The 42,802-nt window shown below is 60.9% G+C and carries 44 protein-coding genes (1 of these 44 cut by a window edge); 19 read left to right on the forward strand and 25 right to left on the reverse strand.

The window, feature by feature from the left end:
* The 5 genes from sdhD to EKK30_RS03835 all read right to left on the reverse strand — a co-directional run.
* On the reverse strand, nt 1–33 hold the 5' end (the start) of the coding sequence (sdhD, locus tag EKK30_RS03815) for a succinate dehydrogenase, hydrophobic membrane anchor protein (RefSeq protein WP_290980475.1). It extends 351 nt beyond the left edge of the window; only the first 33 of its 384 coding nucleotides appear in the window; its start codon is at nt 31–33; the stop codon falls past the left edge of the window.
* Nucleotides 33–443, reverse strand: coding sequence for a succinate dehydrogenase, cytochrome b556 subunit (sdhC, locus tag EKK30_RS03820; protein WP_290980478.1), 411 nt, complete (start codon nt 441–443; stop codon nt 33–35). The genes sdhD and sdhC overlap by 1 nt, the downstream gene beginning before the upstream one ends.
* Nucleotides 444–622: 179 nt before the next feature.
* Nucleotides 623–1,165 carry a superoxide dismutase family protein gene (locus EKK30_RS03825; RefSeq protein WP_290980480.1) on the reverse strand — a complete coding sequence of 181 codons (543 nt, stop codon included), beginning with the start codon at nt 1,163–1,165 and terminating at the stop codon, nt 623–625.
* A gap of 48 nt (nt 1,166–1,213) precedes the next feature.
* Nucleotides 1,214–2,272, reverse strand: a complete 1,059-nt coding sequence (locus tag EKK30_RS03830) for a MaoC family dehydratase (RefSeq protein WP_290980483.1) — start codon at nt 2,270–2,272, stop codon at nt 1,214–1,216.
* A 140-nt stretch (nt 2,273–2,412) separates the two neighbouring features.
* The gene (locus EKK30_RS03835) at nt 2,413–3,312 is read right to left on the reverse strand and encodes a CoA ester lyase (protein WP_290980486.1); all 900 of its coding nucleotides are present in this window, start codon (nt 3,310–3,312) and stop codon (nt 2,413–2,415) included.
* Nucleotides 3,313–3,458: 146 nt separating this feature from the next.
* On the opposite strand from EKK30_RS03835, the gene EKK30_RS03840 reads away from it, so the two are divergent.
* The 3 genes from EKK30_RS03840 (at nt 3,459) to EKK30_RS03850 (ending at nt 6,194) form a co-directional block, all read left to right on the forward strand.
* The gene (locus tag EKK30_RS03840; protein WP_290980489.1) at nt 3,459–4,283 is read left to right on the forward strand and encodes a pyridoxal kinase; all 825 of its coding nucleotides are present in this window, start codon (nt 3,459–3,461) and stop codon (nt 4,281–4,283) included.
* Between the two features lie 85 nt (nt 4,284–4,368).
* On the forward strand, nt 4,369–5,559 hold the full coding sequence (gene nhaA, locus EKK30_RS03845; RefSeq protein WP_290980492.1) for a Na+/H+ antiporter NhaA: 1,191 nt from the start codon (nt 4,369–4,371) through the stop codon (nt 5,557–5,559).
* Nucleotides 5,556–6,194: a carbonic anhydrase gene (locus EKK30_RS03850; RefSeq protein ID WP_290980494.1), complete on the forward strand. Its 639-nt coding sequence runs from the start codon at nt 5,556–5,558 to the stop codon at nt 6,192–6,194. The genes nhaA and EKK30_RS03850 overlap by 4 nt, the downstream gene beginning before the upstream one ends.
* On the opposite strand, the gene EKK30_RS03855 is transcribed toward EKK30_RS03850, so the two are convergent.
* The 5 genes from EKK30_RS03855 to ccmA are packed head-to-tail and all read right to left on the reverse strand — an operon-like array spanning nt 6,184 to nt 9,069.
* Nucleotides 6,184–6,792, reverse strand: coding sequence for a DsbE family thiol:disulfide interchange protein (locus tag EKK30_RS03855; protein ID WP_290980497.1), 609 nt, complete (start codon nt 6,790–6,792; stop codon nt 6,184–6,186). The genes EKK30_RS03850 and EKK30_RS03855 overlap by 11 nt on opposite strands.
* Before the next feature lie 5 nt (nt 6,793–6,797).
* Nucleotides 6,798–6,959: a heme exporter protein CcmD gene (gene ccmD / locus EKK30_RS03860; protein ID WP_290980639.1), complete on the reverse strand. Its 162-nt coding sequence runs from the start codon at nt 6,957–6,959 to the stop codon at nt 6,798–6,800.
* 5 nt (nt 6,960–6,964) lie between these two features.
* Nucleotides 6,965–7,729 carry a heme ABC transporter permease CcmC gene (ccmC, locus tag EKK30_RS03865; protein WP_290980500.1) on the reverse strand — a complete coding sequence of 255 codons (765 nt, stop codon included), beginning with the start codon at nt 7,727–7,729 and terminating at the stop codon, nt 6,965–6,967.
* A 54-nt stretch (nt 7,730–7,783) separates the two neighbouring features.
* Nucleotides 7,784–8,449 (reverse strand): heme exporter protein CcmB, encoded by a 666-nt coding sequence (ccmB, locus tag EKK30_RS03870; protein ID WP_290980503.1) that lies wholly within the window; start codon nt 8,447–8,449, stop codon nt 7,784–7,786.
* Nucleotides 8,446–9,069 (reverse strand): heme ABC exporter ATP-binding protein CcmA, encoded by a 624-nt coding sequence (gene ccmA, locus EKK30_RS03875; protein ID WP_290980506.1) that lies wholly within the window; start codon nt 9,067–9,069, stop codon nt 8,446–8,448. Before ccmA ends, ccmB begins: the two co-directional genes overlap by 4 nt.
* 226 nt (nt 9,070–9,295) lie before the next feature.
* Between ccmA and acnA the strand changes: the two genes are divergently transcribed.
* Entirely contained in the window at nt 9,296–12,010 is a 2,715-nt protein-coding gene (gene acnA, locus EKK30_RS03880) for an aconitate hydratase AcnA (RefSeq protein WP_290980509.1), read from the forward strand.
* Nucleotides 12,011–12,251: 241 nt separating this feature from the next.
* Nucleotides 12,252–13,013: a thioredoxin family protein gene (locus EKK30_RS03885; RefSeq protein ID WP_290980511.1), complete on the forward strand. Its 762-nt coding sequence runs from the start codon at nt 12,252–12,254 to the stop codon at nt 13,011–13,013.
* Between the two features lie 51 nt (nt 13,014–13,064).
* Here EKK30_RS03885 and EKK30_RS03890 read toward each other — a convergent pair whose 3' ends face one another.
* A complete protein-coding gene (locus tag EKK30_RS03890) occupies nt 13,065–15,143 on the reverse strand; it encodes a M3 family metallopeptidase (RefSeq protein ID WP_290980514.1) in 2,079 nt (692 codons plus the stop codon).
* 486 nt (nt 15,144–15,629) lie between these two features.
* Here EKK30_RS03890 and EKK30_RS03895 point away from each other — a divergent pair, with 486 nt between their 5' ends.
* Entirely contained in the window at nt 15,630–16,013 is a 384-nt protein-coding gene (locus tag EKK30_RS03895; protein ID WP_290980517.1) for a DUF2794 domain-containing protein, read from the forward strand.
* A 104-nt stretch (nt 16,014–16,117) separates the two neighbouring features.
* Here EKK30_RS03895 and EKK30_RS03900 read toward each other — a convergent pair whose 3' ends face one another.
* From EKK30_RS03900 to EKK30_RS03910, 3 genes are all read right to left on the reverse strand, one after another.
* Entirely contained in the window at nt 16,118–16,882 is a 765-nt protein-coding gene (locus EKK30_RS03900) for a Bax inhibitor-1/YccA family protein (RefSeq protein WP_290980520.1), read from the reverse strand.
* Nucleotides 16,883–16,986: 104 nt separating this feature from the next.
* Nucleotides 16,987–19,566: an FtsX-like permease family protein gene (locus EKK30_RS03905; RefSeq protein ID WP_290980524.1), complete on the reverse strand. Its 2,580-nt coding sequence runs from the start codon at nt 19,564–19,566 to the stop codon at nt 16,987–16,989.
* The gene (locus tag EKK30_RS03910) at nt 19,563–20,273 is read right to left on the reverse strand and encodes an ATP-binding cassette domain-containing protein (RefSeq protein ID WP_290980527.1); all 711 of its coding nucleotides are present in this window, start codon (nt 20,271–20,273) and stop codon (nt 19,563–19,565) included. Before EKK30_RS03910 ends, EKK30_RS03905 begins: the two co-directional genes overlap by 4 nt.
* A gap of 94 nt (nt 20,274–20,367) precedes the next feature.
* Here EKK30_RS03910 and EKK30_RS03915 point away from each other — a divergent pair, with 94 nt between their 5' ends.
* Both EKK30_RS03915 and thpR read left to right on the forward strand, forming a co-directional pair.
* On the forward strand, nt 20,368–21,072 hold the full coding sequence (locus tag EKK30_RS03915) for an arylesterase (protein WP_290980530.1): 705 nt from the start codon (nt 20,368–20,370) through the stop codon (nt 21,070–21,072).
* A 22-nt stretch (nt 21,073–21,094) separates the two neighbouring features.
* Nucleotides 21,095–21,667 (forward strand): RNA 2',3'-cyclic phosphodiesterase, encoded by a 573-nt coding sequence (gene thpR, locus EKK30_RS03920; RefSeq protein ID WP_290980533.1) that lies wholly within the window; start codon nt 21,095–21,097, stop codon nt 21,665–21,667.
* Nucleotides 21,668–21,672: 5 nt separating this feature from the next.
* On the opposite strand, the gene EKK30_RS03925 is transcribed toward thpR, so the two are convergent.
* Nucleotides 21,673–22,650, reverse strand: coding sequence for an NADPH:quinone oxidoreductase family protein (locus EKK30_RS03925; protein WP_290980536.1), 978 nt, complete (start codon nt 22,648–22,650; stop codon nt 21,673–21,675).
* Between the two features lie 52 nt (nt 22,651–22,702).
* Here EKK30_RS03925 and EKK30_RS03930 point away from each other — a divergent pair, with 52 nt between their 5' ends.
* Together EKK30_RS03930 and EKK30_RS03935 are read left to right on the forward strand one after the other, a co-directional pair.
* The gene (locus EKK30_RS03930; RefSeq protein ID WP_290980538.1) at nt 22,703–23,209 is read left to right on the forward strand and encodes an RNA methyltransferase; all 507 of its coding nucleotides are present in this window, start codon (nt 22,703–22,705) and stop codon (nt 23,207–23,209) included.
* Nucleotides 23,210–23,719 (forward strand): invasion associated locus B family protein, encoded by a 510-nt coding sequence (locus EKK30_RS03935; protein WP_290980541.1) that lies wholly within the window; start codon nt 23,210–23,212, stop codon nt 23,717–23,719.
* A gap of 6 nt (nt 23,720–23,725) precedes the next feature.
* Here the strand turns inward: EKK30_RS03935 and EKK30_RS03940 are convergent, their stop codons facing one another.
* The 3 genes from EKK30_RS03940 to EKK30_RS03950 all read right to left on the reverse strand — a co-directional run bounded on the left by EKK30_RS03940 (nt 23,726) and on the right by EKK30_RS03950 (nt 26,541).
* Entirely contained in the window at nt 23,726–24,361 is a 636-nt protein-coding gene (locus EKK30_RS03940; protein ID WP_290980544.1) for a Smr/MutS family protein, read from the reverse strand.
* The gene (locus EKK30_RS03945) at nt 24,358–25,611 is read right to left on the reverse strand and encodes an MltA domain-containing protein (protein WP_290980547.1); all 1,254 of its coding nucleotides are present in this window, start codon (nt 25,609–25,611) and stop codon (nt 24,358–24,360) included. Before EKK30_RS03945 ends, EKK30_RS03940 begins: the two co-directional genes overlap by 4 nt.
* Nucleotides 25,612–25,785: 174 nt before the next feature.
* Nucleotides 25,786–26,541, reverse strand: a complete 756-nt coding sequence (locus EKK30_RS03950) for a Tim44/TimA family putative adaptor protein (protein WP_290980550.1) — start codon at nt 26,539–26,541, stop codon at nt 25,786–25,788.
* A 277-nt stretch (nt 26,542–26,818) separates the two neighbouring features.
* On the opposite strand from EKK30_RS03950, the gene EKK30_RS03955 reads away from it, so the two are divergent.
* Nucleotides 26,819–27,352 (forward strand): FxsA family protein, encoded by a 534-nt coding sequence (locus EKK30_RS03955; protein WP_290980553.1) that lies wholly within the window; start codon nt 26,819–26,821, stop codon nt 27,350–27,352.
* A 129-nt stretch (nt 27,353–27,481) separates the two neighbouring features.
* Complete coding sequence (gene secB / locus EKK30_RS03960) at nt 27,482–27,952, forward strand: protein-export chaperone SecB (protein WP_366927318.1); 471 nt, start codon at nt 27,482–27,484, stop codon at nt 27,950–27,952.
* Nucleotides 27,953–27,959: 7 nt separating this feature from the next.
* On the opposite strand, the gene dnaQ is transcribed toward secB, so the two are convergent.
* The 5 genes from dnaQ to EKK30_RS03985 are packed head-to-tail and all read right to left on the reverse strand — an operon-like array spanning nt 27,960 to nt 31,603.
* Nucleotides 27,960–28,673 carry a DNA polymerase III subunit epsilon gene (gene dnaQ, locus EKK30_RS03965; RefSeq protein ID WP_290980559.1) on the reverse strand — a complete coding sequence of 238 codons (714 nt, stop codon included), beginning with the start codon at nt 28,671–28,673 and terminating at the stop codon, nt 27,960–27,962.
* A gap of 30 nt (nt 28,674–28,703) precedes the next feature.
* Entirely contained in the window at nt 28,704–29,321 is a 618-nt protein-coding gene (coaE, locus tag EKK30_RS03970) for a dephospho-CoA kinase (RefSeq protein WP_290980562.1), read from the reverse strand.
* Entirely contained in the window at nt 29,321–30,151 is an 831-nt protein-coding gene (locus EKK30_RS03975) for a shikimate dehydrogenase (RefSeq protein WP_290980565.1), read from the reverse strand. The genes coaE and EKK30_RS03975 overlap by 1 nt, the downstream gene beginning before the upstream one ends.
* On the reverse strand, nt 30,148–30,759 hold the full coding sequence (locus tag EKK30_RS03980) for a Maf family nucleotide pyrophosphatase (protein WP_290980568.1): 612 nt from the start codon (nt 30,757–30,759) through the stop codon (nt 30,148–30,150). The genes EKK30_RS03975 and EKK30_RS03980 overlap by 4 nt, the downstream gene beginning before the upstream one ends.
* Nucleotides 30,752–31,603 carry a pyruvate, water dikinase regulatory protein gene (locus tag EKK30_RS03985; RefSeq protein WP_290980571.1) on the reverse strand — a complete coding sequence of 284 codons (852 nt, stop codon included), beginning with the start codon at nt 31,601–31,603 and terminating at the stop codon, nt 30,752–30,754. Before EKK30_RS03985 ends, EKK30_RS03980 begins: the two co-directional genes overlap by 8 nt.
* A gap of 450 nt (nt 31,604–32,053) precedes the next feature.
* Between EKK30_RS03985 and hemE the strand changes: the two genes are divergently transcribed.
* The 3 genes from hemE (at nt 32,054) to rho (ending at nt 35,107) form a co-directional block, all read left to right on the forward strand.
* Nucleotides 32,054–33,106 carry a uroporphyrinogen decarboxylase gene (hemE, locus tag EKK30_RS03990; RefSeq protein WP_290980574.1) on the forward strand — a complete coding sequence of 351 codons (1,053 nt, stop codon included), beginning with the start codon at nt 32,054–32,056 and terminating at the stop codon, nt 33,104–33,106.
* A gap of 4 nt (nt 33,107–33,110) precedes the next feature.
* Nucleotides 33,111–33,638, forward strand: coding sequence for a protoporphyrinogen oxidase HemJ (gene hemJ, locus EKK30_RS03995; RefSeq protein WP_290980577.1), 528 nt, complete (start codon nt 33,111–33,113; stop codon nt 33,636–33,638).
* Nucleotides 33,639–33,841: 203 nt separating this feature from the next.
* On the forward strand, nt 33,842–35,107 hold the full coding sequence (rho, locus tag EKK30_RS04000; RefSeq protein ID WP_290980580.1) for a transcription termination factor Rho: 1,266 nt from the start codon (nt 33,842–33,844) through the stop codon (nt 35,105–35,107).
* 73 nt (nt 35,108–35,180) lie between these two features.
* On the opposite strand, the gene EKK30_RS04005 is transcribed toward rho, so the two are convergent.
* Both EKK30_RS04005 and EKK30_RS04010 read right to left on the reverse strand, forming a co-directional pair.
* The gene (locus EKK30_RS04005) at nt 35,181–36,158 is read right to left on the reverse strand and encodes a sterol desaturase family protein (protein ID WP_290980584.1); all 978 of its coding nucleotides are present in this window, start codon (nt 36,156–36,158) and stop codon (nt 35,181–35,183) included.
* Nucleotides 36,159–36,266: 108 nt separating this feature from the next.
* Entirely contained in the window at nt 36,267–38,279 is a 2,013-nt protein-coding gene (locus EKK30_RS04010) for a thioredoxin domain-containing protein (RefSeq protein ID WP_290980587.1), read from the reverse strand.
* Nucleotides 38,280–38,352: 73 nt separating this feature from the next.
* On the opposite strand from EKK30_RS04010, the gene mnmE reads away from it, so the two are divergent.
* From mnmE to EKK30_RS04030, 4 genes are all read left to right on the forward strand, one after another.
* A complete protein-coding gene (mnmE, locus tag EKK30_RS04015; RefSeq protein ID WP_290980590.1) occupies nt 38,353–39,684 on the forward strand; it encodes a tRNA uridine-5-carboxymethylaminomethyl(34) synthesis GTPase MnmE in 1,332 nt (443 codons plus the stop codon).
* A 161-nt stretch (nt 39,685–39,845) separates the two neighbouring features.
* Nucleotides 39,846–41,780 (forward strand): tRNA uridine-5-carboxymethylaminomethyl(34) synthesis enzyme MnmG, encoded by a 1,935-nt coding sequence (gene mnmG / locus EKK30_RS04020; protein WP_290980593.1) that lies wholly within the window; start codon nt 39,846–39,848, stop codon nt 41,778–41,780.
* Nucleotides 41,780–42,454 (forward strand): 16S rRNA (guanine(527)-N(7))-methyltransferase RsmG, encoded by a 675-nt coding sequence (rsmG, locus tag EKK30_RS04025; protein ID WP_290980596.1) that lies wholly within the window; start codon nt 41,780–41,782, stop codon nt 42,452–42,454. Before mnmG ends, rsmG begins: the two co-directional genes overlap by 1 nt.
* Nucleotides 42,455–42,457: 3 nt before the next feature.
* On the forward strand, nt 42,458–42,802 hold a 345-nt coding region (locus EKK30_RS04030), incomplete at its 3' end, for an AAA family ATPase (RefSeq protein WP_290980599.1).

Here is a 42,802-nt window from a genome sequence, read left to right on the forward strand (position 1 = left end):
AACTTTCTTCAGAGGTGTCCGCATGGTCGTCATCAGGCGGCTCCCATCGCGACAGAGATCCAGATGATGGCGGTCAGCGAAAGCGATGCGACCAGCGTGCCCCAGGAGAGAATGTCGATCGATCGTAGATCGTAGCCGTACCCGGTATCCCAGATGAGGTGACGGATACCGCCGACCATATGGTGCATCAGCACCCAAGTGAATCCGAACAGGACGAGCTCGCCGAACCAGTTTCCGCACCAGCTCAGAAAGTGGTTGTAGGCGTCAGGACCCGAAGCGGCTGCGACCAGCCACCAGGCCAGCAGCGCCGATCCCAAATAAAGCGCGGCGCCGGTGATGCGATGAAAGATCGACATCACCATGTTGATCAAGGGCGAATAGATTTGAAGGTGGGGTGAAAGCGGCCGCTGAGGGCGCACACCGCGGCCAGATGTGACTGCCATCGGACGTCCTTCTTTATTGTTTGATGCGAATGTGTAGCGTTTCGCTGCAGACGCGGCAATTCGCCAAATGCCACAGCGACGCGCACCCGCGATGAACTGGCTTCAGACCTTCAGGCACCCGCGCTTTCGCCAAAAGCACAATCAGCAGCCGTCCCGGGCCTGTTCGCCCCAACGCGAACCTACTTGGCTTTGATCACCCCGCAGGCGATCCGCTTCACCCCGCCACCTTCCGGGTCGGTCTGATAGTCGTCGGCCGTGTCATAGATCACGAGCGCCGAACCATCGGCATCAAACAGCGAATCGTCGGTATCCTTGTTGAGGTGCAGATAGGTCGTAACCAGCTCGGCTCGCGCCGTACCATCCGGACCCGCGACGACGTTCGGAAGATCGCCGGCCATCGGGCCTTCCTCGTTGAAGAAGCCGTGTTTGGCGCCCAACGGATTATAGATGCCGCCTGCGGAGGTCAGATCGCCTTCACACTTGCCCACCTCGTGTACGTGAAAGCCGTGGGCACCCGGCGGCAATCCTTTGAGATCGAATTTCAGGATAACGCCGGCGGCAACGTCGGTCAGCGTAACGGTGCCCGCATCCTTGCCGTCCGCGAGTTTGATATCGGCCGTCGCCGTTTCCCCCGCTGCCTGCGCGGTCGCGGCAGCTGAAAAAAGCAACAGCCCCAGCGCCACACCGCCAAACGATCCGAGTTTCCGCGCCATGACTGCCATGCGACGTGCTCCTCTGGGTTCCTGTTCCGGCAGAGTGCCGATAAGGCCTCAGCGGGGCAGCACAAGCCACGTATCGAGATCGAGGACAACCCCCTCCGCATACTCGCCCGTCGGAGTCTTGAGCGGGAGTGACGCGCAATCCTGGTTTTTGACACCGACGAGGCGAACCCGGAGCGCGCCGACGTCCTTTCGACCGGGAATCTCCGCTTTCTCGAGGACCTCGGACCAAGCGTAGATTGTGTCGCCCGCAAACGTCGGCGCGACGTGCCGCCCGCCGTTGATCGCGGCGAGATGAAACGCATTGCCGAACCCGTTGTAGGACAACGCCCGCACCAGCGAAATGACGACACCACCGTACACGATCCGCTTGCCGAACCGGCCCTTGGATTCGGTGTGCAGATTGAAATGCACTTTCGCGGTATTTTGATAGAGGCGCGTCGCGATCTGATGCTCGGCCTCTTCCAGGGTCATCCCGTCGACATGGTCGATCTTCTCGCCGGGCTCATAATCGCCCCAGCGGTGTTTCGAACCAGAGAGATCGAAATCATACTGGCTGACGTCGATTGGCGGCACCGCCTGTGCGAGCACCTCCGGCTCGACCCTTTCCGGTAGCTTCGGAACGACCGCCTCGGGCGACGGCGAACTCTTCGCGCGCTTGCGAACCATCACCCACCGGCAATATTCGAGAACGACTTCACCATTCTGATTGCGTCCCGTCGAGCGCACATAGACGGTGCCAGTCTCGCCGTTGGAGTTTTCTTTGAGGCCGATCACCTCGGAAGTCGCGGTCAGCGTGTCACCGGGATAAACGGGCTTCAAAAAGCGGCAATCGGCGTATCCGAGATTGGCGATCGCATTGAGCGAGATTTCCGGCGTCGTCTTTCCGAACACCACATGAAAAGTCAGGAGATCATCGAGCGGCGCCCGAGGGTAGCCGATGGCTTTCGCAAACGTATCTGCCGACTGGACTGCGAACCGCGAACCGTAGAGCGACGTATAGAGCGCCACGTCGCCATCGGTTACGGTGCGCGGCGTCGGGTGGTGAATGACCTGGCCGTACGTGAAGTCTTCAAAGAAATTGCCAGCGTTCGTCTTGGTTCCGGCCATCGATCCCGCCCTATGTTCTGAGAGGCCCGGCATCACCAGGCTCGGCTTTTCTTGTTCTTTTCGGGATGTCGGAACCCGACCGCAACAACTTTCCCGATCGCCAAGACGCGATCAAGGGCCGCAGAAGCCCGCGCCGTTTACTAAAACCACGGCTCCTCGACTTTCGATCGAGCGTTGATCGCATCCGCTATGGCTGCCACCCGTTTTGCCATGACGAGGTGCAGGCGCTCGACCATCCGTCCTTCGACTGTGATGACCCCCTTGCGCGCATTCTCCGGCTCGTCGAATGCCTTGATGACTTTCTGCGCCCAAGAAATTTCATCGATCGTCGGCGAGAACACCTCGTTGCAGGGAATGACCTGCGACGGGTGGATGAGCGTCTTGCCGTCCATTCCGAGCGTGCGGCCATGCTCGCATTCGGCTCGAAAACCGGACTCGTCCTTGAAATCGTTGTAGACGCCGTCGATGACGTCGAGCCCATAAGCGCGGGCGGCGACGAGCGTCATCGCGAGCCAAGGAACCACGGCGAACCTGTTCCGGCTTGCCAGTGCTCGGCTTTCTTTCAGCAGGTCGTTGGTGCCCAGAACGAAGCAGACCAGACGGTTGTCCTGATCAGGCGCGCAGGCTGCGATTTCCTTGGCGTTGATGATGCCCATGGGAGTTTCTATCATCGCCCAAAGGCGGATGCGCGGATCGGCGTCGGCGGCCTTGACGACCTTCGCGGTGCCTGTGACGTCGCCGGAATTGGACACCTTCGGCACGAGGATGGCATCGGGCACGGCTGCGATCGCCGCGTGAAGATCCGCCATGCCCCACGGCGTTTCGATCGGGTTGACCCGCAGAACGACCTCGCGCGAGCCAAACCCGCGCTCGTGAATCGCCGCGGTCGCCTGGGCGCGCGCTTTCTCTTTGTTTGCCGGCGCGACAGAGTCTTCCAGGTCGATGATGATCGAGTCCGCGGGCAGACCTTTAGCTTTTTCGAGTGCCCGGTCGTTGTCTCCGGGCAAATAGAGAACGCTGCGCCTTGGTCGCATGGCCATCGCACCGGCTCCCCTGCAATCGGGTTGGATTTTGCAACGCAACATGCACGTTTGCAACATCGACCGCGACTAAACTTTCGAATAAATCCCAGCTTCCCGGCGCGGCTCTGAGCCGGGCTGACCCTGCTGCCTGGCCGACGGACCCAATGCGCCGACTTTTGATGATTTCCTCCTATGTCGCGAACGACCCTGTCGGCCTGACCGCAACGATACCCCCGCTGTTGGCCGCGGGTATCGACGTGGTTGGGCTGCCGACGGTCGTCCTGTCGAACCATCCGGTTCGCGCTCACATCGCCGGCATCACGCTCGACCCACGGCTCCTGAGCGACATGGTCCGCGCTCTGGAAGACAATGGCTGGCTGGCCTCGTTCGACGCAATCTTCTCAGGCTATCTGCCATCGATGCAGCACGTGGAGGTCGTCGCCGCAGCGGTGAAGCGCCTGCGTACGATCAGGTCTGAGATTACCTACGTGTGCGATCCGATCTTCGGCGACGATCCAGGCGGCCTCTATATCGATGAACGTTCGGCTCACGGCATTCGCGATCTGCTTTTGCCGCTCGCCAACGTCCTAACACCCAACCGTTTCGAGTTGTCGTGGCTCTCGGGTATCGATGTTCGATCTCCTGCCGACGCGCGAGCGGCAATCGCCCGGCTGGGGCGGCCCATCGTCGCTGGCACGTCAATTCCGGACGGACCGGATGTTCTGGCGACGGTACTTGCCGCGCAAGGCGATGCCTTCATCGGCCGCGTCGACAAATGGAGCAACGTTCCCCATGGCACGGGCGACGTCTTCGCCGGCTGCCTCACTGCAAAGCTCATGCACGGAGAATCCCCGCAGAATGCGCTGGCATATGCTTTGGCGGGTGTCCGAAGCGCGCTTGAGGCCAGCCGGGGTATCGATCACTTGCTGCCAAGCTTCGTCGACTGGAGAAGGGACATTGAGCCAGTGAGCGTATCGCCCCTGACATGATCGGACCGCATTTTTGTTTGGCTTGCTGCATCGTCGATGAGCCTGCATATCTGACCTGGCAAATTCGACAGGAGCAGACGCAGGAATGAAGCCCGAATCCAGTACCGAAGGCATAAGCCGGGAAGTTCTTGCCAGTCTCGTTCTACTTGCCGCCGCTGTCCTTGCGCTAGTGCTCGCGAACTCGCCGCTGCACGACGCGTATGAACGCTTTCTCGCGACCAATGTTCAACTGGGTGTCGCACCTTTCGCGCTGACGAAAGAAATCCATCACTGGATCAACGACGGGCTGATGGTGATTTTCTTTCTGGTGGTCGGTCTCGAGATCAAACGCGAAGTTATCCGAGGCGCTCTTTCAAAACCCGCGGCGGCGATGCTGCCGATTGTGGGCGCCATTGGCGGCATGGTTGTGCCAGCCTTGATCTACGCGAGCGTGAACTGGAGTAACCCCGAAGCGTTGCGCGGTTGGGCTATTCCCGCCGCAACGGATATTGCCTTCGCGGTTGGCGTGGTCGCGCTCTTGGGGCGACGCGTACCGCCGACGTTGAAGGTTTTCCTGCTCGCCCTCGCGATCATCGATGACCTAGGCGCCATTCTGATCATCGCCTTCTTCTACACCTCGGAGCTGTCGTACCAGGCGCTCGGGCTAGCAACCGCAGGCGTAGGTGCGTTGGCCCTGCTGAACTATTTCAACGTCATGCGCACGTTGCCATACCTCGTGGTCGGCGCCTTCGTTTGGCTCTGCGTGCTGAAGTCAGGCGTCCACGCCACCGTCGCCGGCGTGATAACTGCGCTAATGATCCCGCTGTCGAGCCCCAAGAAGGGGGTCGACGGCCCGCTTCCAGCGCTTGAGCACGCCCTGAGCCCGTTCGTGAGCTTCATCATCATGCCCGTTTTCGCGCTCGCCAACGCCGGGCTATCGTTTAGCGGCATGTCGACGAATGACATGCTGTCGCAAATCCCGATTGGCATCGCGTTGGGCCTTTTCCTCGGCAAGGCCCTCGGCATATACGGCGCAGTAAGGGGTCTGATTGCCAGCGGCCTCGGAGACATGCCTCACGGCGCATCGCGGCGACAGCTGTTCGGGACCGCGATCCTCGGAGGTATCGGCTTTACGATGAGTTTGTTCATCGGCCAGTTGGCATTTCCCGATCCCGACACGACCGCCGAGGTTCGCCTTGGCGTCATCATCGGTTCGCTGCTTTCTGCCGTCGCAGGCTACGTGGTTTTGGTCACAAGTCAGGGAGGCCCGGCATCCGGGTTTGAAAAACAACAATGAGCAGTTTCCCCGAAACATTGGCCGATCGTTACCGCCGTTTTCGGTCTCGCCATTTCGTCCCCAATGCCGACCAATATGAAGAACTGGCGACGCACGGACAAAGTCCCGAGACGATGATCATTTCCTGCTCGGACAGTCGCGTCGATCCCGAGACGATTTTTAGCGCCATGCCGGGCGAACTGTTCGTCGTCCGCAACGTCGCCAATCTCGTGCCCCCCTACGAAGTCAGCGGCAAATATCATGGCGTCAGCGCCGCGATGGAATTTGCGGTGCTGAACCTGCGCGTCAAAAATCTGATCGTCATGGGCCATTCGGGTTGCGGTGGCATCAAGGCTGCGCTCGACCAGAACGCCGCCATTCAAACGGATGCGCACTTCATTTCGAAGTGGATGTCGATGCTCGATGATGCGCGGCTCTCGGTCCTGGCCTCGCACCAAGTCAGCCCCGCCAATGTTCGGCAGGAAGCCTTGGAAAAGGAAGCGATCAAACAATCGATCGGCAATCTGCGTACGTTCCCGTTCATCCAGGAACAGGAGGAAAAGGGCCGCTTGTCGCTGCACGGCGCACACTTCGACATCGCGTCGGGCACGCTGACGGTCCTCAACCACTCGCGCGGCCAATTCTTCAAGCTTTAGGAGATGCGCCGGGGCTGCTGGCCTCGGCCTTCGCCTTCGCGATGATCGGCAGAAGCTTCGTTTCGAGCGAAGCCGGTGTGATGGGGCCGACGTGCTTATAGATCACGTCGCCCTTCCCATTGACGATGAAGGTCTCGGGTGTCCCATAAACCCCCCAATCGATCGCAGCCCGCCCATCGGCGTCCGTTCCAACCGCGGTGAACGGATTGCCGTAGCGGCCTAGAAAACGACGGGCTGCCGCCGGCTGATCCTTGTAATTGATCCCATAGATATCGACTCCCGAAGCCGCTTTGAGCTGTTCGAGCATCGGATGTTCGTCGACGCAGGGAACGCACCACGACGCCCAGTAATTCACGACGGATATTTTGCCCTTGGCGAGATCGGCGGACGTGAACCCCGCCTCAGGCGTGCCCTGCGCCTGCTCCAATCCCTCGACAGGCGGGAACGTCGTCTGCGGTACCGGCTTGCCGACGAGCGTCGATGGCAGCAACGACGGATCGCCGGAACGCAGCGCCATTGCGAAGAAGCCGGCGATGACGACGAAGATCACGACCGGCAGGAGACGGAGTAAGTTGGATCGAGCTTGAGCCACGTGCATTGCTTTCAGTTCGAAGAGCGCCGTTTGACACCCTGGCGTTCCAGCGCATCGAGATCGGCGCGTTGCCTCCACCCATCAGCGATGAGCCACATGATGAGCCCGATCACCGTCACGGTGACGGCGGCGTAGGACAACCATATGAAGGCTGCGTGCGGGCCAAGATCCATCTCGTTCACTCCGCTGCACCTTGCGCCGCCGAAGCGCCAAATCGATCGCGGCCGGCAACCGCCTGCGCCCGCAATGCCTTCACGCGGCGGCGCAGGATCTCGTTACGCATCGCCTTCAGATGCATGGCGAAGAACATCAGCGTGAACGCCAACGCCATGATGAGAAGCGGCAGCCGCATGCTTGGATCGACAGTCGATGTGAAATCGGTCGAGGGCTGGTGCAGCGTGTTCCACCAGTCGACCGAGAATTTGATGATCGGCAACAGGGAAACGCCAACCAGCGCCAGCACAGCCGTGAGTTTCGCCGCCGCGCCTTCATCTTCCAGCGCCGAGCGCAACGCAATGAGCCCCAGATAGAGAAAGAACAGCAGCAGCACCGACGTGAGCCGAGCGTCCCAAACCCAATAGGTCCCCCACATCGGCTTGCCCCAGAGCGAACCTGTGAGAAGCGCCAAAAACGTGAAAGCTGCGCCAAGCGGCGCTGCCGCCTTGGCCGAAACGTCAGCCAGCGGGTGCCGGAATACGAGGAGACCAAAGCTTGATAGCGCGATGAGCCCGTAGATCATCATCGACAGCCAAGCGCACGGCACATGGATGTACATAATGCGCACAGTCTCGCCCTGCTGGTAATCCGCCGGAGACGCAAGAAACGCCAGATAAAGCCCGTAAACCAAAAGGATAACGGTCGCCCACGAGATCCACGGCAGCAGGCGCGCGGAAAGCTCCATGAAGCGCGTGGGGTTTGCGAGGCGTTGTGTCAGGGTCTGCATGGGCGGGATTTAAGCCTTTAAGCCAACCGGTGCAATGAAGCTTGAAGTTACCATTTATTGAAGCTGTACGCGGAGCGCCGCTGCAGCTGCCACCGGCCCGAGAACGACTGTCACGAGCGATATCGCAGCCAGGATGAGAAACGACGCTCCAAGCCCTCCGGGTCCCGCACCCGCGCTGACCGCCGAAATTCCGAAGATCAGCGTCGGAACGTAAAGCGGCAGCACAATCAGGGCCAGAAGAAGTCCACCGCGGCGCGTTTTCATGGTCAATGCGGCACCCACCGCGCCGAGAAAGCTGACGGCCGGCGTCCCCAGCAATGTCGTGGCGACAAGTATGGGATACGCATTGAGATCCAGGTTGAGGAGAATGCCGAGGATCGGCGCCAGAACCGCCAGCGGAATGCCCGTCGTGATCCAATGCGCCAGCGCCTTGGCAGCACTCACGAGTTCCAGCGGCAGAGGCCCCGTCGCGAGCACGTCGAGCGTCCCGTCCTCATAATCGGCTTCAAAGATGCGATTGAGCGAAAGCAGCGCTGCCAGGAGCAGCGCGATCCACAACACGCCCGCCGCAATTCGCGCCAGAAGATTGAGGTCCGGCCCGAGCCCGAGCGGCATCAGCGACACGACGACGAGAAAGAAGCCCAGCGCGGTGCCGATGGCTCCACCTTCACGAACCGCCAGTCGCAGGTCGCGCAGGATCAGCGCCCAAAAGCTTTTCACGCGGCCACCTTCAATGCGCTCAAATCAAGTGTACGCGCGCGGTCGAGGGCCAGCGGCAGATGCGTCGCGACGACCGCCATCCCGCCTTTTCCAGTATGGGCATTGATCGCGGCGACCAGCCGCTCCGACGATGCCGCATCCAGTGACGCCGTCGGCTCATCAAGGAGCCACAGCGGCCGATGCGCAACGAGCAATCGCGCAAGTCCAAGGCGGCGCTTCTGACCGGCTGACAGATAGGCGGCGGGAAATTCGGCCAGGTCTTCAAGGCCGAAGTGCTGGAGCGCCGCCTGGATACGAGCAGAAGACTGTCCGCCGGTCTCAAGGTAAGAATTCCAGAACGTCGCGTTCTCAAAGACCGTCAGGCTCGCCTTCACCGCATTGGCGTGTCCGACGGCATGCGCCTGCTCCGCAACAGAGAGCTCCGGATCGCCGCCGTCGAGTTTGATCGATCCGCGAAAGGGTTGGATGAATCCGGCAAGCGTCCGAAGCAACGTCGTCTTGCCGATGCCGTTCGCTCCGGTCAGCACCAAAGCCTCACCTTGCCTGACGGCGAACGACAACCCTTCGATGACCCGGCGCGCCCCGCGATCTATGACCAAGTCTTCAGCAATGAGCTGCACAGTGATCGGATTCCATGATGCCGGATTGAGCAAAGGCGGGGCATTTTGGCCGACCCCACGATTGGTGTTTTCTTTTTTCACTGGTTATATAAAAGGCACGTTGTATCCTTCGCTAGCGCAAAAGCGAGGGGGTCGCGCGGCCCACACCGATGTGCCGCGGGGCATCCTCGATCCGCCGGCACTCCGGCGGCGCAGCCCTTCGTCTTAATCTTTCGGAGGCCTGATCTTGAGCGCCCTTACACCCGTTTCCGACGACAGCTTCAAGTGCAAGAAAACCCTCACGGTCGAGGGTAAGACGTACGTCTATTACGCGTTGCCCGACGCGGAGGCCAATGGCCTCAAAGGCATTTCCCGCCTTCCCTACTCGATGAAGGTCCTCCTCGAAAATCTCTTGCGCCACGAGGACGATCGCTCCGTCACCAAGGCCGACCTCGCGGCCATGGCCGAATGGCTCGACAACAAAGGCAAGACGGAAAAGGAAATCGGCTTCCGTCCCGCCCGCGTGCTGATGCAGGACTTCACCGGCGTTCCCGCTGTCGTCGATCTTGCGGCGATGCGCGACGGCATGACCAGACTCGGCGGCGATCCGACGAAGATCAACCCGCTCGTGCCCGTCGATCTCGTCATCGATCACTCCGTCATCGTCGACGAGTTCGGAACGCCCAAAGCCTTGGCCGACAACGTCGCCCTTGAATACGCGCGCAACGGCGAGCGCTATAACTTCCTGAAGTGGGGCCAGGGCGCATTCCAGAACTTCCGCGTCGTCCCGCCCGGCACCGGCATTTGCCACCAGGTCAACCTCGAATATCTGTCCCAGACCGTCTGGACCAACGAGATGGCCGACGGCTCGACGGTCGCGTATCCCGATACGCTCGTCGGCACCGACAGCCACACCACGATGGTCAACGGGCTTGCCGTCCTCGGCTGGGGCGTGGGCGGCATCGAGGCCGAAGCGGCAATGCTCGGGCAGCCGCAGTCGATGCTCATTCCCGAAGTGATAGGCTTCCGCCTTACCGGCAAGCTCAAGGAAGGCGTAACCGCGACCGATCTCGTGCTGACTGTTACGCAGATGCTTCGCAAGAAGGGCGTCGTCGGCAAGTTCGTCGAATTCTATGGGCCGGGCCTCGATTCGATGACGCTCGCCGACCGCGCGACGATCGCCAACATGGCACCGGAATACGGCGCGACCTGCGGGTTCTTCCCCGTCGACAAGGAAACGATCAATTACCTGACGATGTCGGGGCGCGACGCCCATCGCATCGCCCTCGTCGAAGCGTATTGCAAGGCCCAGGGCCTTTATCGCGAAACCGGTTCGCCCGATCCGGTCTTCACCGACACGCTCTCGCTCGACCTCGGCGAGGTGGTCCCATCGATGGCCGGTCCGAAACGTCCCGAAGGCCGCCTCGCGCTCACCGACATCAAGTCCGGCTTCGAAACAGCTCTCGCCGGCGAGTACAAAAAGCCTGACGAACTTTCGAAGCGCGTGCCCGTTGAAGGCAAGGATTTCGACATCGGTCACGGGGATGTTGTCATCGCCGCGATCACGAGCTGCACCAACACATCGAACCCGAGCGTGCTGATTGCCGCGGGCCTTCTGGCGCGCAACGCCGTCAATGCCGGCCTGACCAGCAAGCCTTGGGTGAAGACGTCGTTGGCACCCGGGTCGCAAGTTGTTGCGGCCTACCTCGCGGAAGCGGGCCTGCAGCCCTATCTCGACCAGATTGGCTTCAACCTCGTTGGCTTTGGCTGCACCACCTGCATCGGAAACTCTGGCCCGCTTGCGCCTGAGATTTCGAAAGCCATCAACGGCAATGGCATTGTCGCGGCGGCCGTTCTTTCCGGCAACCGTAACTTCGAGGGCCGCGTCAGCCCTGACGTCCAGGCGAACTATCTAGCTTCGCCCCCGCTCGTCGTTGCCTACGCACTGGCGGGTTCGGTGCAGAAGGACCTGACGAAAGAGCCGCTGGGCGAAGGCACGGACGGCAAGCCTGTCTTCCTGAAAGACATCTGGCCCACCACGCAGGAGATCCAGAAATTCATCGCCGAGAACATCACGCGCGCGATGTATCAGTCGCGCTACGCAGACGTGTTCAAAGGCGATGGCAATTGGCAGGGCATCGCGACAAGCGGCGGCCTGACCTACGGCTGGAACGGCTCCTCGACCTACGTCCAGAACCCGCCCTACTTCCAATCCATCGCCCGCGAAGCCAAACCCATCGGCGACATTGTCAACGCCCGTATCCTCGGCCTCTTCGGCGACAAGATCACGACCGACCACATCTCGCCCGCAGGCTCCATCAAGACCGCGAGCCCCGCTGGCAAATATCTGCTCGAACACGGCGTCCAGCCCGTCGACTTCAACCAGTACGGCACGCGCCGTGGCAACCATGAAGTCATGATGCGCGGTACGTTCGCCAACATCCGCATCAAGAACCACATGGTGAAAGATGCCAACGGCAACGTGAAGGAAGGCGGGCTGACGATCCATTACCCGTCGGGCAAGGAGATGCCGATCTATGACGCCGCCATGCAGTACGAAGCCGAGGGCGTTCCGCTCGTCGTCTTCGCTGGCATCGAATACGGCAACGGCTCGTCCCGCGACTGGGCGGCGAAAGGCACGAACCTCCTCGGCGTGCGCGCCGTAATCGCCCAATCTTTCGAGCGCATTCACCGCTCAAACCTCGTCGGCATGGGTGTCGCGCCGTTTGTCTTCACCGAGGGCGCCTCATGGGCTTCACTCGGCCTCAAGGGCGACGAACGCGTCACGATCCCAGGACTGGCCCAGGTGAAACCGCGCGAAGTGATGACGATCACCATCACCAAGCCCGACGGCACGACGCTGTCCGTTCCCGTTCTCTGCCGCATCGATACGCTGGATGAGATCGAGTACTTCAAGAACGGCGGCATCCTGCACTACGTGCTGCGGAACCTTGCCGCTTAAGAGCAGACCTTCTCCCCAGGGGAGAAGGTGGCCGAAGGCCGGATGAGGGGGAGGTCTGCCCCCTCAACCAATCCCCGACCGAACGGCCGGAGACGGTAACGAATTTCCTCACCCCAGCGAATTCCTTAACGCTCACCCGTTCGTGACAAGGCTTTCGCGCCTTTCACTTTTTGCTTTCGCGATCGGGCGCTAAATAGGTGAAGGCGGTCGGCGGCGCCAAGGCTGTGAGGCTTCAATTTCGATGCACTTTTTCAGATCTTTTCTGGCATCATTTGCGCTCGTCGCATTTGTGTTTCCCGCCGTCGCTCAGGAAGTGACTGTCGGCGAGCCGCCGAATACGCCCGTCAAGGGCGTCATCGAGCTCTTCACGAGCCAGGGCTGCTCGTCTTGCCCGCCCGCCGACACCCTGCTCAAGACCCTCTCGGATGATCCCTCGATCATCGCGCTCTCGCTTCCGGTCGACTACTGGAACTATCTCGGTTGGAAAGACACGTTTGCCTCACCGCGCAATACGGAACGGCAAAGGAATTATGCGCGAACCCGTGGCGATGGCGCGATCTACACGCCCCAGGCCGTCATCAATGGCCTGACGCCGGTCAACGGCTCGTCGAAAGAAGCGATCCAGAGCGCTATCGAGGAGACATCAAAAACGGGTGGCCCCGGCCAAGTCGCGGTCCGCTTCTGGCAGGAGCGTAACACGTTGAATTTCGCTCTCGGCGCCGAACAGCCGGGCCATCGGACGCGCGATGCCACGATCTGGCTCGGCGTCGTGCAGATGTCCGGCGTGGTCCCGGTAAAGGAAGGCGAGAACGCCGGCAAGACGCTGACCTATACCAACATCGTCCACGAGCTGATCCCAATCGGCATCTGGAAGGGCCAAGCGATGCAGGTGCAGCTGCCACGCGCCGCAATGATGCAGGCCGACGTCCAGAAGGTCGTCGTGCTCGTTCAAGAAGGCAAGAGCGGACCGATCATCGGCGCGACGATGGCAGGGCTCTGGTAGTTGCCTCGGCGAATCCCCTTCGGGGGAGTCGGCCGCCGAGGCGAGAGAGAGCTAAGCCGCTAAGCCGCGCTTCTTTAGCAAACCATCGATCTTCGGCGGACGTCCGCGGAACGCAACATAGGCAGCGTGGGGATCGCGCCGATTGCCAGCCGAATAGATGAATTCGTGCAGCTTCTTCGCCGTCGCCGGATGGAACACGTTGCCCGTCTCTTCGAATGCCGCGAAGGCATCCGCGTCCATAACTTCCGACCAGAGATAGCTGTAATAACCCGCCGCATAGCCCGACATGATGTGCATGAAGTGGGGCAGCCGATGGCGCATCACGATCTCCTTCGGCATTGCGATGCCCTGGAGCGTCGCGCGCTCGAACCGCTCGACGTCGGCGATCTCGGAAACGTCCGCAGAATAAAGCGCCATGTCGACCAACGCCGACGATGTGTATTCGACCGTTGCGAAACCCTGATTGAAATTCCGTGCCGCCGCCAGCCGCTGCCGTAACACCTTCGGCATGGGTTTGCCGGTCTTGTAATGCAGCGCGTGCTTCTCGAGCACCTCGGCCGTCGATAGCCAGTGTTCGTAAAGCTGCGAAGGCAGTTCGACGAAATCGCGCGTCACCGACGTCCCCGAGATCGAGGGGTACGTGACGTTCGACAAAAGCCCGTGCAGGCCGTGCCCGAATTCATGAAAGAGCGTCCGCGCATCGTCGAACGACAACAGCGCCGGCTCGCCGTCACCGCCTTTCGTGAAGTTCAGAACGTTGACGATGATCGGAGCTTGCCCCTTCCCGAGCTTGTGCTGCGAACGGAAGGACGACATCCAGGCACCTGAACGCTTCGTCGGCCGGGCGAAGTAATCGCCCATGAAGATCCCAACGTGCTGACCCTTCTTGTCCTGCACCTCCCAGACGCGCACCTCCGGGTGATAGCGCGGAAGATCCTTGCGCTCCTTGAACTTCAATCCGAAGAGACGCGTCGCCGTATCGAATGCGGCCGCGATCATGTGATCGAGTTCGAGATAGGGCTGCAGCTTCGACTCATCGAAGTCGTACTTCGCTTTACGAACCTTCTCGGAATAATACCGCCAATCCCACGGCATGATTTCCGAGTTGTCGCCCGCGTTCTGAGCCTCGGCTGCCAAGGCATCGCGTTCATCTTGCGCGCGTTGAACGGCCTTTTGCCAGACGGCACGAAGAAGTCCGTCAACGGCATCGGGAGTCTTCGCCATCGTATCCTGCAGACTGAACTCGGCGAACGACTTAAAGCCCATGAGCCGGGCGTATTCCCCGCGCAGCGCGACCGCTTCGGCCACGATCTGCCGGTTATCCGTTTCGCCCTCGCGCGCACCCCGGCTGACCCAAGCGTTGAAGGCCTGCTCTCTGAGATCGCGGCGGGCGGAATAGGTCAGGAAGCCTTCCACGCTCGAGCGCGCCAGCGTCACGAGCGCTTTCCCTGGTAGCCCGGCATCGGCGGCAGCACGCTCCGCACTTTCCTTGAACGTATCGGGAAGACCGGTGAGATCCGTCTCGCCTTCAAGCTCCAGCCGCCAGGATTGCTCGTCCTTGAGGACGTTTTGCATGAACTGGGTGACGAGCGTCGCAAGTCGCGCATTGATCTCCTTGATGCGCGATTTCTCTGCCGATGACAGACGCGCACCGGCGCGCACGAACTCAAGATGGTGCCGTTCCAGAACGCGAAGCTCTTCCTCATCGAGCTTTAGCGTCTCGCGTCGCTGATACAGGTCATCGACCCGCTTGAAGAGATGCTTGTCGAGAAGAATTTGCGTCTCGTGCGCCGCAAAGCGCGGAGCCATGTCGCGCGCGATTTCCTGCAGCGCGGGGGTGGAATCCGATCCTTCCAGATTCCAGAAAACCGACGCGACCCGAGAGAGCTGCCAGCCGCTTTTTTCCAGAGCGGCAATCGTATTGGCGAATGTCGGCTTCGCGGGGTTGCGGGCAATCTTTTCGATTTCCGCTTTGTGCTCGCGAAACGCGGCCTCCAGCGCCGGCTTGAAGTGCCGCGCTTCAATTTTTTCGAACGGCGGCATGGCGAAATCGCCATTCCACTTCGTCGTCAGCGGGTTGAGGCTAGGCTTGGAACGTGGCTTAGAGGTCGATTTGCGTTTCGCTATCATTTTGAGATCAATACCTGAATTCCCCTAACTGTAACATTGTATACCCGGGACTACGGCGTGCTCAAATGAAACCCTTGCAATACAAAAGACGGCAGGACCGGCCTTGCGGGGCCGATCCTGCCGGGACACCGCGTCCAGGGAGGAGAAGTTCGTCTCGGATGGGGACCGAGACGCAATCAGGGGAGAAGAGTTGCCTGAGAGTCCGACCTCGAAACTATGGCCCCGGGGGGCTGGGGGGCTATGTATCCAGAGCCGGTCATTTTTAACCGGACCCAAAGGCAACGGTTATCTCTATCGCGTTTTAATGCGGCAGATTGGGGCCTGAGCGGAGTCGCGATTTTGTCAGCGTCGCGGTATTTCCGTGCTGAGCGCCCAAGGCCGTTCATCCCATTCATTTTCGGCGCCACGAGAAGATTTTCCGCCCCTCTCTTGCTTTCCGCCGACGTTGGCGCGATCTTTAACGTATCAAAGATTGGACGGCGCCGTTTGAGCGAGACAACCGACCCCATAGTTTTCCGCCCGCGCTCCGCGGGCACGCTTGGACCCTCCGACGCCAATTCGGAGCCAAGCCGTCGAACCACTTTCGATCGCTACGAACTGACGGCCATTCTGGATCTTTACGGCCGCAAGGTCGCTTCCGGCGAATGGCGTGATTACGCCATCGATTTCCTCCGCGACAAGGCCGTGTTCTCCGTCTACCGCAAGGCCAGCGAGTATGCCCTCTACCGCATCGAGAAGGATCTCCGCCTGGCACGGAAGCAGGGCGCGTATAGCGTCATTGCCGCGGGCGGCCTGATCATGAAGCGCGGCCACGATTTGAAACGCGTGCTGAGCGTTCTCGAAGACCGCCCTGGCGTCGTCCGCTTCTGAGTTTTTCCTGCCGATTCCGGACGGTTCTCGGAACGCGAGTCGGAAGCGGCAATAAAAAAGGCCCCGTTTCCGGGGCCTTTTCTCAGGTTCCAGGCGACAAACCGTTAGTTGCTGCGGTTCATCATGCCCAGAATGTTCAGGATGTGAATGAAGAGCGTGATGAACGAGCCATAGAGCATGAAGGCACCGAACACCGACGAGCGCTTCAACTGAGCTTCGCCGCCGTACTGGGCGTTCTCGATGTACATCGACTTGATGGCCTGCGTCTCAAAGGCCGTCACGACCGAGAAGAGCAATACGACGACAGCCGAGATACCCATGCTGACGGTCTTGCTGGTGCCCGGATCGGTGATGAAAAAGTAGCTGCCGATCATCACAACGATGAGGCCAATCGAGGCCATGGAGAGGAAGCCGCTCCAGCCCGTCATGTCTTTCTTCGTCGTGTAGCCGATGAGGCTCGTTACCGCGAACATTGCGGCGGCGATGAAGAACGCCTGGCCGACGAGGCCGGCCATACCGGTTGAAACGTAAAGCGAGATCATCGGCGCGATCAATGCGCCCCAGAGAGCGCAATAGAGCCAGTAGGCGCCGTGGGCGACGACGTCACTGCCGCCGAAGAAAAGGCGCGGCGCAAACCAGCCAAGTCCAAGGACGGCCGCGAACACGACCCACTTCATCGGGCCAAGAGCGATCGCCGCCATAACCTGCGGGTTGGCCATGAGAAGCATGACAACGGTGGCCGTACCGGCAACGCCGAGCGCCATGTAGTTGTAGGTGCCGAGCATGAACGAGCGCAGCCCCTGGTCAATCGCGCCAGATGTCCGCGCGCTGCCGTACGGGCTATTCGGTCGCGAAAAAACTTCAGCCATGGTCCTCGTATCCTCGTGTTATCCGGCCAAACCGCCGGTTCTGCGTACCATATGACCCTGCGGTCAAACCCTTTCAAGATCCGGAAACAGAAAGCGGAATTCTTTTATTCTGAACGCAAAATAGTTACCGCCGGAGCTCTGAGGATACTCCAGGTTCCGATTCCGCCAAAGACCGCAATCATGACGCCGGCGACGGCGAGGGTGCTGAACACCGCGCCGAGCGAGAAAACGTAGTCCAACTCCATCACCCGGGTGACGGCCACCCATGCAATTGCACTCCCCAGCGCGATCGCGACAAGCGCCGCAATCGTCGCGAGTAGGGCATATTCCCAGGCGTGCGCCTTGAGAATTTGCCGCCGCCGGGCGCCGATCGTCTTAAGGATGACCGCTTCGAGAACTCGCCGGCGCTGGGCGGTAACAAGGGCCCCTGCGAGCACCAACGCCCCCGCGGTCAGAGTCACGCTGCCCGCCACCTGCACCGCGACCATCACTTTCGCGAAAATTTTGCTGAATTGATCGATGGCGTCCTTCACCCGGATCGCGCTGACGGACGGGTACGAGCGGCCGAGATCCCGAACCATCGCGGTTTCGACCTCGGACGCCGTGCCGTGCGGCAGGCGCACGGTCGCGAGTAGATTGTGCGGGGCCGCTCGAAGCGTGTTTGGCGAGAAAACCATGATGAAGTTGAGCGCGATGCTCTCCCACTTCACTTCGCGCAGGCTCGCGACCTTGGCGGTGATGTTGCGCCCGAGCACGTTGATGGTGACGGTGTCTCCGATCCCCAGCCCGAGCTTTTTCGCGATCTCGCCTTCGAATGAGACCAACGGCGGCCCCGAATAGTCCTTCGGCCACCAGGAACCAGCCGTGAGCGTCGACCCCTCTGGGATCGTCTCGGCGTAGCTGAGCCCGCGATCGCCGTTGAGCACCCATTGCGTATCGGCCGCAAACTTCATGTTCTCGACGGGAACGCCTTTGATATCGACGATCCGACCGCGCAACATCGGCGCATCGACGATGCTCGCGCCTTGCACGTCTTGCGTGATCTTCGCCTTCAGGCCGTCGAGATCGGACGGCGGGATATCGAGCAGAAAGTAATCCGGCGCTTCCGCTGGCAACCGATCCTGCAGATCGGACACGAGCGCCGCGTTCGCCAGCGCCACGACGACAAGCAGCGACAGCCCGGTACCAAGTGAAAGAACGACCGACCGCGTCAAGCCATCGGGCGACGCGATGTTGCGAAGCGCCAGCCCAAGCTCGGGACGGTTGGGACGCGGCAGTCGTTTCGCCAACCGCCCGATGACGCCGCCTAACCAGCCGAACACGGCGAGCATCACCACAAGTCCCGCGATCACATAAAGCGCAATGGAACGCGGCTCGGATGTCAGCACCGCTATTCCGACGAGGATCGCGGCGAGCACGGCCATCAACGCCAGGAGAGCGTTTCGCGGACGGCCGCCAGGTCCCCCGATGCTGTCGCGAAAGAGAACGGTCGCAGAGACGTTCTCCGCTCGCCCCAACGGCCAAAGCGCAAAGAGCAGCGCGACCACAGCGCCGTAGAGCGCCGCCAATCCAAGGCTCTGCGGCGACACGGACACGTTGATGCGAACAGGCAGGAGATCGCCGTAGAACTCGTCGATGATCGAGGGCACGGCGACGCCCAAGGCAAGACCGATGGTAATACCGACCGCGCTCATGACGATGAGCTGCACGAGGAAGATCCCCATGATCTGCGAGCCCGTGGCACCGATGCTGCGCAGCGTCGCTACGACCTTCATGCGCTTGTCGATGAAGGTGGAAACGGCATTCGCTATGCCGACGCCGCCCACCAGCAGTGATGCGAGGCCAATGAGAATGAGGAATTGCCGCAAGCGGTCGAGCGCGCGGCTGATCTGCGGTGACGGATCGAAACGATCGGAACCCGTATACCCGCCGAGCGCCAGCTTTTCGCCCGTGATCCGGCGCAACTCGCCGAGCGTCGCCCGGTCGGCCGCGCCCCCTTCAGGAAGTTTGATCGCATAGCGCCACCGGATCAGAGTTCCGGGTTTTACAAGGCCCGTCTTCTCAAGCGCATCGAGCGAGAGGAAAACGCGCGGGCCATAGGTCATCCTGTCGACGATGGCGTCCGGCTCGTTGTCCAGAATGCCCTTGACCGCTAAGTCCGCTTCACCGACGCGGAGGCGATCGCCAAGTTTGAGGCCCAGCCGATCAAGCAGCATCGCATCCGCAACGACGCCGTCGCCCGCGATTGCGTCGGCGAACGAGCCGCCGCCTTTCAGGGTCGCTGCACCCGACAACGGATAGGATCCGTCCACGCCTTTGAGTTCGGCGAGCGCCTGATCTGACCCATCGACGCGCCGGGCCATCGTCCGCATAGTCGCCGTTTCGCTCACGTGTCCGAGCGCGCGAAAGACGTCGAGGTCCTGAGGGGTCGCGCGGATATGCATTCGCGCAAAAGCCAGATCGCCGCCGAGGATCGTCTCGCCCTGCGTGGTCAGCCCCGATCGCAACGCATCCGCGAGCGCGCCGACCGCCGCGATCACCATCACGCCCAGCGCGAGGCACGCGACAAAAATGCGAAAGCCGTCGAAGCCGTTGCGCAATTCGCGCATGCCGAGGCGAACGATCGTCAGCACACCCGCCTTCCGCCGCGGAGTCGTGGTCTCCATTCCCGTCAGAAGGGTCACGAGGACACCGCGCGCATGGACGTATTCGTCTCCTCATCCGCCGCGATGAGCCCGTCCGCCATGCGGATCACGCGATCGGTCATTGCCGCGAGCTTGTTGTCGTGCGTAACGATAACCAGCGTTGCGTTTCGGCGTTTGCGAATGCCGAACAGCAGATCGATGATCTGCTTGCCGGTGCGGCCATCGAGATTGCCCGTCGGCTCGTCGGCGAAAAGAATGTTGGGCGAGCGGCTCAACGCCCGCGCGATTGCAACACGCTGTTGTTCGCCGCCCGAAAGCTCCGCCGGGAAATGGTCGACACGCGCGGTGAGACCGACTTCGGCGAGAAGGTCACGCGCCGTTTCGAAGGCTCGCGCCTCGCCGGCAAGCTCCATGGGCAAGGCAACGTTCTCCAGCGCCGTCATCGTCGGCACGAGGTGGAAGGACTGGAACACGATCCCCATCTCCGCGCCACGCAGGACCGCGAGGTCGTCTTCCGCCAACGGTCCAAGCTCGCGTCCCGCAATCGTGATCCGACCGCTCGTGGCGCGCTCGAGACCGGCCATGGTCATCAGAAGCGACGTCTTTCCGGATCCCGAAGGACCCACGATCGCAGCGCTTTGGCCATGTGGAAACGTAAGCGAAACGCCGCGAAGAATTTGCACTGGCCCAGCCCGGCTCGTCAGCGTCAGATGCACGTTATCGAGTTTGATGATCGGATCGCTCAATCTAAATTACCCTGCATTGGTCGTATCGGACTTGTGCCGTTCACATTGAGCCTCTACGTCAGCTGGTGGAATGTGTGATGTGTGGGGCCGAAAGATGAACGTAGCCTTTTCACGTGCCCCAGGCCTGACCGCAAAGGTCGCACTCCGTCTGATGGTCTTTGCCGGCTTGGTCGTATCGCTTCTTCATCCTTCAACCGCGGCTCCTATGCGTCCTGTCACCATCCTTGCGTTCGGCGACAGCCTGACGGCCGGCTACGGCGTCGCACCGAGCCAGTCGTTTCCCGCGCAGCTTCAGATGGCGCTTGAAGCGAAGGGACACAAGGTCACCGTGACGAATGCCGGCGTTTCCGGCGACACCACCTCGGGCGGCCTCGAACGCCTGGACTGGGCGCTCGATCCGAAACCCGACGCTGTGATTATCGAACTCGGCGCCAACGATGCGCTGCGCGGGATCGATCCGAAAGTGCCGCGCGCCAACCTCGATAAGATGCTTGCGAACCTGCAGGCCAAAGGCATTCCGGTCCTGCTGACGGGAATGAGGGCGCCAAACAATTGGGGCGGCGATTACACCAAAAACTTCGACGCCATGTACCCCGAGCTTGCAGCGAAATACGCCGTTCCGCTTTATCCGTTCTTTCTAGAAGGCGTGGCGCTCGACCCCTCGTTCACGCAGCCTGACGGCCTTCATCCGACGGGAAAGGGCGTCGCTGAGATCGTGAAGCGCATCCTGCCCGACGTCGAAGCACTCGTCGCCCGCGCGGAGCAGAGCCAAGCGGCTCAAAAAGGCGCGACGCCATAAGTTCATTCGCGAGGACATCACCATGCCGCGACTGTTCACAGCCATCGAGCTTCCTGAAGATACCTGCGATGAGCTCTATCGCCTGCGCATGCCGTTGCCCGGCGCGCGGTGGATCAAACCGGAGAGCTATCACATTACGTTGCGGTTCGCGGGCGACATCGCCAACAACGACGCGCGCGAGTTCGCCGACAACCTGTCGCGCATCGAGCCAGACGGATTTGAGTTGCGCTTGTCAGGCCTCGGCGTTTTTGGCGGCGATGATCCCCACACCCTTTGGGTCGGCGTCGAAACGACACCCGAGCTCGAAGAGCTAGCGCGTGAGCACGAGAAAGCCGCGCGCAATGCCGGATTGTCTCCAGATACTCGCGCGTTCAAACCGCACGTCACGCTCGCGCGCCTGAAGCATTCCAATGTCGAAGCCATCGCGCGCTATCTGTCGCGCTACAGCGGCTATCGCTCTGCGCCCTTCTTCGTTGGCCGAACGGTACTGATGTCCTCACGCCCCGGCGTTGGCGGCGGACCTTACGGCATCGAGGAACGCTTTCCGATGCGCGGAATGGGATTTCTCGCCGACGAAGGTGAAGCGGCCTGGTAGGCTCTTCAGCTCACCGTGATGATGATCTTGCCGGTCGCCTCGCGGCGTTCGAGGATGCCCAGCGCTTCACGAATTTGGTCGAGCGAATAGGTCCCGTGAATTCGTGGCTTGAGACGCCCCTCCGCCACCCAACTCAGGACTTTGGCCATGTTGGCTCGGTGCCCTGCCGGGTCTCGCTTGACCGCTTCGCCCCAGAAAACGCCAGCCATCTCGGCGCCGCGAAGCAACAGAAGATTGATCGGAATCTTCGGGATCTCGCCCGCTGCAAACCCGACGACGAGAAATCTACCTTCCCAGTTGAGCGCACGAACCAACGGCTCCGCCGCTTCTCCACCGATGCAGTCATAGACGACGTCCGCGCCGTCGCCGCCGGTGAGATTGCGAACTTCGGTTTTGAGATCGGCCCCGGGGAAAAGGATCACGTCATCCGATCCGGCATCGCGTGCGATCGCAGCCTTTTCTTCCGAGGAGACGACGGAAATGACGCGCACTCCCATGAGCTTGGCAATCTCGACGGCGGCTTGACCCGCGCCGCCGGCAGCGCCGGTCACCACGACGGTCTCGCCGGCTTTGACCTTGCCGCGATCGTTGAGACCGTGAATTGCCGTCCCATACGTCACGGAAAGCCCGGCAGCGACCTCCAGCGGCACACCTGCTGGGATAGGAATGAGGCTGCCGACATCGACCGCGATTTTTTCCGCAGCCCCGCCCCAGTTCACGTAAGCCATGACGGGCTGTTCCACGTGAATCCCGTGATCGTTCACACCGACGGTCTCGACGATCCCGGCAATCTCCGCGCCGGGAGAAAAAGGCAGTTCCGGTTTGAATTGATATTTGCCGCGGGTGATCAGCGTATCGGCGAAGTTGAGGCCGACTGCCGCAACCCTCACGACGGCTTGCCCGTCCCGCGCTACGGGGTCGGCCCGGGTCTCAACAACCAGGCCCGATGGCCCGTCAAGGCTCTTGCAAAGAGCTGCCTTCATATGTGACGTCCCACTCGCTGAAACCCCCTCTGACACACACGAGCGGACCAGAATGTCAAGAAAAGCGACCACATGGCCGCCGCACCCCAAGGGCTACTTCGCGATTGGCGCTGAACGCATGTCGAAGTCGCTGAATTTGGGAAATTTGATGCGCTCGGCACATGCTTTCGGAGCGGCGTTCACGTTCACGGTCGGCGCCACCTATAAAGCCATCGAGGCGCATGCCGACACGTCGAAAAGCCAGCTGCATCTCCCCCATTACAACTGGGCGACGCTCGATGACATGGCGCTGCCCGGCGGTTGCAAGCTCGTCGGCATCGAGCTGCTCGACGACGCGGTCGATCTTCCGAGCTTTCGTCATCCACTTCGCGCCGCCTATGTGCTCGGACCCGAGTTAGGCTCCCTCTCCGAACCCCTGATCGAGCGCTGTGACTATGTCGTCAAGATCCCGACAGCCTTTTGCGTCAATGTCGCCATGGCCGGCGCAATCGTGATGTATGACCGAATCAAATCGCTGGCGCGATTTGCCGATCGGCCGATCGGCGAGGGGGGCCCTTGAATGCGGAACGTGGGTAAGACGTTGTTCGCTATCTGCCTTGCCGCCGTCCATTCCGGCGCGGCGGCAGCTGACCAGATGACACGCGCCTACACCTCCGGCGATTGGTCTCTGATGACCGACGCGAACACCCCGCATCTTTTCTGCTTCGTGACGAGCGAGCCGAAATCGACCGCGCCGGCCGATGCCCAGCGCCAACCTCCCCGCGCCTACATTTCGGCGTGGCCCAAGGACGGCATTCGCGCCGAGGTTAGCTTCCGCATGGGGTTTCGCGTCAAGAAGAACGCACAGGCCCTGGCGACCGTGAGCCCAGCCGGATTTCGGCTATTTGCCTCCGGCGACCGCACCTACGTCTCGGATTCGACGCGCGAGCTGAAACTTGTCGAGGCCATGCGCAAGGGCACGACCATGACGGTTGCCGCCACCTCGGACGCGGGTGCCGCCGTAACCGACACCTACTCCCTCAACGGCATCGGCCAAGCACTCCAGAAGCTACAGGAAACCTGCTTCTGAAAAGCACTAGCCACGATTCTTTGAGCGCAGATGCACGTAGATCGCACCTTCACCACCATGCTGGATCGCTGCCGTCGTGAAGCTTACGACAATCGCCCGCAAATCCGGCTCCTCGAGCCAGCGCGGTACGTTGCGTTTCAACACCCCGCGTTCCCGATCCGCCTCCCCGACATGCGCCGCCGCTGAGTCCAACCCCTTGCCTTTGCCGGTGATGATGAGAACGTACCGGAGGCCGCGGCTTTGGCAGCTCATGAGAAAGCGGCGCAAAGCAACATGTGCTTCGTGCTGCCGCATGCCATGAAGGTCGACTCGGGCTTCGATGTCGACCCTGCCGCCCCTGATCTTGCGGACACTGTTGCGATCGAAAAGGGACAGCTCAGGCGGTGCCGAACGGGAAGCTTTTGGGGCAGGCTGCGCCTCGGCACGCGAAGCGGCCTTACTTTCTTTGCTGACCGCGCGTTCGGCGGCCGAAGGCCTTGATTTCGGACTGCCCGATTTCGCCAGGTCGCTGGCGGGATGAAACCGCCCTTTAGCGCGCTTCAGCGGCTCTATGCTCGCTGCGAGGTGCCGCCAGACGTCATGGTCGTCATCGCCGCCAGAACCGCTCTTCTTACCCCCGCTGTGGCCGTGCGGCTTCTTCACAGTCCGCTGCTCGCCGTTTTAGGATCGGGAAAGAACGAGTTCTCCGCGCCGCCGTCGATCGGCAGCAATGCGTAGAGGTGCCCGGGCTGCTTCGTAACACCCGCGAGACGCCCTGCATCATCACCCGAACCGAAGTAGATATCGCCGCGCTCGGTCCCTTTGATCGCCGAACCCACATCGTGCGCCACCATCAGGCGGCGAAATCCACCGGACTTCGTTGCGTGCGTGATTTTCGGCGCATCGACGAAGATCGGCGTTCCGATCGGATAATAGGTCGTGTCGATCGCGAGGCTGCGGCCAGCCTGCAAAGGAATGCAGCCGACGCCCATCGGCGCATTGGCCTCCGTGCCTGAAAGCTCCTTGAAGAAGACATAAGATTTATTCTTCCACAGCACTGGCTTGGCGCGATCTTTGTCGGTCTTGAGCCACTTCTTCAAAGACTTGAGCGACATCTCGTCAGCCGTCATCTGGCCTTCGTCGATCAGGACGCGACCCACCGACGTATAGGGATGGCCGTTCTTGCCGTCATAGGTGACGCGCACTTTCTCGCCGCTCGGCAATTGGATGCGGCCCGACCCCTGCACCTGCATGAAAAAGACGTCAACGGGATCCTTGAGGTACATGAGCTCGAGCCCCTGACCCTCAAGACCGCCTTGCTCGATGTCGGCGCGCGTCAGGTAAGGTTCGAGCCCTTTCGCCGTTTTGCGCTGATGCGTCAGTGAGCCGGACTTGGCCCCTCGCTCACTTTCCGCGACGACATTCACGAGGTCGGGCGGCCGCCGATAGATCGGAACCTTGTAAGTCTTGTCGGGAATTCGCGAGCCTTTGATCAATGGCTCGTAGTAGCCCGTGAGCAGACCTTCGGCATCACCGCCCGAAATGCGATGCGGACGAAAATTCGTTTCAAAGAACTGCCGCGCTTCACTTCTTGTGCGAACGCTCTTGGCTTTCGACATCGCGACGGCGCGCTCACAGACATCGATGAGAGCCTGCGGCGACCCAGCGCTGTCGTGCTTGGCCGGACGCACACCTGCCCGCAACACGGGTTTGCATGATGCAAGAAACGCTTTCCAGGCGGCCAGATGATCATCCTCGCTCCAACCGGCGAGATCGCTGAACGTCATCGGTTCGAATGTGACGACAGGGGGCGTCATGGCAGGCTGAGCTTTGTTCTGAATGTCGCTGGCAGCTGGCGCGCTCGCCGCTACCGCGCCGTTATCGCAGACCGCTGGGCTTAGAAAAAGCAGCATAAACAGAAGCAGCCCGCACGCACGGCGAGCTCGCAATATCTGTGGGTGATACGCACACTCGGTCAAAAGGCGCCCCCCGGTGCCCGACCCACGCTTGAACCCGACTTCCCTGCGTTGCGGTGTTCACCGCCCAGCAGAACAACACGTCCAGATTAACTGTCGCTTAATCGCGTCTCAATTTGGCGCCTGCGTGGCGACCAGACGCCAATTCGGGTTGCCGCGTGCCTTTGCCGACGAGATGTCGCGACTGAAGGTCCAGATATCGGTGACGTCCCTGATCCGCTGCGCGTCCCCGGAGATCACCTCTCCCGCCTTGTCGCGCGTCGCCGAAATGAGTTCGCTGACGAAACGAACGGTGACGAACGCGACGCCGGTCTTGACCTCGGCCTCCACGATCTCGGCTTTCTTGATGCCGACGAACTGCTGATCGATGATCTCGCCGCGGGCTTCACGTTCCGCGATCGCGGCGGAGAAGCCGTCGTAGACTTCCTTGCTCAAGAGATCCTTCAGCGCGCGCCGGTTGCCTTCTGCGAACGCGGAAACGATCATTTCGTACGCGCGCCCAGCGCCGGCGATGAAGGAGTCCGGGTCGAGTGTCGGATCGAGCTTGGCGATTTCAAGAAGGCCGGTCGTGACCGCTGGATCCTGGACTGGATAGGCACGAATGCGCGCTTCGATGTTTGGCGTAGCCACCTCCGCCGCGGGCGCTGGAGCGACAGGCTCGCGATCGCGCCGTGGCATCGAAATGACGTCTGCCGAAGCGGTTTCGGTGGCTGGACGCTGAGCCGCGTCCCGCTCGCGCGCTTTCAGGCGTTCAACGCGGTTTTCGTCCTCGTCCGTACGCTGGCCAAGCACGCTCCTGAGCTTGATGATCGCAGCCACGGCCACGACGAGTGCAATGAGCGTTATGAGATCGAATTGACCATTCATTCTAGGGGTCAGCGCCTCCGGTGAGATTGGGCATGCGTCGGCCGACGACCATCCACCCAAGCTAGGCATGTATCTAAGCCCGGGGACGGACGATTTGAAGAAGGCAGCTATATCACCTTAAGGTTGCCCCGTCTGCCGCCGATCTGGGAGTCTCGAAAAGCTCGGAAAGTAAGCTTCTGATGTGAATATAGTTGAAACGGCAGGTGTCCTTTCAGCAAGGCCGGTGGCTGCTGACGTACAACCGCGCTAAGGTGTCGCGAATGTTTGATGAGCTTTTATGTCCCAACCGGTGAAAATCGCCCTGATCCTCGCGCTGGCAGCCCTTCCGCTGCTGGAAATCGGGCTCCTGATCCGTCTTGGTCAGCTTCTGGGCATCTGGTGGCTTGCCGCCATTATCATCGGCACGGCGATCCTCGGCACCTACGTCATTCGCAGGGTCGGCCTACGCGTTTTCGAACGCGCGCTGTCTCGTCTCGGGTCAGACCGCGAGGGCTTCTCCCCGCTTTTTGACGGCTTTCTCCAAGTCCTCGCCGGCCTGCTTCTCATTTTTCCCGGTGTCATTGCTGACGCCTTCGGCCTCCTCCTGCTGATCCCGCAGGTTCGCGACATCGTGATCCGAACGGGTTTGTTGAAGCTCGTCACCCTGTTCCACTACCAGGCCGAAGTCAGCCGCGAGGCGTTTCGCGCGCAATCTGATGCGCCCTCGCCCACCGAGGACGACGGCATCGTGATCGAGGGCGAGTATGAGCGCGTGAGCGAGCGGCCGCTGTACCCTGGCAAGGCAGTGCAGCCTCGCCGTCACAGGTCATAACAGCTGCGGCCGATCCATTGCGCCGCCCTGAGCGACGTGCTAGCGACCGCCGCGACTTGGAAATTGAACATCGAACGATGTGAAGAGGACGTCATGGCCGAGCAGGGTAGCAATGGAAACGGCGCTGGAATGACGCCTCGCGCCGACGGCCAGATTCCGATCCAGGCCAAGATCGTCAATCAGTATATCAAGGACCTCTCATTCGAGAATCCGAACATCCATAAGCTGATTTCAGGCATCGGCGATCAACCCAACCTGCAGGTCGAAGTCAACGTCGGCGCTCAACGGATCGACGGCGATCTTTTCGAAACGGCGATCGACTTCAAGGCCACCGCCACCAACAAAATCGGCACGATCTACGTCCTCGAACTCGTCTATGCCGGCCTCTTGAAGATAGAAAGCATTCCGGAAGGTGCGCTTGAACCCTTCCTCCTGATCTCCGGCCCGTCGATGATCTTCCCCTTCCTGCGCCGGCTCGTATCCGACATCACGCGCGAAGGCGGCTTCCCGCCGCTGCTGCTTGATCCGATCGATTTCGGCGCGCTTTATATGCAGCGGCAGCGCCAGCGCCCATCGGCGCCGGGAAAAACGTTCGCTTAAGACCGGTTCACGCCGGGCTCTTGTTCCAGAAGCTGAGCCACAGCGCCGGCGTCTTCATCTTCTCGATGAAGGAGCGGTGCGCCTCGACTTCAGCTTCCCCGATGCGCGCTGGCAGCGGCTCAGAACGCAGCATCGGGTTGCTGCGTCCCGCACCGACCCGGATCGCTCCAGCCGATTTTACACTCGCTGACTGCAGGCCGAACGTTGCCTGCCGCTCGCCCAAGAGCTCAACGTAGACTTCCGCAAGCAACAGACTATCAACCAGCGCGCCATGTTTCGTGCGCTGGGAATTGTCGATCGCATAGCGCTTGCAAAGGGCGTCGAGGGTGTTGGGACCCGCCGGATGCCGCCGCCGCGCAATCGCGAGCGTATCGACGACGCGATCGAAACTGATCGCCTTTTCTCCCAGAAGTCCGAGTTCATGATTGAGAAACATGATGTCGAACTGGGCGTTGTGAATGACGAGGATGTCATTACCCAAAAAATCGAGCAGTTCGCGTGCGACGTCTTTGAACAACGGCTTGTCGAACAAAAACTCCGTTGAGATGCCGTGAATCTCCTGCGCTTCCCTCGGCACGTCGCGCTGCGGATTGATGAAGCGGTGAAACTCTCGACCAGTCGGAATCCGGTTGATCATCTCAATGCCGCCGACCTCGATCAGGCGATGTCCGGTCTTGGGATCAAGACCCGTGGTTTCCGTATCGAGAACAATTTCGCGCATCGCGTCCCTCGCGCCCCCCGGCGCAATTCTTCAGGCGCGCCAGAACTGTTCGTACGCGGTGGCGCTCAACGGCAGCAATCTAGTGATGATTATATCGATTTGGCTGTTGCAGCTTTCCACGGATCCGCTCGTGTCCACAACGAAATCCGCACGCGCGCGCTTTTCTGCTTCCGGCAATTGCCGCGCGACGACCGCCTCGAACTTCGCCTCCGTCATGCCGGCGCGCGCAAGCACACGCTGGCGCTGAACCTCGGCCGAAGCCGTGACGACCACAATGGCATCGACATGCGCGTCGCGTCCCACCTCCAGAAATAACGGAACCTCGAGAACGGCAATCGCCGCACCATGCGCATTTTCCGCCTGAAGGAAATGCCGCTCAGCCTCGTGCACGCGTGGATGCACGATTGCTTCAAGTTCCTTGAAACGATGAGGCGCGGCAATGAGCTGCTCCGATAGCTTCGTGCGATCGACGGCGCCACCAGTGCACGAACCGGGAAACGCCTTCTCGATCTCGTCCGCGAGCGGCCCGGCATACAGACGATGGACTTCGGCATCGGCATCGAAAACACCGATCCCGCGCGCGCGAAATCGCGCCGCCGCGGTCGATTTTCCCATACCGATCGACCCGGTCAAACCAACGACAAGCATCAAGCCTCGCGAATATTCTCAGCAACGAGGGCGTAGAGCTCGGAAGAAACCTCAGGCCGGACGCCGAACCATTTTTCAAATCCGGGAACAGCCTGATGGAGCAGCATGCCGAGACCGTCGACCCCCACCAATCCATGCGTGCGCGCGGACCTTAGAAGCGGAGTTTCCAACGGGACGTAAACGAGATCAGCAACAACCGGCCCTAACTTGGCTAATTTGAAGTCGATTTCGGGATCGCCTTTACCGTTCATGCCAATTATCGTCGTATTAACAATAACAGATGCTTGCGCGACGTGATCGTTCCGGACATCCCATGACCAAGCCGAGACTGCTGCACCGAAGTGCCGCGCGATCTCTTCAGCCCGCTCAATGGTGCGGTTGAACACGCGGATGTCATGGCATCCGCGATCAAGGAGGCCGTAGACGACGCCTCGCGCCGAGCCACCTGCTCCAAGCACGAGCGCAGCGCCATCGGTCTCTTTCCAGCGCGGCGCACACTGATCGAGATTAGCGATGAACCCGTACGTGTCGGTGTTTGCGCACGCAAGATCCTGTCCTTCGAACCAAAGCGTGTTCGCAGCCCCGACCGCAATAGCGGACTGAGACTTGATCACCGCCGCTGCAAAGGCCGCCTCCTTGTGCGGTACAGTGACGTTGCAGCCTGCAAATCCGCGGTCTTTCAGCGTCGCGAGAAAACCGCCGAGTTCTTCCGGCTTTACGGGTTCTTTCGTATAGGCCCCGTCGATTCCGTATTTTCGCAACCAATAGCCGTGGATGAGCGGCGAGCGCGAATGCGCAATCGGCCAGCCGATGACGCACGCCTTTGTCATGCTGTGATCATCTCTTCGTCCCGCAATCGCTCAAGCAGCGGCAGAAGGGGAATGCCAAGAATCGTGAAGTAATCGCCCTCGATTCTCTCGAACAGTTGCACCCCGGAGCCTTCGAATTCATAGCACCCGACGCTTCCGAGAACTCTGTCGCCCATCCGCTCCAGATAAGCTGCCAGGAACTCCTCCGAGAAGTCGCGGACGCTCATGCCGGCAGTCGCCGTGGTCTGCCAATGCACGTTGCCATTCCTCGCCAACGCAACAGCCGAGATGAGATCGTGCGTTCGCCCCCGCATCATGACGAGGTGTTCCCGCGCCTCGGCGATGCTTTCGGGCTTGGAAAAGATCTTGCCGCCGAGCAGAAGAACCTGATCCGCGCCGATGACGAGCGCATCCGGATGCTGCACGGAAACGACCCGCGCTTTTTCAGCGGCGAGGACGCTCGCAACATCGCTTCCCTCCGCCCCTTCAGTTTGCTCCAGGATCGCCGTCCGAATGGCAACTTCGTCGATTTCGGCTGGAATGACCTCGAAGGCGAGGCCAGCCGCTTGAAGCAATGATCTTCGTGCTTCGCTTCCTGAGGCGAGAACGAGACGCGTCATTTCAGGCATTGCGCGGGTCCGCCTCCGATCGCGTTCCCGATCTGCGATCTTGCAAGAGCTTCAGAATCATCGTTGCTGATTCCTCGATCGATCGCCGCGTAACGTCGATGATCGGCCAGCTATACTGCGCCGCGAGTTTTCGCGTGTAAGCGATTTCCGCCGAAATCGTATCCCGATCGACATAAGTTTCGAGGTCACGATCGGCCATCAGAATCGCTCGATTTCTACGGACATCGGCGATCCGGTCGACGTTGGCGATGAGACAGACGACAAACGCCGTATGCGGCTGCAGAAGCTGTTCGGGCAACGGCACCTGCGGCACGAGCGGCAAATTCGTCGTCTTGTATCCGCGTTGCGCGAGATAAAGCGATGTCGGAGTTTTCGACGTGCGCGAGATCCCGAGCAGCACGATATCCGCATCGCTGAGATTATCGGGCAGTCGGCCATCGTCGTGCGCCATCGTGAAATTCATGGCATCGATTCGCCGGAAATAATCGGCATCGAGCACATGCTGGCCCGCCACTGTCGGCGTTTGCGGCGCGCCGAGATAACTCTCGAACACTTTCATGATGGGTTGCAGCACCGCGAGACACGGAATCTTCAGCTGCTGGCAATGCGCTTCAAGCTCCGCGACGAGCGCTGTATTGACGATAGTGTAGAGCACGATCCCCGGCTCCTGCTCGATATCGGCGAGCACGCGCTTCAGCTGGCGCTGCGTCCGCACGAGCGGATGCACATGCTCGATAGCGCGAATGTTTTGATATTGGACCGTGGCAGCTTTTGCGATCGCGACCAGCGTCTCGCCCGTCGAATCCGAGACGAGGTGCATGTGAAAGAGACTGGGAAGCGTCATTGCGATCGTCTCATGAAAAGGTCCGCGGCGGCATGTTCAAAACTCAAAGGTTATCCCCCGACCCGGTTGGTCGGTCACGTGTTGAGAGAACAACCATCGCCTGACCCACGGCGATACCCACATCCGGGCAAAAGGGAAAGATGTTGTCCAGCAAATGGCCGTCCAAAGGAACAATCAGCCTCTACAGAGCCTCTCCAGGCCTTCTCCACACGTCGCTCTTTCGGGTTGGTGACGCATGCCGGCGGCAAGCCCTTGATTAATGGACGCCTTAACGATCCTATTGCGCCGTACGTCAGACAAACGCTAGGGCTCGTGCTACACGAACCTGAAGTGGGATACCTTGTGGACGGAGCGTGGACGATCAACCGATCCCCGCAAACCCCCGGGGTAAGAGTCAAAAAAATAAGCTTCAAGAAGTTTGTCTCATTTGAAGTGAAGGGAAGGAAAGCGGTGCAACTCACGACCGAACGGATCGAGAAGCGCTTCCTGCAGCCGTTTGCAGGCAAGGCCGTTGCACCCCCTCCGATCTGGCTGATGCGCCAGGCTGGCCGCTATCTCCCCGAGTACCGGAAGACACGCGCCGAGGCTGGCAGCTTTCTCGACCTGTGCTATTCGCCGAAACTCGCCGCGGAAGTCACCCTTCAGCCAATCCGGCGCTACGGCTTCGACGCTGCCATCCTGTTTTCCGATATCCTCGTGGTGCCCGATGCGCTGGGCCAAAGCGTTCGCTTTGCCGAAGGCGAAGGTCCGCGGCTGGACCCAATCAAATCGGTTGATGGCCTCTCCCGACTCGCCCTATCGAACACCAACGACAAATTTTCGCGTGTCTGCGAAACCGTCGAGCGGCTCAGTCAGGCGCTGCCGCGCGAAACAGCCCTGATCGGATTTTGTGGGGCACCTTGGACCGTCGCAACATACATGGCCGAGGGCAGGGGCTCGAGCGATCAGGCTGCGGCGCGGGAATGGGCCTACGCCGACCCGGAAGGTTTTGCGCAACTCATCGATATTTTGACCGAAGCGTCGATCGTCTACCTCTCCAAGCAAATTGATGCGGGCGCCAATGCCATTCAGATTTTCGACAGTTGGGCCGGCAGCCTTTCCGAGGATGAGTTCGCCCGCTGGGTCATCGCTCCCACGGCACGCATCGTGAGCGAAATCCGCAGTCGTCACGCCAGTATCCCCATTATCGGTTTTCCGCGTGGCGCTGCCGCTCTCCTCGAAACCTACATCCACGGGACGAGCGTTGATGGCGTCAGCTGCGATACATCCTGCCCGCTGAGCATCATGCAGAAAATTGCACAAAGCGGCAAAGCCGTGCAGGGCAATCTCGATCCGCTGCTGTTGGTCTCTGGCGGCGATGCGCTTGATCGGAGAACCGACGCCATTTGCCGAGCCATGGCGGGGCTACCCTTTGTGTTCAATCTGGGCCACGGCATCGTTCCGCAAACGTCGCCTGACAATGTGGCTCGGTTGGTCGAGCGCGTGCGCGTGAATCGGGCCTGACAAGATGGCAGACACACCCGTGAGCAAATCGCCCGCCTTTCGCGCTGGCGCTTCCCTTGTCATCACGGCGGCGGCCGCTGCAGCGCTGATTTTTGTGATGGGTGACGCCGCATATCTCTGGATCAAGGCGGTCCACGTCATTGCCGTCATCGCCTGGATGGCGGGGATGCTGTACCTGCCACGTCTCTTCGTTTATCACGCCGACACGCCGGTCGGTTCGCCTCAATCTGAGACTTTCAAGATAATGGAGGGGCGCCTTCTGAACTACATCACCACGCCTGCGATGGTGGTGACCTGGGTTCTGGGGTTGTGGCTCGCCTGGCGGTCCGGGTTCTGGACGGCGCCCTGGCTACACGCCAAATTCACGCTGGTGCTTGTGCTTTCCGGGTTGCATGGCTACCTGTCGGCGGCGACCCGCCGATTCCGTGAAGATCGAAACACGAAACCCGCGCGACACTGGCGCATTATCAATGAAGTTCCGACCGTGCTGATGATCGGCATTGTCATCCTCGTGGTTGTAAAGCCGTTTTGATACTTCCCTCGTCGCTGTCGATCTGCTATCTTCCATCGGTCCTCATAAGGATTTTGGCAGACGGCACGTTTCGACGTTTAAACGTCAACGCTCGCTGGGTTTCACGACGGGGCGCCCGCCTCGTCGCCGTTGTGCCAGGCTCATTCACCCCACCTCACCACCCGATACCGCTGTGATGCGGCACTTCGTGGAGTTCTATTTCAATGAAGCAAATGAAGCTCGAGGATTTGAAGCGGAAGTCTCCCGCCGAGCTCGTCACCTTCGCCGAAGAGGCGGGGGTAGAGAATGCCTCGACCCTGCGTAAGCAGGAATTGATGTTCGCGACGCTCAAGCAGCTCGCGACCCAAGAGACGGAAATTACCGCTACAGGCGTCGTCGAAGTTCTGCAGGACGGCTTCGGCTTCCTGCGCTCGCCGGAAGCGAACTATCTGCCGGGTCCCGACGACATCTACGTCTCGCCTTCGCAGATCCGCCGCTTCGCCCTGCGCACCGGCGACACGGTCGAAGGCCAGATCCGCTCACCCAAAGACGGTGAGCGCTACTTTGCTCTTCTGAAGGTCTCGAACATCAACTTCGAAGACCCCGAGAAAACCAAGCACAAGAGCCATTTCGACAACCTGACGCCGCTCTATCCGACGAAGTGGCTGAAACTTGAAATCGAAGACCCGACGATAAAGGACCTGTCGCCCCGCGTCATCGATATCGTCTCGCCTATCGGCAAAGGCCAGCGCGGATTGATCGTGGCGCCGCCGAGAACCGGCAAAACGGTTCTGCTTCAGAACATCGCACACTCGATCTCCGTCAATCATCCGGAATGCTACCTGATCGTTCTTCTGATCGACGAACGGCCGGAAGAAGTCACCGATATGCAGCGCTCTGTGAAAGGCGAGGTCATCTCCTCGACCTTCGACGAGCCGCCCTCACGCCACGTCCAGGTTTCGGAAATGGTGATCGAGAAGGCTAAGCGTCTCGTTGAGCATAAGAGGGACGTCATCATTCTTCTGGATTCGATCACGCGCTTGGGTCGTGCCTACAACACCGTCGTGCCGTCATCCGGCAAGGTTCTGACCGGCGGCGTCGATTCCAACGCGTTGCAACGGCCGAAGCGCTTCTTCGGCGCAGCCCGCAACATCGAGGAAGGCGGCTCACTGACCATCATCGCGACCGCCCTTGTGGATACCGGCTCGCGCATGGACGAAGTGATCTTCGAAGAGTTCAAGGGCACCGGCAACTCGGAAATCATCTTGGATCGCAAGGTCTCCGACAAGCGCGTCTTCCCGGCAATCGACGTATCGCGCTCGGGCACGCGTAAGGAAGACCTGCTCATTCCGAAGGATCAGCTCAAGAAAGTCTACGTGCTCCGCCGCATCCTCAATCCGATGGGCACGATGGACGGCATCGAGTTCCTTATCGACAAGCTGCGTTCGACCAAGACCAATGGCGAGTTCTTCCAGTCGATGAACACGTAACGGTCAAAAAGATTCACGTGAAAAAGGCCGCTCAAACGAGCGGCCTTTTGTCATTTCTGCGAATGTGGAGAGCCTATTCCGCCGCGTGCAGAACCTGGTCGCGCGCTTCCTGCGCCGGCGTCTTGGCTTTCGCCGCCGCCATCTGCTTGTAGCGCTCAGGCTCGCCTTTCCCCGGCACATAGACCCAAGGCAGGATCAGCTGCTCCCACAGGCTCTTCGGGAAGTTCGGCAATTCATCGACGCCCATATCCTTCGCCGTCACCTCGCGGCCGAGCTTCTCGGAGTAGGTGCCGAACATGCGATCCCAGATCGTCAGCAACAGGCCGAAGTTGCAGTCTCCCTCGGTGCCCCAGTTGACGTGGTGCATGTGGTGGATGCGGCCGATCGCGAAATGCTTCTGCAGCGGGCCAAGACGCGTATCGACGTTCGAATGCTGCACGATCAGCGTCACGGAGATGAGAAAGCCGAGCACGACCGCGACCGGCACCGGCATACCGATAATGACGAGCGGCATGTTGCCGACGATCATGTCGAGCGCTTGGTGCAGCGGATGGCGGATCACGCCATTGTAGCCATAGAGCCGCCCGACGCCGTGATGCACGGCATGCAGCCGCCAGAGCAGCGGCAGCCGATGGCTGAGGTAATGCATGAACATGAAGGCGAAGTCGGCGACGACGAACGCCATCAGCACTTGCGACCACATCGGCCACTGCGTCGGCCAGATGCCCTGGAACGGGAAGAGCCAGCAGATGACGGGAATGAGGAGGACGCCGTTGATCGCCCCCAACTCGTAGAGCGCGATGTGACCAGTGTTGGTCAGCATGTCGCCATGCTCGCCATGGTCATTCCATTCCGGGAAGACCGGCGCGATGCGCTCCGCCAGCAACGAAGTTGCATAAGCCGCGACGAGAAGCGGGAAAATTAGCGCGTACGCCCACGTCTTCCCCTCCGCGACGACCAGCTGACTGACCACCCAGTAGGCGGCGCCGGTGAGGCCGAGCATCATGAATGGGATGTAGCCGTAGCGAACGGCTTCTCTCAGAAATTTCATGGGGGGCTGCCTTTCTCCACACCCTGTATATCGCTCACAGGATACCTCAGCCAAGCGTTTGCTCCGTGAGACCTTTCAACGCGGTAAAAGTTGACAATCATCAATAATTTAGCCGCGCGCGATCAGAATTTCTTGGCGCAAAGATTCCGCCTTTTGCACCGGCGCTCCACAGACCGGTCCCGTACAGACATAAGCAGTTGATTCGCCGGTCGGCGCACCCTTCCCTGCCAACGGAGAGCCAGGGCTAAAGGATCCGGACGCCGACAGGAACTCCAAGGCTGCCGGGACGGAGAGGCTGTACAGCGCAGCGGCAAGGCTTGGATCGCCGCTGCCGATCACGGCAACTTGAACGGCCCGGCCGAGATCGAGGCCGGCGGCGATCAGCCCGCAATGCCCCGTCGGGGCGCGCGCCACAGCTCCCGAGAAGGAGGCTGCGAGTTCGTTGGCACGATCATCGTACCGCGCCTCCCCCGTCAGCGCGGCAAGCGCGATCAGGTTCGACAGGTGGATGGCGTTGGCGCTGGGCGTTGCATCGTCGGAAGCCGACTTCAGCCTGACGACCACGTCGCTCGTATCGTCGGCCGCGGTGAAGTAGCCGCCCCCTGCGTCATCGAGATAATGCCGATCAAGAACGTCGGCCCAACGCTTCGCATGCTCCAGATAGCTCTCGGAGAGGGTCGCCTGATAGAGGCGAAGCGCAGCCCAAATCATGTTGGCGTAGTCGGACGCCGTTGCAGGCGCCTTCGCCACGCCGCCGCGATACGAATGATAGAGGCGATCACCACCGGCCGAAAGCTTGGTCGTGACACACGTGAAGGCTCCCTCCGCAATCGTGCGCCACTCGGGCTCATCGAACACGCTGGAGGCCCGCGCCAGAGCCGCGATCATCAAGCCGTTCCAATCTGCGAGGATCTTGTCGTCCCATCCTGGACGGACGCGCGAAGATCTCCTCTCGAGCAGCTTTGTGCGCAGGTCGGATAGTCGTGCCTCTTCCGCTTCCGACAGGAGTGCTTGCGCGTCGAGGCGATTGAGAATGGTGTGCCCTTCGAAATTGCCCTCCGGCTTCACGCCATAGATGCGGGCAAAGAAAGCGGCATCCTCCGCGCCAAGAACCTCCGCGATCTCTTGCGCGCTCCAGACGTAGAACTTGCCTTCCTCTCCTTCGCTGTCCGCATCGAGAGACGCAGCGAAACCGCCCGCTTCTCCGATCATTTCGCGCTTCAGCCATTCAACGGTCTCGGCGATACGCACCTTGAACAACGGCGTCTTCGTCTCGCGCCACGCCTCGGTCATGAGATCGATCAGAAGTGCGTTGTCGTAGAGCATCTTTTCGAAGTGCGGCACGAGCCAGTATTCGTCGACAGAGTAGCGCGCAAACCCTCCGCCGAGATGATCGTAGATGCCGCCTTGGCAGATGTTCGTGAGCGTCGTGACGACCGCAGTTTTCGCCGCCTCGTCACCAAAACGAATGCCGCCGCGCCACAACAGCCAGAAGATGCTCCACTGCGGAAACTTCGGTGCGCCTGAAATCCCGCCGTGCTCGCGATCGACCGCGCGCGTGATCGCTTGAACGAGACTGCGCACGTCGGGACCTGCGACCGCGCCTCCAGTGCTTTGCGCTTCATCGCGCAGCGACGCGACGAGCGCCTCGGTGTTCTTGCGAACGTTTTCCGGCTGGTTCTGATACGCTTCGGCAATGCGCAGAAGCACCGCCGTGAACGATGGGCGGCCGTAGCGTGATTCACGTGGAAAGTACGTACCGCCCCAGAATGGTTTCGCCTCGCTATCGAGGAACATGGTCAGCGGCCAACCGCCTTGCTCTCCAAGACGATGAAGCGCGCCCATGTAGATCGCGTCGATATCCGGCCGCTCTTCGCGATCGACTTTGATGTTGACGAAGAGATCGTTCATCACCTGCGCGGTTTGAGCATCCTCGAAACTCTCGTGCGCCATGACGTGGCACCAGTGGCAGGCCGCGTAGCCAACGGAAAGAAGAATAGGCTTCCCGGTCCGCTTCGCCTCCGCCAGCGCTTCGGGTCCCCACGCCCACCAGTGAACCGGATTGTCCTGATGCTGAAGCAGATAAGGACTTGTCTCGTACTTCAGGCGATTTTCACTCATGCAGTCCGATTGCCGTTCGGGGGGATTTCCTGTCCGCCTTGCGACGGCGAGGATCTACGAGTACGCGAACCCTATGTCTGATGCTTCAACTATCTTCGCTCTATCGACGGCGCCTGGCCGGTCCGGGATCGCCGTCGTCCGCGTCTCCGGACCTGCGGCGCAGAATGTCATGACCCGGATGGTGGCGGCCGCGCCCACACCGCGGGTCGCGGCGTTTCGAACCATTCGTCACCCCGGAACGGGCGAAGCGATCGACCAGGCCGTCGTCGTTTGGTTCGCGGCGCCCCTGTCCGAAACAGGGGAAGATGTTGTTGAGTTCCAGACCCACGGCAGTCGCGCCGTCGTTTCGGCTCTGCTCTTAGCGATCGGCACTATTCCGGGATGCCGGTTGGCGGAACCGGGGGAATTCGCGAGACGAGGGTTCGAGAACGGCAAGCTCGATCTGGCCCAAATCGAAGGTCTGGCCGATCTCATCGAAGCGGAAACCGACGCCCAGCGCCGTCAGGCTCTTGCACAGGCTGGCGGCGCGCTATCCAAGCTCTACGAGGGCTGGCGGGCGCGCCTCATCGAAATCGCCGCGCTGACGGAAGCGGCCATAGACTTTTCCGACGAAGGCGACGTAGCCGCGTCATCATTCGAAGAGGCGAGAAGCCGAGCAGAGGCGCTCGCGAGAGAGATCTCCGCCCATCTCGACGACGGCCACCGCGGTGAGATCCTCCGAGACGGCTTCCGCGTCGCATTGCTGGGGGCGCCCAACGCGGGGAAGTCCTCGCTGCTGAACGCCCTCGCGCGACGCGAAGCTGCCATCGTCTCTGCTGAAGCCGGGACAACGCGCGACGTCATCGAAGTGCGCCTCGACCTTGGCGGACTTCCCGTGGTCGTGTCCGACACGGCCGGCATCCGTGAAGCGGCGAGCGAAGTCGAAAGAGAAGGCATTCGCCGCAGTCTCGCCGCTGCCGGCGAAGCCGACCTCGTCCTATGGCTGACGGAAAAAGCCGAAAAACCCGAGTCGATTCCGCCGCTTGGCTTTTCACGTGAAACAAGCCTTGTAATTCAGTCCAAGTCCGATCTTCCACATGAGTCGCAAAGCCTTGGAGCTGCCGATCTCGCCATTTCCGCGAAAACTGGCGCTGGCCTCGACCGCCTGATCGAGACGATCGCTGCCCGAGCGGAAAGGGCCGTCGGCACGCAGGCTGAGCCCGCTCTGACCCGCACGCGCCATCGCGAAGCCCTTGAAGGCGCCCTTTCGGACATCGGCGCCTTTCTCGTGGGCAGCCCCGCAGACCTGGAGTTGCGGGCCGAGGACGTGCGACGCGCCGCCCATGCGCTGGGGCGGATCACCGGCCGCGTCGACGTGGAGGACGTCCTGGACCAGGTCTTCAGCCGCTTCTGCATCGGCAAGTGAGTCCAAAAGGTTTCACGTGAAATGATTCTTTGGATTCGCAAGCCTGGATTTTTCTCCGTCCCGCCCAAACTCCCGATTCTGCGGCTTCCCGCCGGCTCGACGGAGGAGCGTCGGAAGCCGAAGTCATTCAAACCCGGCACGAAATGCGGTAGACCCGGCCAATGAAGCGATATGACGTCATCGTCGTGGGCGGCGGACACGCCGGAACCGAGGCCGCAGCTGCAGCCGCGCGGATGGGCGCGCGCACGGCGCTCGTGACCCACGCGTTCGCGACGATCGGTGAAATGTCCTGCAATCCGGCCATTGGCGGCCTTGGAAAAGGGCACCTGGTCCGCGAAATCGACGCTCTTGATGGCTTGATGGGGCGGGTAGCTGATGCCGCCGGCATCCAGTTCCGCCTGCTGAACCGCTCGAAGGGCCCGGCGGTCCATGGCCCCCGCACGCAAGCGGACCGCAAGCTCTATCGCGAGGCCATGCAGGCCGAAATCCGCGCGATTTCCAACCTTCAGGTCATCGAAGGTGGCGTCGAGGACCTGATCGTCGAAAATGGCAGGGTCGAAGGCGTTATCACGGCCGATGGGCAACCCCTGCGCGCTGGCGCCGTGGTTCTGACCACCGGCACCTTCCTCAACGGCCTGATCCACATGGGCGAACAGAAGATCCCCGCAGGCCGCGCGGGCGAAGCGCCAGCCCTGAAACTGTCGGATCGGCTTTATGCACTCGGCCTGAAGCTCGGGCGCCTGAAAACCGGCACGCCCGCCCGGCTCGACGGCAAGTCCATCGACTGGGTGGGACTGGAAATGCAGAAGGCCGACGATGATCCCGTCCCCTTCTCGTTTCTGACCGAGAAAATCGCCACGCCCCAGATCAGCTGCGGGATCACTTACACGACGCCGAACACCCACGAAATCATACGCGCCAATCTCCAACGATCGCCGATGTATTCCGGGCAGATCGAAAGTGTGGGCCCGCGCTACTGCCCTTCGATCGAAGACAAGATCGTTCGATTTGCCGGCCGCAGTTCGCACCAGATCTTTCTTGAGCCTGAGGGTCTGGACGACGATACGATCTATCCGAACGGCGTCTCGACCTCGTTGCCGGCCGACGTCCAGGAGGCGTTCCTGAGGACCATGCCGGGCCTCGAGCGCGTGATCATCAAGCGCCCGGGCTACGCCATCGAATACGATTATGTCGATCCGCGAGAACTTACGCCGGGGCTCGAAGTGAAACGGCTTCCAGGCCTATTCCTTGCCGGCCAAATCAACGGCACCACGGGCTATGAGGAGGCGGGCGCGCAAGGACTTCTAGCCGGCATCAACGCCACCCTGAAATCCGGAAATTTCCCAAGAGATTCATATACAACGGATTCACGTGAAACGGATTCTTCAGAAATGGATTCACGTGAAACGTTCAGCGTTTCGCGCACGGCGGGCTACCTCGGCGTCATGGTCGACGACCTCGTGACCCGAGGCGTGTCCGAGCCGTACCGGATGTTCACGTCCCGCGCCGAATTTCGCTTGAAACTTCGTGCCGACAACGCCGACCAGCGCCTGACGCCAGACGGGCTGCGCGTTGGGGTCGTCGGTTCCCACCGCGCGCAGAAATTCGTGGCAAAAGCTCGGGCTCTCGCCGATGGCCTCGACTTGTTGAACCAACTGTCCCTTACGCCGACCGAGGCGGCAAAGCACGGTCTCTCGGTCAATCGGGACGGCCGCCGCCGCTCGGCCTTCGATCTCTTGGCCTTCCCTGAAATCTCACTCGGGCACCTCAAGGCTGTCTGGCCCGAGATCGGGCGGCTTGAGCCGAAAATTGCCGCCCAGCTCGAAGTCGATGCCCGCTACGCCGCATATTTGAAGCGCCAGGATGAGGACGTCGCCCAGCTGAAGCGCGACGAGGCCGTCGGCATTCCCGACGACTTCGACTACGGGACGCTGCCGAGCCTTTCGGCCGAAATTCGCCAGAAGCTCACCCGGCATCGTCCCGCGACGATCGCCCAGGCGGGCCGTATCGAGGGCATGACGCCCGCCGCGCTTCTGACGCTACTCGCCCGCCTCAAGGCCGGAAAGCCCGCCAAGCCCGCGCGCAAGACCGCCTGATGGCCGTTACTAGCCGCATCGATACCCCAGCCGAATTTCAAGCCCGTTTCGGCGTCTCGGCCGAAACTTGCGACAAGCTGAAAACGTACGAGGCGCTGCTGAAGCGCTGGCAGAAGACCATCAATCTCGTAGCGCCGAGTACGCTCGATGACATTTGGCATCGCCACTTCGCCGACAGCGCCCAGCTCTGGCCCCTTGCGCCTCAGGCCGCCCGGACCTGGCTCGATCTGGGGTCCGGCGCGGGTTTCCCTGGGCTCGTCTCGGCGATTCTGGCTTCCGAAACAGGGACAAGCCGCCACATCCTGGTCGAGAGCGACAGCCGGAAAGCGGCGTTTTTACGGGAAGTCGCTCGCGAGACCGGCGCAGCTGTGGACATTCTGTGCATGAGGATCGAAAATCCCGAGACTCACGCTAAGGTAGGCGTGGCCGACTGCGTCACCGCGCGTGCTCTCGCCCCACTCTCCAGGCTGGTCGAGATCGCTGCGCCGTTTTTTGGGTCGTCTACGCAAGGGTTGTTCTTGAAGGGCCGCGATGTGGCGGCCGAGATCGAGAGCACGGCTCAGGACTGGCAATTTGCCTTTGAGCTGATTCCAAGCGTGACGGAAGAGAGCGGCCGAGTTGTGTTGCTCAATGCGTTGAAAGCGAAGGCGTCGAAACCCAGGACGGAGGGATAACCCGTGGCCGGCTACGTATCAGGCGCGGGCAGTGCAAACGCGGGCCCGCGTGTTGTTGCCATTGCCAACCAAAAAGGCGGTGTCGGCAAGACGACGACGGCGATCAATCTCGGCACCGCCTTGGCTGCCGTGGGCGAACGCGTCCTCGTGCTCGACCTTGATCCTCAGGGCAACGCTTCGACGGGGCTCGGCATCGATATCGAGCAACGCTTTCAGACCTCCTTCGACGTTCTGACGGGCGGCGCGGCGATCCTGGATACGGTTCTGAAAACCGCCGTGCCGAACCTTTTCGTCGTTCCGGCGAACAACGATCTCGTCGGCATCGATTCAATCCTGGCATCGGATCAG

It is taken from the genome of Hyphomicrobium sp. (assembly GCF_003987855.1).
Taxonomy (GTDB): Bacteria; Pseudomonadota; Alphaproteobacteria; order Rhizobiales; family Hyphomicrobiaceae; genus Hyphomicrobium_B.

Coding starts and splice junctions, on each gene's coding strand:
- EKK30_RS03985 (WP_290980571.1), bottom strand. CDS start 31,603: ATGACGCTTCCCAGTCTCTTTCACATGCACCTCGTCTCGGATTCGACG.
- thpR (WP_290980533.1), top strand. CDS start 21,095: ATGCCGCGACTGTTCACAGCCATCGAGCTTCCTGAAGATACCTGCGAT.
- EKK30_RS03885 (WP_290980511.1), top strand. CDS start 12,252: ATGCACTTTTTCAGATCTTTTCTGGCATCATTTGCGCTCGTCGCATTT.
- secB (WP_366927318.1), top strand. CDS start 27,482: ATGACGCCTCGCGCCGACGGCCAGATTCCGATCCAGGCCAAGATCGTC.
- ccmC (WP_290980500.1), bottom strand. CDS start 7,729: ATGCAGACCCTGACACAACGCCTCGCAAACCCCACGCGCTTCATGGAG.
- EKK30_RS03825 (WP_290980480.1), bottom strand. CDS start 1,165: ATGGCAGTCATGGCGCGGAAACTCGGATCGTTTGGCGGTGTGGCGCTG.
- EKK30_RS03925 (WP_290980536.1), bottom strand. CDS start 22,650: ATGAAGGCAGCTCTTTGCAAGAGCCTTGACGGGCCATCGGGCCTGGTT.
- nhaA (WP_290980492.1), top strand. CDS start 4,369: ATGAAGCCCGAATCCAGTACCGAAGGCATAAGCCGGGAAGTTCTTGCC.
- EKK30_RS03950 (WP_290980550.1), bottom strand. CDS start 26,541: ATGAATGGTCAATTCGATCTCATAACGCTCATTGCACTCGTCGTGGCC.
- mnmE (WP_290980590.1), top strand. CDS start 38,353: ATGTCTGATGCTTCAACTATCTTCGCTCTATCGACGGCGCCTGGCCGG.
- EKK30_RS03850 (WP_290980494.1), top strand. CDS start 5,556: ATGAGCAGTTTCCCCGAAACATTGGCCGATCGTTACCGCCGTTTTCGG.
- ccmD (WP_290980639.1), bottom strand. CDS start 6,959: ATGGATCTTGGCCCGCACGCAGCCTTCATATGGTTGTCCTACGCCGCC.
- sdhC (WP_290980478.1), bottom strand. CDS start 443: ATGGCAGTCACATCTGGCCGCGGTGTGCGCCCTCAGCGGCCGCTTTCA.
- rsmG (WP_290980596.1), top strand. CDS start 41,780: ATGGCCGTTACTAGCCGCATCGATACCCCAGCCGAATTTCAAGCCCGT.
- EKK30_RS03980 (WP_290980568.1), bottom strand. CDS start 30,759: ATGCCTGAAATGACGCGTCTCGTTCTCGCCTCAGGAAGCGAAGCACGA.
- EKK30_RS03835 (WP_290980486.1), bottom strand. CDS start 3,312: ATGGCCATGCGACCAAGGCGCAGCGTTCTCTATTTGCCCGGAGACAAC.
- EKK30_RS03945 (WP_290980547.1), bottom strand. CDS start 25,611: ATGCTGCTTTTTCTAAGCCCAGCGGTCTGCGATAACGGCGCGGTAGCG.
- EKK30_RS04005 (WP_290980584.1), bottom strand. CDS start 36,158: ATGAAATTTCTGAGAGAAGCCGTTCGCTACGGCTACATCCCATTCATG.
- EKK30_RS03900 (WP_290980520.1), bottom strand. CDS start 16,882: ATGGCTGAAGTTTTTTCGCGACCGAATAGCCCGTACGGCAGCGCGCGG.
- EKK30_RS03855 (WP_290980497.1), bottom strand. CDS start 6,792: ATGCACGTGGCTCAAGCTCGATCCAACTTACTCCGTCTCCTGCCGGTC.
- EKK30_RS03840 (WP_290980489.1), top strand. CDS start 3,459: ATGCGCCGACTTTTGATGATTTCCTCCTATGTCGCGAACGACCCTGTC.
- EKK30_RS03930 (WP_290980538.1), top strand. CDS start 22,703: ATGTCAAGAAAAGCGACCACATGGCCGCCGCACCCCAAGGGCTACTTC.
- rho (WP_290980580.1), top strand. CDS start 33,842: ATGAAGCAAATGAAGCTCGAGGATTTGAAGCGGAAGTCTCCCGCCGAG.
- EKK30_RS03890 (WP_290980514.1), bottom strand. CDS start 15,143: ATGATAGCGAAACGCAAATCGACCTCTAAGCCACGTTCCAAGCCTAGC.
- EKK30_RS03935 (WP_290980541.1), top strand. CDS start 23,210: ATGCGGAACGTGGGTAAGACGTTGTTCGCTATCTGCCTTGCCGCCGTC.
- EKK30_RS03955 (WP_290980553.1), top strand. CDS start 26,819: ATGTCCCAACCGGTGAAAATCGCCCTGATCCTCGCGCTGGCAGCCCTT.
- EKK30_RS04010 (WP_290980587.1), bottom strand. CDS start 38,279: ATGAGTGAAAATCGCCTGAAGTACGAGACAAGTCCTTATCTGCTTCAG.
- EKK30_RS03830 (WP_290980483.1), bottom strand. CDS start 2,272: ATGGCCGGAACCAAGACGAACGCTGGCAATTTCTTTGAAGACTTCACG.
- coaE (WP_290980562.1), bottom strand. CDS start 29,321: ATGCTTGTCGTTGGTTTGACCGGGTCGATCGGTATGGGAAAATCGACC.
- EKK30_RS03915 (WP_290980530.1), top strand. CDS start 20,368: ATGAACGTAGCCTTTTCACGTGCCCCAGGCCTGACCGCAAAGGTCGCA.
- EKK30_RS03975 (WP_290980565.1), bottom strand. CDS start 30,151: ATGACAAAGGCGTGCGTCATCGGCTGGCCGATTGCGCATTCGCGCTCG.
- dnaQ (WP_290980559.1), bottom strand. CDS start 28,673: ATGCGCGAAATTGTTCTCGATACGGAAACCACGGGTCTTGATCCCAAG.
- mnmG (WP_290980593.1), top strand. CDS start 39,846: ATGAAGCGATATGACGTCATCGTCGTGGGCGGCGGACACGCCGGAACC.
- hemJ (WP_290980577.1), top strand. CDS start 33,111: ATGGCAGACACACCCGTGAGCAAATCGCCCGCCTTTCGCGCTGGCGCT.